The 57,671-nt window shown below is 54.5% G+C and carries 49 protein-coding genes (1 of these 49 running past the window's edge); 15 read left to right on the top strand and 34 right to left on the bottom strand.

Annotated elements, in window-relative coordinates:
• The 3 genes from G477_RS0109695 to G477_RS0109685 all read left to right on the top strand — a co-directional run.
• Positions 1–1,926, top strand: the 3' portion of a protein-coding gene (locus G477_RS0109695) for an EAL domain-containing protein (protein WP_035211732.1). The gene continues 327 nt to the left of window position 1, outside the view; the window shows 1,926 of its 2,253 coding nt (coding positions 328–2,253); its start codon lies beyond the left edge, outside the window; its stop codon occupies positions 1,924–1,926.
• The gene (locus tag G477_RS0109690; protein ID WP_026697785.1) at positions 1,926–3,539 is read left to right on the top strand and encodes a thiamine pyrophosphate-binding protein; all 1,614 of its coding nucleotides are present in this window, start codon (positions 1,926–1,928) and stop codon (positions 3,537–3,539) included. The genes G477_RS0109695 and G477_RS0109690 overlap by 1 nt, the downstream gene beginning before the upstream one ends.
• A 111-nt stretch (positions 3,540–3,650) precedes the next feature.
• Positions 3,651–4,070 (top strand): carboxymuconolactone decarboxylase family protein, encoded by a 420-nt coding sequence (locus G477_RS0109685; protein WP_026697784.1) that lies wholly within the window; start codon positions 3,651–3,653, stop codon positions 4,068–4,070.
• 215 nt (positions 4,071–4,285) lie between these two features.
• Here the strand turns inward: G477_RS0109685 and G477_RS0109680 are convergent, their stop codons facing one another.
• From G477_RS0109680 to G477_RS19265, 11 genes are all read right to left on the bottom strand, one after another.
• Positions 4,286–4,738, bottom strand: a complete 453-nt coding sequence (locus G477_RS0109680) for a hypothetical protein (RefSeq protein WP_026697783.1) — start codon at positions 4,736–4,738, stop codon at positions 4,286–4,288.
• A 423-nt stretch (positions 4,739–5,161) separates the two neighbouring features.
• A complete protein-coding gene (gene htpX, locus G477_RS0109675; protein ID WP_026697782.1) occupies positions 5,162–6,085 on the bottom strand; it encodes a protease HtpX in 924 nt (307 codons plus the stop codon).
• A gap of 359 nt (positions 6,086–6,444) precedes the next feature.
• Positions 6,445–7,428 (bottom strand): ring-cleaving dioxygenase, encoded by a 984-nt coding sequence (locus G477_RS0109670; protein WP_026697781.1) that lies wholly within the window; start codon positions 7,426–7,428, stop codon positions 6,445–6,447.
• Between the two features lie 71 nt (positions 7,429–7,499).
• Entirely contained in the window at positions 7,500–8,888 is a 1,389-nt protein-coding gene (locus G477_RS0109665) for an MBL fold metallo-hydrolase (RefSeq protein WP_026697780.1), read from the bottom strand.
• Between the two features lie 197 nt (positions 8,889–9,085).
• Positions 9,086–10,297, bottom strand: a complete 1,212-nt coding sequence (locus G477_RS0109660; protein WP_035211729.1) for an arginine deiminase — start codon at positions 10,295–10,297, stop codon at positions 9,086–9,088.
• A gap of 301 nt (positions 10,298–10,598) precedes the next feature.
• Positions 10,599–10,952 carry a hypothetical protein gene (locus tag G477_RS0109655; protein ID WP_026697778.1) on the bottom strand — a complete coding sequence of 118 codons (354 nt, stop codon included), beginning with the start codon at positions 10,950–10,952 and terminating at the stop codon, positions 10,599–10,601.
• Between the two features lie 21 nt (positions 10,953–10,973).
• Positions 10,974–11,795 carry a hypothetical protein gene (locus G477_RS0109650; RefSeq protein WP_026697777.1) on the bottom strand — a complete coding sequence of 274 codons (822 nt, stop codon included), beginning with the start codon at positions 11,793–11,795 and terminating at the stop codon, positions 10,974–10,976.
• Between the two features lie 18 nt (positions 11,796–11,813).
• Positions 11,814–12,023, bottom strand: coding sequence for a tautomerase family protein (locus tag G477_RS0109645; protein WP_026697811.1), 210 nt, complete (start codon positions 12,021–12,023; stop codon positions 11,814–11,816).
• A complete protein-coding gene (locus tag G477_RS20935) occupies positions 12,004–13,158 on the bottom strand; it encodes a YbfB/YjiJ family MFS transporter (RefSeq protein WP_084406200.1) in 1,155 nt (384 codons plus the stop codon). The genes G477_RS0109645 and G477_RS20935 overlap by 20 nt, the downstream gene beginning before the upstream one ends.
• Positions 13,159–13,161: 3 nt before the next feature.
• Positions 13,162–14,964: an oligoendopeptidase F gene (gene pepF / locus G477_RS0109635; RefSeq protein WP_026697775.1), complete on the bottom strand. Its 1,803-nt coding sequence runs from the start codon at positions 14,962–14,964 to the stop codon at positions 13,162–13,164.
• 110 nt (positions 14,965–15,074) lie between these two features.
• The gene (locus tag G477_RS19265; RefSeq protein WP_035211725.1) at positions 15,075–15,725 is read right to left on the bottom strand and encodes a lytic transglycosylase domain-containing protein; all 651 of its coding nucleotides are present in this window, start codon (positions 15,723–15,725) and stop codon (positions 15,075–15,077) included.
• Positions 15,726–16,141: 416 nt separating this feature from the next.
• On the opposite strand from G477_RS19265, the gene G477_RS0109625 reads away from it, so the two are divergent.
• Positions 16,142–16,531, top strand: coding sequence for a hypothetical protein (locus G477_RS0109625; protein ID WP_026697774.1), 390 nt, complete (start codon positions 16,142–16,144; stop codon positions 16,529–16,531).
• 265 nt (positions 16,532–16,796) lie between these two features.
• Here G477_RS0109625 and G477_RS0109615 read toward each other — a convergent pair whose 3' ends face one another.
• The 3 genes from G477_RS0109615 to G477_RS0109605 all read right to left on the bottom strand — a co-directional run bounded on the left by G477_RS0109615 (position 16,797) and on the right by G477_RS0109605 (position 20,210).
• Complete coding sequence (locus G477_RS0109615; RefSeq protein ID WP_026697773.1) at positions 16,797–17,558, bottom strand: hypothetical protein; 762 nt, start codon at positions 17,556–17,558, stop codon at positions 16,797–16,799.
• A 287-nt stretch (positions 17,559–17,845) separates the two neighbouring features.
• The gene (locus G477_RS0109610) at positions 17,846–19,153 is read right to left on the bottom strand and encodes a hypothetical protein (RefSeq protein WP_026697772.1); all 1,308 of its coding nucleotides are present in this window, start codon (positions 19,151–19,153) and stop codon (positions 17,846–17,848) included.
• A 154-nt stretch (positions 19,154–19,307) separates the two neighbouring features.
• The gene (locus tag G477_RS0109605; protein WP_026697771.1) at positions 19,308–20,210 is read right to left on the bottom strand and encodes a phosphate/phosphite/phosphonate ABC transporter substrate-binding protein; all 903 of its coding nucleotides are present in this window, start codon (positions 20,208–20,210) and stop codon (positions 19,308–19,310) included.
• Between the two features lie 228 nt (positions 20,211–20,438).
• On the opposite strand from G477_RS0109605, the gene hpt reads away from it, so the two are divergent.
• Entirely contained in the window at positions 20,439–20,960 is a 522-nt protein-coding gene (gene hpt / locus G477_RS0109600; protein ID WP_026697770.1) for a hypoxanthine phosphoribosyltransferase, read from the top strand.
• Positions 20,961–21,469: 509 nt separating this feature from the next.
• Here the strand turns inward: hpt and G477_RS0109595 are convergent.
• Complete coding sequence (locus G477_RS0109595; protein WP_026697769.1) at positions 21,470–22,216, bottom strand: SDR family oxidoreductase; 747 nt, start codon at positions 22,214–22,216, stop codon at positions 21,470–21,472.
• A 321-nt stretch (positions 22,217–22,537) separates the two neighbouring features.
• Between G477_RS0109595 and thpD the strand changes: the two genes are divergently transcribed.
• A complete protein-coding gene (gene thpD, locus G477_RS0109590) occupies positions 22,538–23,467 on the top strand; it encodes an ectoine hydroxylase (RefSeq protein WP_026697768.1) in 930 nt (309 codons plus the stop codon).
• 472 nt (positions 23,468–23,939) lie between these two features.
• Here the strand turns inward: thpD and G477_RS0109580 are convergent, their stop codons facing one another.
• Positions 23,940–25,133: a DUF418 domain-containing protein gene (locus G477_RS0109580; RefSeq protein WP_026697767.1), complete on the bottom strand. Its 1,194-nt coding sequence runs from the start codon at positions 25,131–25,133 to the stop codon at positions 23,940–23,942.
• A 29-nt stretch (positions 25,134–25,162) separates the two neighbouring features.
• Positions 25,163–27,676 carry a penicillin acylase family protein gene (locus G477_RS0109575; protein WP_026697766.1) on the bottom strand — a complete coding sequence of 838 codons (2,514 nt, stop codon included), beginning with the start codon at positions 27,674–27,676 and terminating at the stop codon, positions 25,163–25,165.
• Between the two features lie 165 nt (positions 27,677–27,841).
• Here G477_RS0109575 and G477_RS21385 point away from each other — a divergent pair, with 165 nt between their 5' ends.
• Positions 27,842–28,351, top strand: coding sequence for a hypothetical protein (locus G477_RS21385; protein ID WP_026697765.1), 510 nt, complete (start codon positions 27,842–27,844; stop codon positions 28,349–28,351).
• A gap of 37 nt (positions 28,352–28,388) precedes the next feature.
• Here the strand turns inward: G477_RS21385 and G477_RS0109565 are convergent, their stop codons facing one another.
• From G477_RS0109565 to G477_RS19255, 7 genes are all read right to left on the bottom strand, one after another.
• Positions 28,389–28,835: a hypothetical protein gene (locus G477_RS0109565; RefSeq protein WP_026697764.1), complete on the bottom strand. Its 447-nt coding sequence runs from the start codon at positions 28,833–28,835 to the stop codon at positions 28,389–28,391.
• Entirely contained in the window at positions 28,832–31,507 is a 2,676-nt protein-coding gene (locus G477_RS0109560; RefSeq protein WP_026697763.1) for a cation-transporting P-type ATPase, read from the bottom strand. The genes G477_RS0109565 and G477_RS0109560 overlap by 4 nt, the downstream gene beginning before the upstream one ends.
• Before the next feature lie 71 nt (positions 31,508–31,578).
• Entirely contained in the window at positions 31,579–32,166 is a 588-nt protein-coding gene (locus G477_RS0109555; RefSeq protein ID WP_026697762.1) for a hypothetical protein, read from the bottom strand.
• An 84-nt stretch (positions 32,167–32,250) separates the two neighbouring features.
• Positions 32,251–32,646: a VOC family protein gene (locus G477_RS0109550; protein ID WP_026697761.1), complete on the bottom strand. Its 396-nt coding sequence runs from the start codon at positions 32,644–32,646 to the stop codon at positions 32,251–32,253.
• A 201-nt stretch (positions 32,647–32,847) separates the two neighbouring features.
• Positions 32,848–33,429 carry an NUDIX hydrolase gene (locus tag G477_RS19260; RefSeq protein ID WP_051287886.1) on the bottom strand — a complete coding sequence of 194 codons (582 nt, stop codon included), beginning with the start codon at positions 33,427–33,429 and terminating at the stop codon, positions 32,848–32,850.
• Positions 33,430–33,450: 21 nt separating this feature from the next.
• Positions 33,451–34,245, bottom strand: coding sequence for an alpha/beta fold hydrolase (locus G477_RS0109540; RefSeq protein ID WP_026697760.1), 795 nt, complete (start codon positions 34,243–34,245; stop codon positions 33,451–33,453).
• A 56-nt stretch (positions 34,246–34,301) separates the two neighbouring features.
• The gene (locus G477_RS19255) at positions 34,302–34,832 is read right to left on the bottom strand and encodes a cysteine hydrolase family protein (protein WP_051287884.1); all 531 of its coding nucleotides are present in this window, start codon (positions 34,830–34,832) and stop codon (positions 34,302–34,304) included.
• Positions 34,833–35,422: 590 nt separating this feature from the next.
• Here G477_RS19255 and G477_RS21605 point away from each other — a divergent pair.
• Positions 35,423–35,557 carry a hypothetical protein gene (locus G477_RS21605; protein ID WP_281171131.1) on the top strand — a complete coding sequence of 45 codons (135 nt, stop codon included), beginning with the start codon at positions 35,423–35,425 and terminating at the stop codon, positions 35,555–35,557.
• 284 nt (positions 35,558–35,841) lie between these two features.
• Here the strand turns inward: G477_RS21605 and G477_RS0109520 are convergent, their stop codons facing one another.
• Positions 35,842–36,318 (bottom strand): hypothetical protein, encoded by a 477-nt coding sequence (locus tag G477_RS0109520; protein ID WP_026697758.1) that lies wholly within the window; start codon positions 36,316–36,318, stop codon positions 35,842–35,844.
• A 276-nt stretch (positions 36,319–36,594) separates the two neighbouring features.
• Here G477_RS0109520 and G477_RS0109515 point away from each other — a divergent pair, with 276 nt between their 5' ends.
• From G477_RS0109515 to G477_RS0109505, 3 genes are all read left to right on the top strand, one after another.
• Positions 36,595–37,599 (top strand): zinc-dependent alcohol dehydrogenase family protein, encoded by a 1,005-nt coding sequence (locus tag G477_RS0109515; protein WP_051287882.1) that lies wholly within the window; start codon positions 36,595–36,597, stop codon positions 37,597–37,599.
• A 264-nt stretch (positions 37,600–37,863) separates the two neighbouring features.
• Positions 37,864–38,238 carry an NUDIX hydrolase gene (locus tag G477_RS0109510; RefSeq protein ID WP_026697756.1) on the top strand — a complete coding sequence of 125 codons (375 nt, stop codon included), beginning with the start codon at positions 37,864–37,866 and terminating at the stop codon, positions 38,236–38,238.
• Positions 38,239–38,443: 205 nt separating this feature from the next.
• Positions 38,444–39,895 (top strand): protein adenylyltransferase SelO, encoded by a 1,452-nt coding sequence (locus G477_RS0109505; protein WP_026697755.1) that lies wholly within the window; start codon positions 38,444–38,446, stop codon positions 39,893–39,895.
• Between the two features lie 606 nt (positions 39,896–40,501).
• Here the strand turns inward: G477_RS0109505 and G477_RS0109495 are convergent.
• The 5 genes from G477_RS0109495 to G477_RS19240 all read right to left on the bottom strand — a co-directional run bounded on the left by G477_RS0109495 (position 40,502) and on the right by G477_RS19240 (position 47,816).
• On the bottom strand, positions 40,502–41,149 hold the full coding sequence (locus G477_RS0109495) for an HAD family hydrolase (protein WP_026697753.1): 648 nt from the start codon (positions 41,147–41,149) through the stop codon (positions 40,502–40,504).
• A gap of 25 nt (positions 41,150–41,174) precedes the next feature.
• Positions 41,175–42,683, bottom strand: coding sequence for an NAD(P)H-hydrate dehydratase (locus G477_RS0109490; protein ID WP_026697752.1), 1,509 nt, complete (start codon positions 42,681–42,683; stop codon positions 41,175–41,177).
• Between the two features lie 670 nt (positions 42,684–43,353).
• Entirely contained in the window at positions 43,354–45,504 is a 2,151-nt protein-coding gene (locus G477_RS19250; protein ID WP_051287880.1) for an EAL domain-containing protein, read from the bottom strand.
• Between the two features lie 205 nt (positions 45,505–45,709).
• Complete coding sequence (locus G477_RS19245) at positions 45,710–46,906, bottom strand: YeeE/YedE family protein (RefSeq protein WP_051287878.1); 1,197 nt, start codon at positions 46,904–46,906, stop codon at positions 45,710–45,712.
• A 187-nt stretch (positions 46,907–47,093) separates the two neighbouring features.
• Positions 47,094–47,816 (bottom strand): class I SAM-dependent methyltransferase, encoded by a 723-nt coding sequence (locus tag G477_RS19240; RefSeq protein WP_051287876.1) that lies wholly within the window; start codon positions 47,814–47,816, stop codon positions 47,094–47,096.
• A gap of 236 nt (positions 47,817–48,052) precedes the next feature.
• Here G477_RS19240 and G477_RS0109465 point away from each other — a divergent pair, with 236 nt between their 5' ends.
• Complete coding sequence (locus tag G477_RS0109465) at positions 48,053–49,432, top strand: DUF2254 domain-containing protein (protein WP_026697751.1); 1,380 nt, start codon at positions 48,053–48,055, stop codon at positions 49,430–49,432.
• A 4-nt stretch (positions 49,433–49,436) separates the two neighbouring features.
• Here the strand turns inward: G477_RS0109465 and G477_RS0109460 are convergent, their stop codons facing one another.
• The 4 genes from G477_RS0109460 to G477_RS0109440 form a co-directional block, all read right to left on the bottom strand.
• Positions 49,437–50,075, bottom strand: a complete 639-nt coding sequence (locus G477_RS0109460; protein ID WP_156897328.1) for a hypothetical protein — start codon at positions 50,073–50,075, stop codon at positions 49,437–49,439.
• A 358-nt stretch (positions 50,076–50,433) separates the two neighbouring features.
• Complete coding sequence (locus G477_RS19235) at positions 50,434–51,123, bottom strand: uracil-DNA glycosylase (RefSeq protein WP_051287874.1); 690 nt, start codon at positions 51,121–51,123, stop codon at positions 50,434–50,436.
• 20 nt (positions 51,124–51,143) lie between these two features.
• Entirely contained in the window at positions 51,144–52,793 is a 1,650-nt protein-coding gene (locus G477_RS0109445) for an aspartate:alanine exchanger family transporter (protein ID WP_245575466.1), read from the bottom strand.
• A gap of 451 nt (positions 52,794–53,244) precedes the next feature.
• Complete coding sequence (locus tag G477_RS0109440) at positions 53,245–53,427, bottom strand: hypothetical protein (RefSeq protein WP_026697748.1); 183 nt, start codon at positions 53,425–53,427, stop codon at positions 53,245–53,247.
• A 974-nt stretch (positions 53,428–54,401) separates the two neighbouring features.
• Here G477_RS0109440 and cudC point away from each other — a divergent pair.
• The 3 genes from cudC to G477_RS19230 all read left to right on the top strand — a co-directional run bounded on the left by cudC (position 54,402) and on the right by G477_RS19230 (position 57,378).
• Complete coding sequence (gene cudC / locus G477_RS0109430; protein ID WP_026697747.1) at positions 54,402–54,977, top strand: choline uptake/conversion transcriptional regulator CudC; 576 nt, start codon at positions 54,402–54,404, stop codon at positions 54,975–54,977.
• 115 nt (positions 54,978–55,092) lie between these two features.
• The gene (locus G477_RS0109425) at positions 55,093–55,989 is read left to right on the top strand and encodes a glycine betaine ABC transporter substrate-binding protein (RefSeq protein ID WP_051287872.1); all 897 of its coding nucleotides are present in this window, start codon (positions 55,093–55,095) and stop codon (positions 55,987–55,989) included.
• Positions 55,990–56,235: 246 nt separating this feature from the next.
• Positions 56,236–57,378 (top strand): glycerophosphodiester phosphodiesterase family protein, encoded by a 1,143-nt coding sequence (locus tag G477_RS19230; RefSeq protein WP_026697745.1) that lies wholly within the window; start codon positions 56,236–56,238, stop codon positions 57,376–57,378.
• The last annotated feature ends 293 nt before the right edge of the window (positions 57,379–57,671 follow it).

The raw sequence follows: 57,671 nt of genomic DNA, 5'->3' as shown, positions 1-57,671 counted from the left end.
ATTTCTCTCGCATTAAATGAGCAGAAACCCGTGGCGCTGATCGGCGACGATCATTATTTTCATTTTCTTCATGCTACTGCCTGCTACAGCTCCCCTTTTCGGTATACCGATGATAATACCCTGCTCGGCTCTATTTCGATCATGACTACCATGGAGCATGAGAACTATTTGTTCCACCATATGCTGACCAACGTCGTCGGTTCGATTGAGCGGGAACTTCTGCTTCGGAGGCAGAATGATAAATTGAATGTGTTGAACCAGATCATGATGGAGCGGACGCAGAACGCGGTGATTGTCACAGATGCCCGCGGGGTGGTAACCGAATACAACGCATCTGCCGAACAGATCTCCGGGTTTGACCGTGACAACATTCTCGGGCTGAGCATTTTTGATTCTTCTATCACAGGGGACTATTTTGAACAAGTACTCTGTGAAGGCAAGATTTATAAAGACGTGGAAATTGATGTCAAAAACGACGGCCGCCCGCAGTACATCTGTCTTTTCGATGCTCAGCCGATCTATGATGCGAAAGAGGAGCGAATCATCGGCGGTTTTGCCCAGCTCCGCGATATTACCGAGCGTCACCGACTGCAGGAGCAGTACAACTACCTCGCTTATCACGACGAGCTGACCGGGCTCCCGAATCGGCGCTTCTTCCAGAACGAACTGGAAAAACTCATGCACCGCCGCGAAGCGGACACAGGGCTGCTGCTGATTGACCTGGACGGCTTTAAAAGCATCAATGACACATTCGGACACAGCAATGGTGATCAGCTGCTGCAGTCCGTCGCTCAGCGCTTGAATGCTGTCATCAGCCGCCGCGGCCAGCTGTTTAGAATCAGCGGAGATGAATTTCTCGTTCTCGTGCGGCATTTGAGCGGCGAATGCCAGTTGAACGAGATAGCTGCTTCGATCCTGCGCGAATTCCAGCACCCGTTCGATATTGATGACCGAAGTCTGCACATTACGGCGAGCATCGGCGGCGCAGTATACGAACAACAGCCGCCGAACCTCGAGTCGTACATGGTGCATGTCGATGCGGCGATGTACAAAGCGAAATCTTCAGGAAAAAATGATTACCGGATGTTTTCTCCGGAAATGCACCTGCATTCCCGTGAAGATTTAATGATGGAAAGTGAATTCCGCCGGGCGCTCGACCGGGGAGAACTCGTGCTGCATTATCAGCCTATCGTCGATATCAACACGGCGTCGATTGCCTGCTGCGAAGCCTTGATCCGCTGGCATCATCCGGAACATGGGCTGCTTTCCCCGGGGAAATTCATTCCACTCGCAGAACGAACCGGACTGATTGTACCGATGGGAGAATGGGTAATCCGGGAGGCGTGCCGGCAGCATCAGGCGTGGAAAGAGCAGGGACTCCCGCCTGTCCAGATCTGCGTGAACATCTCCGCCCAGCAGTTTTTGAAGCGGGATTTCGTGCAGAGCATCGCCGACGCCCTCGCCCTTTATGAAGTCAGCCCGGAGTTTCTCGACATCGAAATTACCGAATCGATGGCAATGGACTTCAACCATGCTGAACATGTCTTGAAAGAACTCCGCGGGCTCGGCCTGCACATCAGCATGGACGACTTTGGGACCGGGTACAGCTCGCTGTATTATTTGAAGCGGTTCAATATCCAGACGCTGAAAATCGACAAAACGTTTATCGATGACCTGTCCGGCTGCGAAGGGGACTCGGTGCTCGTCGGCACGATGCTTGCCATGGCGGAAACGCTCGGGATGCGGGCCGTTGCCGAAGGGGTGGAAAGTGACGTCCAGCTGCAGCGCCTGCTGGAACTAGGCTCTCCGTACATTCAGGGATTTTATTTTTCCGCCCCGCTTCCTGCAGAAACGTTTGCAGCGAACTATCAGCCACTGATCGATGAAATTAAACAGAAAGTGAAAAAAGGAGTCGATGAACATTGATGAAGAGCACCGCAGCTGTCCTTGCCGACCAATTCAAAGCCTGGGGAATCCAGCACCTTTTCGGCATTCCGGGAAAACCGGTTGTCCCCTTGATTCTTGCGGCAGACCATGCCGGCATTCCCTTCGTCCTCGCAAAACATGAAGGCGGCGGCGGATACGCTGCGGCAGGGGCCGCGATGACTTCCGGTCTGCCTGCCGTTGCTGTCGGTACGTCCGGACCGGGAGGCTCCAACATGGTGACCGCCGCTGCTCAGGCTTCCGCGCTCTATGCCCCGGTCCTCTTCATTACCGGTCACCCCTCTATCGGCGCTTCGACGAAACCTCAGGGACAGGATTCTTCCATGTATGGAACCGACCTTGTAAAACTTTTTGAACCGGTCACTAAGTTCAGCACGCGCATCGAACGGACGGATAACGTGAAAGCCGTGCTCGACTATGCTGTACATACCGCACTGAGCGGAAAGAAGGGCCCAGTCCACCTGTCCATCCCAGCCGATGTCCTGACCGCTGACATGGAACCGTTCCAGCTCCCGCTTCCAGATAGTCATCCGCTGCGATCCAGCCGGCTTGAAGAAGCATCCAGGCTGCTTGCCCAGGCGGAGCGGCCGATGATTCTTGCCGGAAAAGGCGTCGATGCCTGCAGAGCATACGAGGAGCTTCTCACTTTTGCTGAAAACTGGGAAATACCGGTCAGCACCACTCCGGGAGGGAAAGGCTGTATTCCCAGCCGGCACCGGCTCTCCCTCGGGGCACTCGGCCTCGGAGGCAATGAAGAACCGCACGCCTACATCGAGCAGGGCATTGATCTGCTGATTGTCTGCGGGTCCAAGCTGAGCGATATGAGCACCGCGGGCTGGCCTGCAGATCAGCCGCCAGAGCAGATCCTTCATTTTGACATAGATACGAGTGTGATCGGCCGCTCGTTCGCGGTGCCAGCGCTGGCGGTCGAAGGAGACCTGCGCTACAATCTGCGCCACTTTCCACTCCCGGATCAGGAAGTGGAAAGCCAGACGCTGCCGAACCTTCCTCGTCCTGAGGAGCCTGCATCAGGAAGCGCGCTCTCAACTGCCCGGGCCGTCCAGATGTTACGAGAACATGTACCGGAGGAGACCGTACTGTACGGCGATGACGGCAGTCATACGTTTTTTGCGATTCAGCAGTATGACATCCTCCACCCCGGCACGTTTTTCTTTGATGATGTATTTGGTGCCATGGGCCATGGCATCGGCCTCTCGATTGGCGCTAAGCTTACCGCACCATCACTGCCGGTCGTCTGCCTGACAGGGGATGGCTGCCTCTTTATGCACGGAACTGAAATTGCCACCGCAGTGGAAAACGATGCGGCCGTCCTGTTTGTGGTGATTAATAATCAGGCCCTCGACATGGTCGATAAAGGCATGAAGCGCCATCTCGGCCGCTCGGTCGGGACGACCTACAAATTCCCGGTGCATGCGGCAGATTTTGCTTCATCGCTTGGAGCTGCTTCCTCCAGGGTGAGCGATGAGGCGTCCCTCGCACGCGCGCTTGAGCATCTTTTTCCGCTGAAGAGCCCCTATGTACTCGAACTCGTGGTCGATACGGAAGAAATTCCTCCAACGATGCGCCGGGGGTGAGGCTTACGGGGGAAAGAGCCGCATGATTTATCCTGATTTTCCGGCCTGTCCTCCGCAGAAACGGTGCCTGTGTTAAAATGAGAGGAACCATTCAGGAAAGGGGCACCTGCAGTGAACAGAGACGGAGACGCTTATCAAAAAGGACTCGCTAAACTGCGCACCATGACCGATGATCAAGGCGTGCAGATGATTGAAAACTACAGAAATATCTCTCCCAGGTTTGTCGACATGATGGTCGGCTACGGTTTCGGGGAAGTGTACGACCGGGACGTGCTGGATCAGCAGCAGCGCACGCTGATCACGCTCTCTTCCCTCATTTCCCAAGGGGCATTCGAACAGCTGCCGTTCCATATCCGGGCGGCGCTGAAGGCGGGATTTTCAGCCGAGGAGATTGTGGAAGTGATGCTTCAGTGTTCCGCTTATGCGGGCTTCCCGAAAGCGGCAACAGCGATACGCATCGCAGGAGAAATCTTTGAAGAAAAAGGGATTTCCGCTGTCCGGGACGATGAGGAGAAGCCGGGCTCTCCCTGAGCAGGCCAGTGCAGTGTCCGCTTTTCGGGAAGCACGAAAAATGCCTTCTTCCCTCTAAAAACCTGCGGCGTCAAGGCACGCCGGTTCCGTGATGTCTATGTACAGACGAAACGCTTCCGACGATCCATTGTTTTGGATCATCGGAAGCGTTTTTTCCCTTATTTAGAGCTGGTTTGTTCCTGCTCTTTTCGTTTTTATTCATTTGGGGAGGGTATTCAGGAGTTGGAGGCTTTGTCCTCCACACGCTTCGGTATTTCCGTCACGTTGTCCTCATATACATCTCCATCCCATACTTCCACTTCAAAACGCTGGTCAGCTTCTGCCTGCTCTTCCGCATGCTTTTCCGCCATCCGGCGGTCAAACTCCTTGATGAAGCCTTTAATGACTTCCGTGTAGGAGGCGTCCTGATCGAAGAAATCGATATTCTTATGGACGAGCATGCCGTTTTTCATCAACTCAATACGGTAGCAGCGGTCTTCATACGCACTAGGCATTTTGATCAGCACGACATCAAACGTGCCGGCCTTGGCCTGTACCTCTCTCTTTCTCGCAACTTCCTTCCCAACAAGCGCGTCATCAGCCGGTGGTCTTGCACCAGGAGTGAACGCGGCGGACACCAGGACAACGAAACCGAAAAACATCATGACCATGAGAAAAAACCAAAGCATAGAGCAAGCTCCTTTCTGTCCTTTAGTATAGGTATACCCGAACCTGCAGGATACTTATCTAGTTCTATCGTCGACAATTTCTCCTGGTGCGGAAACGGAAGCAGCGGAAGAAGTCGGAACCGTTTACGGGCATCATCCACCCGTGGAAGTCAGTATAACATGAAGCATGAAAAAAGTGATAATCATATACTCCACCACCAGAAGAAACGTAAGCGCGGAGCGCCTTGTGATCGGAACGGCGTGTACCGCGGGTTCTTTGAGCGCAGCGCTCCTTGGCAGACGTCCGCCTAAAACGGAAGAAAAGGTGCCACAGAAATGAACCGCTGCCCCATCATTAATTTTAGAACCGAAGAATAGGGAGCTCTCGTATAGACAAAGGGACCGCCTCTGCTTTGTTCAGAGACGGTCCCTTCCTGCGTTTCTTTAACGCTCTTCCAGTCGTGCAATCCGCTCATCCAGCGGTGGGTGAGAAGAGAACAGGCGTGCTGCACTTCCCTTCGTACTGATTTTCATGGTTGCGACAGCAGAATCGTCGGTACGGTCCTGCTTGATATTCGCTTTCTCGACATGAGCCTGCAGGGAACGAAGCGCATGGGCCATTTTGTCTTTGCCGGCCAGATCAGCGCCGCCCCGGTCTGCATGGTATTCGCGCCAGCGCGAGTAGGCCATGACGACGAGACTGCCCAGAATCGAGAAGAGAATCTGAAAGATGAAAATCGCCGCAATGCGGACGATGAACTGCATCTCCGAGCGGACCAGTCGGGACACAAGCAGTGCCGCGATCCGGGAGAAGAACACGACGAACGTGTTGACAATGCCCTGCAGCAGCGTCATGGTGACCATGTCGCCATTGGCTACGTGGGCCACTTCGTGTGCAACGACGCCTTCAACCGCGTCATCATCCATGGACTGCAGCAGCCCCTGAGAGACCGCAACAAGCGATCGTTTTTTTGTCGGGCCTGTGGCGAATGCGTTCACTTCCGGAGACTGATAGATCCCAACTTCCGGCATATGCATAAGTCCAGCTGCACGTGAAAATCGATGTACTTTTTCAACGACATTCCGTTCATGCGCATTGGCAGGATTGTCCGGGTCGATGACTTTGACCTTCATCATCTTCTTCGCCATCACTCTCGACAGCGCCAGTGAAATAAAGGACCCTGCAAAACCAATCAAAATACTGAGTACACCCAGCGATACGTAGTCAATCCCAAGACCTCCAGCGTCTGCACCGAGATCATAGGAACGGTTAATATCCGTAAATGTTGTAATCACGGTCCAGGCAATGAGAATGGTCGTGATGACAAGGATATTGGTCAGAATAAACAAACCAACGCGTTTTCCCATATATTCCCCTCCACTTCTTTCAGCGATCTTTTCCGGCTTTATCGACAGCAGCCGCTATCCTTATATATTATACAGGAATTCTACCATTCTGCTCAAAGGAAAATCCGAAGAGAGTATCACAATTTCGTGAAATCGCAGGAAGATCGCTGCGGATCACGTCCGGGCAGCCTGAACAGGTTGGAGATTCACCCCCTTCCGCGAGCAGAAGCGGCCTGCTCACATGCCAAAAGGAACATAATCCTCTGCATGAGCCACTAACCTTATTTCCAGGTATACACGAAACGCTTCCGACAATCCATACGGGATCACCGGAAGCGTATTTTCATGAAGGACCCCGCTGCAGCAGAGCCGGCTTCTCTTTATTCGTATTCTTTTTCGATCGTTTTCGTACTGCGGACAGTATCAATATGCCGCACGTACCCTTCGATTTCTTCACGCTTCGGCTCGAGCTTCGGAGGAAGCGCAAGCTTTTCTCCTAGTGTTTCGTATGGTTCATCTCCGGTAAAGCCGGGACCATCTGTCGCGAGTTCGAAGAGAATCTGCGGTCCGCTCGGAATATAAAGAGATTCAAAATAAAAGCGGTCTACATGGCCGGATGTCTGAAAACCGAGTTCGCGGAGGTGGCTGTCCCAGGCATGGATTGCATCCCGGTCTTCTACACGGAACGCAATATGGTGCACGGTGCCGTATCCCTGCTGCGCAGGCGGAAGCACGGCATTATGCTCGACAAACAGCTGCGCCCCGTTGCCGCCTTCTCCTGTTTCAAACAGCCGGATCGAACCTTCCCGGTCTACTTCTTGAAATCCGTATGCTTTTTCGAGAATCTCGTGAAATCCTTCCGCAGGTTCAATCCGAATCTGCATCGGACCGAGGCCGGTAATGGCAAACTCTTCTGGTACAGGACCGCCCTTCCAAGGCTTTCCGGCCGGCACGCCGTTGTCTTTCTCATCCGACACGAGCATATACATCTGCTCATCGAAATCTTGGAACGTCAACAGCTTCTTGCCGAACATTTCTTTGATGCCCTGGTGCTTAACATCGAGACGGTCAAACCGTTTCACCCAGTAATGCAGCGCATCATCGCTCGGGACACGGAAGCCCGTTTTATACAATTCGTTGGTGCCGTGGCGTCCTTTCGGAATGCCGGGAAAATCGAAAAACGTCATGTCCGTCCCTGCATTCCCTTCATCATCTGCAAAAAAGAGGTGATACGTCTGGATATCATCCTGGTTCACCGTCTTTTTCACGAGACGCATGCCCAGTACATACGTAAAAAATTCATAGTTTTTTTCAGCACTGCTTGTAATAGCAGTCACGTGGTGCAGTCCTTTCAGGCCCTTCATCATGAAGCCTCCTCATTTAACTTTATTTTTGTAAGTAACTAATTAAAGTATACTTAATTTTATTCTGTACGTCAATGAGAAGCTTCTTCCGGCAGCCGGCGGGAACGCCAGCCTTTCAAGCCGCCGATCGTATCAATCACACGAAATCCCTGATTCTTCAGCAGGGAAGCGGCCGCCGCAGAACGGACGCCCGTGAGGCAGTAGACGTGCACCGGCTGCTCCTTGTCCAGGACTTCCCCGGCACGCTCGGGAATATCATGCAGCTTCACATGGAGCGCTCCCGGAACGTGGCCTTCTTCCCATTCATCATCGAGCCGGACATCCACCGCCTGGACCAACTCGTCCGCATGCAGATCTTCCGGTGTCCACTGGGGTATATGATGCAGGCTGCCTTTGACTGCTGCGGGTGGGAAAATACCCGCCGGCATGATGCCGATGCGGGCGCATTCGTCATAGAGTGCATCCGCGAGCTCCGGGGCTGCAATGAAGTAATGCGGCTTCGTATAATCCACCAGCCAGCCGAACCATTGAAGAAAGCCCGGCGTGTAAGGAAGGTTGATGCTGCCGGGCAGAAACCCTGCCGCAGCGGAAGGAGACGGTCTCGTGTCAATCACGACCGCTTCCTGATCCGCAGCCAGCGCTGCTGCTAATCCCGGCCGTGCATGCAGGATCCCCTTTCTCCGTTCTTCGGATAGCGGAAGCACGAGTCCCGGGTTGATCCGCTTCATTTCAGCAAAGTACACCGGCGGTTCCGGCTGTCCTTCCAGAAGGAAAGCGATAAAGGCATCCCGGCTGCTGAATTGAAGAGCCGGGTTGAATTTTTTCTCATACCCGATCGTGGAGGAAGGGACAGACCCCAACGATTTCCCGCAGGCACTTCCTGCGCCGTGCCCCGGCCATACTTGAACAAAACCGTCCAGTTCCTCCAGTTTTTGCAGCGACGCAAACATATCCTGCGCACCCTGCCTTGCCGTGTCGGGCTGATCTGCGGCCTTCTCCAGCAGGTCCGGTCTGCCGACATCCCCGACGAACAGGAAGTCTCCGGAGAACAACCCGATCGGCGCTTCCGGATTCGCTCCATCCGTCAGGAGGTAGGACACGTGCTCCGGCGTATGACCGGGAGTGTGCAGAACGTCCAGCCTATTATGTCCGACCCATAGTTCGTCCCCGTCTTTTACTCGAAGCACATCCACCTCTTTCGGGAACGTGTACGCTCCGTATCCAGATACGACGACCGTCGCACCGGCACGGTCGTTCAGTTCCCGCACACCGGAAACAAAATCCGCATGAATATGCGTTTCCAATGCCTTCGTGATTGTCAGCCCCTGCTTTTCCGCTGCTTCCAAGTAAGGAGCAATGGAACGCGATGGGTCAATGACGATGGCTTCCCCCGTCTTTTGACACCCGACGAGATACGATGCCTGGGCGAGTTTGTCATCATAGAAATGTTGTAACAGCATAGATATTCTCCTTTTTATGAAGCTTGTGAATCGTTCGTCGTTGATTTTTTCGCTTTCGGTGGACGCTTACTCAGAGGCACTGCCCTCGACGATGCAACGCACGTCGCTTGAGCGTCGCCGCTGCGACGTCCGGCATTATCGAAAAGACGTTGCCTTCTCGAGCCGTTTCAACTCACACGACGCAGCCACCGCTCTTTCTATGCTCTGCTGTCTCCACGTACGAGCGGCATACTCATGCAGCGTGGACCGCCGCGCCCGCGGACGAGTTCCGAACTTGGTACTTCCAACACCTGCAGGCCGTTCCGCCGCATCAGCTCATTGGATACGTAGTTCCGTTCATAGGTCACGACAACCCCTGGTGCAACCGCCAGCGTGTTCGATCCGTCGTTCCACTGCTCTCTGGCAGATGCGATTTTATCTCCACCGCCACACGGGATCATGTTGATCTCGCTCAGACCGAGTACTTCTTTTAACGCGGCTGATAAGCTGGACCATCGTGTAATCGTCAGGGGATCGCCCCGCTCCAGGAGAAAGATATTCATCTGTCCATCTTTATCTATCACTTCCGCATGCGTGGTGAACTGGTCGGTATCCACCATCGTAAATACCGTATCCAGGTGCATCGACGCCCGCTTTTTCGGTATTTCGACGACGACAACACGCTGAAAATCGGATGAGGCAAAGAGGGAAGCAGCAAGATCCTCCACGGCCCGCGCGGAGGTGCGTTCACTAACACCAATCGCCACTGTCCACCGGTCTAGTACGAGCTGATCGCCGCCTTCTACTGGGAAAGGATGATCCCTTGTCATCCACCGCGGCACGTGCTGGAGTCCGGCATCCTCCTCCAGAATGCATTCCATGAACATCGATTCCCGCTTCCGTGCTTCCTGGCTCATCGGATTCAACGAAATGCCGTGACCGATGACGGCAGCCGGATCCCGCGTGAAGTACAGGTTCGGCATCGGCGCAAGGTAGAAAGGATAGTGCTTCGTCATGAGTTCGTACAAATGCTGACGCCTTTGTTCAGGCAGCTCTTCTTTCCGAACGCCGGACATCATCTTTTCGACGAAAGCTCCTGCATCCAGATCGAGAAGATATTCTTTCAGCGCAGAAGCCGAACGCCCCTGTGCCATCATCGAAGCTTCCGCCATTCGCTCAAGAAAGCGGATCCGGGGCTCGTCGTCCTGAAGGCAGGTCGTCATCCAGTCATGCAGATAGACGACCTCGACACCCTGGCTGCGGAGCGTATCGGCAAACACATCATGCTCTTTCTGCATCGCAGGGAGGTAGGGAATATCATCAAAAAGCAGCTGGCTCATTTCATCGGGGGTCACGTTCTCAATTTCCCTGCCCGGGCGGTGCAGCAGCACTTTACGGAGCGGCTCGATTTCGGAGAATACTTGGAACATGGGCTCTCCCCCTTCTTTTTTCATCCATCTTCTTGTCTATTCCCTCTGAAGAGAAAGGAAAAACGTTCCACGAGCAGGCGCCAGCGGAAGCAGACAGAGATAAAGCCCTGTGCCTGCCGCCCCTTCGATGAGAAAGTATCCATGTTTATCCCAAGAAAAAACTCCCTTTACGTGTTCGTAAAGAGAGGTACCATGATTGTTTGAGGAAAGGACATGGCTGTCGGTCTTCCGAATCCGGGCATGGCACCCGGCAGCTGTTTTATGCTGGAGCAGGCCGTTCCTTCCGACCCATGCGGCTCGTTCAGGCGGACGGCTGCAGGGCAATGACGCCAGCAAAGAAGAGCAGGATCATCCACCCGAGCAGCACACCCCAGAAGACCAGCTTCTGCCGGCGTCCTCGATCTTCTTCTGCCTCTCCGCTGCCTTCTGCCCGGCTGACGGTCGTCATGCTGTTCGGTTTGGATGTCCCGTACACGGTAGGAACTGCCGCCCCGCTTGTTTTGACCAGCATGACCAGCATCACCGCTCCTGCAGCAAGCATGACAGCCCCGCTCACTGCGAGCAGGGCATATAAGCTGTCCGAAGCAAGGACGGCTACTACAGCCAGAATTCCGGCTGCAGCCGCTGCTGCCGTTCCTCTCATAGCGTTCTTCATACATAGTCCCCCTTTTTTCGACTACTCTCCTCGTTCCCATCGGTAGATATTTACAAACAATACCGAATAGACCGAAGCTGCAGCAACGTAGGTGAGATACACCGTACCTAGACGCACGGCCTCCGACAAGAGACTGAAGCCAAGGAGCGACACAACCGAAAGCTGCAGCACGGCTCCCCCAATACCGAAGACTAGAAGCACAAGGAAAAACAGCAGCGCTGTGCGCCCGGTATGATCCTGGATCCAGCTCCAGGACTGGATCAGTGCAGGTGGAGCCTCTCCACTTGCAATCAAACCGAGGTAGAGACTTGATTTAAGCAGTAGAAACAGCAGCATCGCCCCGCCAATCACGAAAAGCAGCAGCGAAATGATGCCTCCAGCGGGAGATCCAAGCAGAAGAAAAACCGCCATCACCCCCATCGATGCCACCACCACGAGCAGGGTCGAAAAAACAGCCTGCAAAGATAATTGGCCCGTCCGCCTCAAAATGGCACCGACACCATCGTTCCTTTCCTGCCGCAGCAGCACAAAGCTGATGACAAACAACGGCCACAGCAGAAATGCCAGTATGTTCAACAAAGGTTCCCACCACAGCAGCGATACGGCTGATGGTTCCGATCCCCCAGTCCAGAAAAGTTCCCACACCGGCGTGCCGGCTCCAGGTCCCGTCACCAGCGGCATCCCCAGCCCGGCACGAATGACCCATTCGAGGATGAGAGGCGGGGCAAGTAAGAGAAGGCTCAAAAGAAAAACCTGTTTTTTCTGATCCATGATCCAATGCCACGCGCGTCGGATCACTTCTTTCGCTGACATGATTCGTTCCCGGCCACTAGTTTCCGTCATCTGGATGACTCCTTCTTGTTACGATTCTTTCTTTCTGCGTTCGGTGATCTGCTCTCCCCCGAGCCCGTAGTTATCCGTGTCGATTTCATCAATGACCACGACCGTGGAAGCCGGGTTTTTCTGCAGCTTCTCAGACAGCAGGTCTGTCACCCCTTCGATCAGCTCGTGCTTCTGTTCTTTCGTCAGACCGCCGTGTTCATGCGTAACCTTAATATTCACGTATGGCATGCGTGCCCCTCCTTTCTTCTCGTATCATGTTCTGGATCAGAACGAGTGCTGCTGCGAGCGCCGCAGCCCCAAGTACCAGCGCCATCAACGGTTCTGTACGGACGATCACCCATGCGGCAGCCAGCGGCCCGAGAAGCTGCCCGAGTCCGTATCCACCAGTCAATACGCCGATAGCCCGCTGGCCGGTAATCGGTGCATACGTCATCGTTAACATCGTTATACCCATAAATGTCCCGCCAAAACAGATGGCGCTGAAAAGCAGAACCGCGACGCTCTGGTTCAGGACGGGAAGCAGCATGCCTGTCAGCTGCAGGACATAGGCCATGCGCAGAGCTGCCAGCGTCCCGCGCCTTCGTGCCACGACCGCCCAGAAAACACAGGAGGGCATCACACCAAGACCCACGGCAGCCCAGACGTAGGCAGGGTCGATGGGAAGATCGTCCATCGAGACAAGCATGGATACGATATAAGTAGCAAAAATGATATAGCCGAATCCTTCAAAGAAATAGGCGGCCGCATGTTTTTTCCGGTGCGGGCCGGATGCTCGCAGAACAACACCGGGATCTCCCACCTCTGGCACCTCTTCATGCCGATAAGCGGCCGCCGCCACTGCAAGAAGAAGGAGGCTCACGATACCGAAGCCGACCCAGGCGCTGTCCGCATCTTGGAACAACGGCGTGAGCGCTCCGGACAGAAAGATGCCGGCTCCGACACCGCCGAAGAGTATGCCTGCATACAGCATACCGTTCGGACGCGGCCGCCATGCGGCCAGAATCAGGGCAGAGACGAGAACAAAAGCGAGCCCGCTTGAGAGACCGGATAAAAAGCGGAGCAGGTGCATCCAGAAGAGGCTGTCTGTGTAGGCCATCGACCATGTGAACAGCACATTCGCCAACAGCAGAAGCAGCAGGCGCAGGCTCGATTTTTTCAACCGGACGGCTGCCAGAGCGCCGATCATGTAGCCGGCGTAGTTTGCAGAAGCAAGGGCTCCTCCTGCTGTTGTAGAGAGCCCCTCGACCTCCATCAGCGGAAGGATCGGTGTGTAGACGAACCGCCCGATGCCCATCACGAGCGCTAAAGCGATGGCACCAGCAGCCAGCGAACGGTACTTCTGCCACAGCGCCTGAGGGCTCACGGCCTACCTCTTCAGAGCGAAGAGGCTTTCCAGCTCCGAGACAATCCCATCTACATAGGCTACTGCTTCCTGAATAGGCGCTTTGGTCGTCATATCCACGCCGGCCTGCTGCATCAGCTCCAGTGGTTTCATCGTGCCGCCGGCTTTGAGCACATCGAGCCAAGCGGCCGCAGCTTCTTCTTCTCTCCCCTTCATCTGCTGCGCGGCCGCGGTCGACACCGTGAGGCCTGCGGAATACGTGTACGGATAGAGGCCCATGTAGTAGTGCGGCTGACGCATCCATGTCAGACCGGCACTGTCCGGAATCTCCACCTCTTCTCCCCAGAAGGCGCGCAGCGCATCTGTCTTTTCTTCGTTCAGCAGTTTCGCTGTAATCGGCGTCCCGGCCTCGGCATGGGCGTACACCCGCCGCTGCAGCTCACCTTCAAGAATGTGTGTAACAAAGTTATGGTAGTACGTCCCGAGCGACTGCAGCAGCACCCATCTGCGCGTTTTCTCGTCCGTGGACTGTTCCAGAATATGCCGGCTCAGAAGCATTTCATTCATCGTGGAAGGCGCTTCGATGAAATACATCGACGGTCGTGTATTCGAGAGACGCTGATACTTCTGTGCGAGCGCAAAGTGACCGGCATGGCCCAGCTCATGGGCCAGAGTGAACGCATCCTGCATAGAATGGTGCCACGTCACCAGGATGTACGGGTGCACGCCATAAGGACTCGAACAGAACGCACCGGAACGCTTGCCTTCGTTATCCGCATAGTCGACCCAGCGTTCGTCGATGGCCCGCTGCATGAACTGTTTGTATTCCGGGCCCATGACATCCAGCGAATCGAGCACGAGCGCAGACGCCTCCTCATAGGACATCTCCGGGTTGTTGTCCGGGTCGATCGGTGCCTTGAGGTCCGCATACGTCATCCGATCCAGGCCGAGCACCTCTTTTTTCAGCGCAGCAAACCGGCGCATGACCGGAGCCAGCTGCTCCTGGATCGTGTCCAGCTGACGGTGGTACATCGCTTCCGTCACTTCCTGTTTCGAGAGAAGCATGTGAGTCACCGAATCATAGCCGCGCAGGTTTGATTCGATCACCTGCTTTTTCACTTCCGTCGCATAGGCCGCCGCATACGTATGCTGATAGCGGCTCAGCTGTTCGTAGAAGGTCTCGTAGGCACGCCGGCGGACTTCTGTCTCCGGCGACGTTTCGTAGGAAGCAAACGAATTGAAGGTCAGTGGATGCTCTTTTCCGTCCGACGTCGGAAAAGAAGGAAAACGCAGATCCGATGATTTGCTCCGCTCGTAGATCATAAACGGAGCTTTATGTACTTCGCCGAAGGAAGCAAGTACCTTTTCCGCCTCCGGCCCGAGCCGGAACGGCTGTTCATCCAGCACCCGGTCCAGCGTACGCCGGAAATCCTCGAGCCTCGGCTCTTCCGCGATCATCATCGTGACTTCATCCGCCGTCAGATGCTGCAGTTCCGATTCCAGAAACGAGACGCCAGCCTGCACCTCTCCCTGCACCGAGGAAAAGGCCGCCGTCAGCGCCTGGTTTTCCGGGTCAGACCCATCTCCACTCTCCCGCAGGGAAGCATAGGTTCCTGTCTGCACCATATGGATCTGCAGCGCTTCATACGATGTTAACGACTGGTACAAGGATGCTCCATCTTTGGTCACCTGATGCTCCCACTGCTGCACTTCCTGGAGCATCGCAGGAATTTTGTCCATGGCTTTCTGCCATGCTTCCTGAGATGAAAATAAATCATCCAGATTCCATTTTTCCTGCTCTGGAATGTCTGCTCGCGTGCGTGCCATACTAATCATCCTCTTCCTGTCAAAGTCTGCCGTTTTATTTCGAACGGCGAATTACTTTCCAGTATAACGAAAAAAAGAGAAAGATGACAGAATCATTCGATATTCTGCCATCATTCTACGACGTATTCCATATCCTGCTCTTCCAGTTCTACTGTTTCGTACCCTGCTTCGTAAATCTCGTAAAATTCCAGGACATCGTCGACATACCAGTCGGCCCGGTTATAGTCATACACCGCATCCTCCAGCCGGCCGTCGGCAGCTCCGGCATCAGCCAGATAGTTGGCAGCGCTGAACACGGCGTCTTCGAGACTGTAAGGGTCCGCCTGACCGTTACCATCGGCGTCGACGCCATACCCGCCGTACTGGGCGATGACGTCCGGATCGGTCAGCTCGCTTTCACTAATATCTCCTTCCCCGAGTCCTTCGCAGGATGGATGATTCCAGCCGGCCCACGTACACGGCATAAACTGCAGATGCCCTTCTGCTCCAACAGGACTCACGAGGGTGTCCATCGTCGAAAACACCGTTTCAATTCGATGCACAGCGGCCAGGAGCCGCCACGGCACGCCGTATTCTTCTTCCGCCTCCTGGTAGACCGGGATGAAGGAGGCCGGTATTTCATAAGAGGCAATCTGCGGCTCCGGTTCCTCCGACTCCTCCTGTGTTTGTTCGTATATGGACGACACGCCCCAGAGCAGCACGAAGAAGAAAACGGCTGCTGCCAGAAAAATGCCGGCACCTTTGACCCCAGGTTGTTTCATGACGCTCACCTGCTTCCTCTCTCTATCATACCGCATAACCACCGCTGTCACAGAACAAAATCGCGCAGCGTCTTCAAGTCGGAACAGCGGACGGCGTCGCTGCAGGCTTTTCGAGGGAAGAAAAGGTTCTACTTTCGTCCCGTGCAGCGCGCGACGCCGTTTTTCCTATACCATCTTCCCCCCCGTGCCACAGGCAGTAGTCGGCGGTTCTCCCCGGATTGAACGTGCACAATGGCAAATTCTCACGAGCAGGAATCCACTCCGGAACGGCCCCGGCAAAAAATCTCATTTTTTACGGCAGTGATTACTAATATCTCATTTCGGTGACACTTCGATAATAATCGTGTAACAACGCTGTTTTTCAAGCACACAGCAGTTATGATAGGGGACGAACAGGCGATAAGGAGGTCTCCGCCATGAAAACACTCATGCTGTTATTATTATTCATTACTGCTGGATGCAGCTCTGCTGACGTATATGATGTTCTTCCCGATCTTCAAGCGGAAGAAACCCTCCACGCCATTCTGCTTCTTGATGATCAGGAAGATGAACGAAACCACGCTTATCTGGATGCCCTTCTCGAACTGGAGAAAAGCAAACCGATTGATGTCCACGTGGTTGAAGGAACCGAGGCTGCCAGTGCGGCTCCTCACCTGCAGGCAGAAGAACTGCCGAGCTTGATTTTATATGAAAACGGAGAAGTCCGTATGCACATGGAAGAAGAATCCGACTACGAGGACGTCCTGCAGGAAATCCGTGCAGAAGTATCCCGCTTTGTCGTGGACCGGAGCTCAGAATCATTTTAACGAAGTCACAGCAGGAGCGCCGGCAGCAGGCCGCGTTCTCCCACAACATAGATCGATCGAGGCCGCCTCCAGAGGAGATGGCCTCTTTTTTCTGTAATCCGGTCCCGGCAGACGGAATCAGCCATGGCATTCTCCCCTGCATGCGAAACGCTTCCGACGATACCATAGGAATCATCGGAAGCGTTTTTCTGCTCATTTCAACTTTTATTGTCCCAGCACGGTTCATGGAAACTACACCGCCTTCACGCTGGGGGCTGCAAGGGGGTTATTCCTCTTCAATACCTGCAAGGATGTCGGAAGCGAATTCGGCCAGCCATTCGTCCTCTTCTTCAAACGTGACGTGCACTCCGTCATGTTCCGCTTCCAGTACCCAGGCACCTTCTCCTGTGAATTCAGCGATCGTTCCGGCACCTGCAGTATCTGCCTCGAGGGCATCGGTTTCCCAAGTCAGAAATTCAGGACCCTCTAAGGATGCTTCTTCTGAGCTGAGGTCTTCAAAAGATGGATGAACATCGTCATCTCCCAGATCGCCGCCGAATTCATAGTCGAATTCGAGAACGAGGTGCGCTTCCACTTCTTCCAGTTCCACGCCCGGCACTTCGTAATGTGCTTCGACCGAGCCGCTTTCTTCTGCCTCCCCTTCCTGCGGGGATTCCACGAAAGCGAGCATGTCCGCTTCCTGCGCTGTGCTCACGAGGGCGAAGACTTCTTCCAGCTCTTCCATCGATGCTTCCGGCGCGTCGCCGCCGTCCTCCTCGACCGTCACGTCGAGGTCATAGTCAGCTGCAAGATCCTCGACGTCGCCAGCCGCTTCCTCCCCGTTCTCTTCTTCGTCAGCGTTCTCATTGTTCTCGTCCGCTTCTTCGTTGTTATCGCTGTTGTTATCGTTGTTCTCCTCGTTCTCCACACCGTTGTTGTCCGCAGGATTTCCTGCTTCCTCGTTGTTCATTTCGTTATTTTCGCCTCCGCACGCGGCCAGGAGAAGGGCACTCCCAGCAACGGTAGACAAGAGCGCTGCTTTTTTCATGTAGACACATCCTTTTCGATTATTTCATCCATGTTACATCATAACCAAAAAGGCCGGCTTTGAATCATTGTACCGCCTCTAAAAGTTTGGGAATTTAATGGTATTTATGCGACATTTTTTTAGATTTAATCCGGAAAACGAAACGAAAACAAGCACCTCTGCCAGAAAGGGGGGAGCTTTCTGCCACGCAGACAAGAGCGGTCCTCCCGCAGGAGAAAGCCGCTCTTTTTCATGCCTTCTTTCTACTTTCAGCCTTGGGAAGTGCCACAGGAACGGCAGAAAGAAAGTCACTTGCCTGCCCGGACCTCCAGCTCCACTCCGAGGAGGAACATGCCTCTTCGCAACACACGGCAGGCTGCTTCGGGGAGGCGGTGATCGGCATCTTCCCATGCTTCCGGCGGTACGGCACGCACTGCTTCGGCCAGATTCAGCATCAGTGCCGCAAGCAGCGAGGGCTGCCTCCGCTCCCACGCTGTTTTCGCTGTTTCCGGGAAGTCGTCGATCCGACATACGACCCGCCAGACGGCATCCGGCCATGCTGAGCCGTCCGCTCGCCCTTCGCTTACGGAATAACAAACCTCGTTATACGTCTGTTGTATGTAGCGCCCGCCCCTGTCTTCACCGAGCAGGTGCGGGGTCAGCGGCGGGCGGTCCATCCGATCCGGCAGCAGCAGATGAAACAGGAGCACGCCGGCCGCCTGCTTGGCATCCGGAAAAAGCTCTCTCGTCCGCTTCAGGAGGTCCGTGGGGGTATAGCGGGACTGCACTTCCGATATCCCTACATGCTCGAGCTGCCCTCCCCACGGCCAGCCTCCCTGCCGCAGTACTTGACGAAGCTGTTCGATATGCAGCTGTCTCCGGTTATCCGAAACATCCAGCAGCACATCAAAATCAAGCTGTTCTTTTCTGGCGACCACGGCTGCCAAAGCTCTTGCTTCCCCTTCGGCCGCGTCCCTGCTGTAGAGAAGCAGCGGCGGCAGTCCGGACAGAGGAACCGCATACCCCTCCTCTGTCCGGGTAATTAACTCCTGTTCCATTAACTGCTGGATCACACGCGCGGCCGGCTCCTCCGACGGCTCCTTCGTCTTTTCGTCGTGCAGGCCGAAATCCACCTCCCACGACGCGGCTTTCTCTGCGCGAATGCTCGTCCACCCTCCGTTGTCCGCCAGCCGCAGCAGCGACTGGGTGACCGCAGCAGCTCGCAGATCCGCCCACTCCGGCATGTCCAGGTCCCGGGAAGTGCCAAGGACCACCGCTGCCGTCTGCGGTCGTTCGGTCGTACTCCTGCCATAGTCTGGATCGTCTGCATGCTGGAGCACCCAGTCGCCGACCACCGGCCGGTGAAAACGCAGGAAGACCCGGTGCCCGTCGGCTTCAGCGGTTATCCACGGAAAGTCTTCGAGCGCTGCTGCCGTTTCAGCAGCAAGCTCCACGGCGGTCCTCTGCAGCTGTCTCGAAGCGGGGATACAGCTAAGTGCCAGGTCTCCTTCGTGATGTTGTTCAGGCTCCTCAAGCGCCCGCTGCACGTCCCTAGTGCTGAGCGGGAAGAGCCCCGTCTGCTTCAATGCTGCCGCAGCACGCTGTTTACGATTCATCCTTACCCTCCTTCCGGAACATCCGGGCCGGCCGGATCTCTTCCTGTACAACCAATCATTTGTTTGATTGTAACCAGAATATGCCGGAAGGGCAAGATGACGACGAAAAACAGCTTCGTCAACGCTCCACCGCTTCTCTTACGCCGCGGACGACTTACAGATCGTCGACATCAATCTCATCACGGAAATTATCATACGTTTCCCGCACGATATCATAATCGCTGTCTTCGGCTTCCACGATCGCATCCCAGCGGTACACGTCATTCATGACTTGGATCATCTCTTCTTCTTCATTGAATTGCAGAAAGGCTTCTTTTATTTCTTCCTTCAACCCTTCGTCCAGACCATCCATCACGCTGATGGTGTCGTTTGGAATCTCGTCTGTATATTCGATAACCTTCAGTTCCTCTTCGGCTTCTGGATAGTCATCGAGAATGACGTCACGCGCATCTTCATACGTCGTTGCGACATCCATCTCTCCTTCGATTACAGCTGTCAGCGCATTGTCATGCGAGCCCGATTCCAGCACGTCTCCGAAAAATTCCGTTTCTACATCCCCAATGTCCCCGCGGTGCTCGGCGATATGGGCAGCTGGAAAGAGATAGCCTGCCGGAGAAGCAACATCCGGAAACGTCCAACCGGTCCCTTCCAGATCATCCAATGTTTCCAGACCGGCATCTTCCCGCACGACGAACTGAGCCCGGTAGGAGGATGCTCCATCTCTTTCAGATTTCAGCATGACCTCCAGATCATATTCTTCATTTCCTTGGACGTATCCGAAGGCCGGCAGAAAACCAATATGCGCTTCTCCGTTACCCATCGCTGCCACAAGGCCGGAAAAACTAGTCATGACCGTCCCTTCGACAGGACGATCCAGAATCTCAGATAACCGCTCCGCCAGCGGCTCCACCGTCGAAGCAATCTCATCCGAGTCCGTTGTCGGCACAAATCCCATGACGATTTCTTCTGGATCTTCTTCCTCCGCTCCGCTGTTATCTTCGGAACCACAGGCACTCAATACAAGAGCGGCTCCCGCCATCATCCACCATGCTTTCATGTTTATCCCTCCATCAATATCTTTCTTACTGCTTTCATGCTAGTAGAAGAATATCAAGGCCGTTTTAAGGAGATTCAAACGTTCAGTAAATTTTATGCACGGGGTATGAACATTCGTATGTATCCGATTCATATTTACAAAAACGGGAATCCTCGTTACAATAACCGTTGGAATAACGAACGATTGGTATAATTTACGTAAAAACGTTCACAAGGAGAGGATCTACTCATGGAAACATGGAACACGGAAGTGATGATTGATGAACAGAAAATCGCCGCTCGGGTTCAGGAACTCGCTGCGGAGATTGAGGCCGATGCAGCCGGACGGCCTGTTGTGCTGATTGCCGTCTTAAAAGGATCTTTCGTCTTTGCCGCCGATTTGATGCGGGCGATGAAGACCAGTGTAGAGATCGATTTCATTGCCGTTTCCAGCTACGGGAACCAGACGGAAACTACCGGCAAGGTCCGCCTGCTGAAAGACCTCGACCATGACATTACAGATAAGTACGCAGTTATCGTCGAAGATATCGTCGACAGCGGCTTGACGCTCGACTTCCTCGTCGATCACTTCCGCCTCCATCATCCGGCTGAACTGAAAATCTGCAGCCTGTTGAACAAGCCGGAGAGAAGGAGAATTGAAACTCCGATAGACTACATCGGTTTTGATATTCCGGATACGTTCATCGTCGGCTACGGGATCGACTATGCACAGCAGTACCGCAACCTCCCTTATATCGGCCGCATCGTCTAAACAGAGCCGCTCTACTGCAAAGGCGTATCCCCTGTGCTTCTTCAGGTTTCGAGTCAAAGGCCCATGACCAGCCGAAGCACACGGCAGGTACGCCAACAGGTACGCATCTTTTCGCTTCCCCCTGCTGTTCCATCCCGCACCATGGCATCGGAAGCGGCCCCTGGCTGCCTCTCCGCGTCGCCCGACAGCTATGTTGAGCCACCTGCTCGCTTTTGAGCCACTCTTATCGGCACAGGAGACGCTTTGCCCTCCTTTTCCGGACGCTCCCTCCGCGTATGGAGCCAGCCGTATCCGCTTTGACGACGGACTCTTTCCATCAGGCCCTGCCGGAATATCAGCGGTCAACCGGCAGCCTGGTTGTCCGCGCAGCCGAGAATGCCGCCGTCACCCTGTATGAAAAACGTATACATTCAAAAGAGCCACGCCGGCGTTCTCTCCCGGCGTGGCTCTTTTGTCCTCGTGTCCAGTTGTGAAAAAGTCGGTTTGACCGCCCTGAGGCTGAGAGGGGATCAGCCCTGGTTGTTCGGTCGGACGATGACTTCGTTCACATCGACGTGCTGCGGCTGGTTTACCGTGTAGAAAACAGCTTCCGCAATGTCTTTGCTCTGCAGCGGCGTCAGCTCATCCATGTTCCAGTTCTTCAGCATGTCGTGTACGTCTTCATCCGTGATGGTACTCATCAGCTCTGTTTCGACAATCCCCGGCGAGATGCTGGTCGTACGGACGTTACTCTGCGCGACTTCCTTGCCGAGCCCTTCCATGATTACCCGGGCCGCAAACTTCGTGCCGCAGTAAACTGCTCCTGCCGGCATAATTTCATGTCCGGCGATGGACGACGTCGTAATGATGTGCCCTTCGTTACGCTCCAGCATGTGTGGAAGGACAGCGCCGACTCCGTACAGCACCCCTTTGATATTCACATCAACCATCTGCTCCCACTCATCTACTTTTTTGTTTTTCATAAAGCTGAGCGGCATCAGACCAGCATTATTGAACAGCACGTCCACCTGGCCGAACTTATCTATGGCATGCTGAATCAGGCTCTCCACCTGCTCCTGGGACGTCACATCCACGCTTTGATATGACACCTCACCAGGTTCACCGGACAGCTTGGACTGGATTTCCTGCAGCCGCTCTTCCCGGCGGGCCCCGAGAACCACATTCGCGCCTTCCTGAACGAAGCGCTCTGCCGTCGCTTCGCCGATTCCACTGCTTGCACCAGTAATAACGACTGTTTTTCCGTTCCATGAACTCATGATTTAACCACCTTTTTCATTATAGTCACAACAACCTCGTTCCCGAATCCTGCTGATTCAAACAACGTATTCCGCGATCCTGCGGCGCATCCGGCTTCCTCAGCCGTCTCTTTGGAACGCATGCTGTTTTTTCACCAGGATATGTCTCCCTATCTCCAGGAAGCTCCCTTCATCTGTCGTTAACGATAGGACTAGATAAATAACATATAAAAAGACCATAAAATAAGAAAATATGTGTTTATCCGTTTATTTTAAGGGTACTCTACTCAGCAGGAGCTCTTCTAAAGGGCCAATCACCAATCAAGAAAAAGGAGGAACACAATGGCACAGACAAAAGTCGATAAGTACCCATCCCGCACAGGAAACAAAGCAGAGATTCTTGAACGAAAGGATCCCGTCATTCATCAGAAGGCTGACAGCGATGGTCCGCTTACCAAAGAGGAAATGAAGCGGTTTGATGAGCAGGGATACTTACTCAAGGAAAGACTGTTCAATGAGGAAGAAGTTAAGATTCTGAAAGAAGAACTGCGCCAGCTCATGGACCGTAACAAGTCCCGCGATGCTGACGATGTCATTAAAGAGCCCGGAAGCAACGAGATTCGTTCTGTTTTTGAGATCCATAAAGACGGGGGGTTTTTTGAAGCACTGAGTAAAAACGAACGAATCGTGAAAATTGCGGAGCAGCTTCTGGCAAGCCAGGTTTATATCACCCAGTCCCGCATCAACTTCAAGCCGGGCTTTAAGGGGAAAGAATTCTATTGGCACTCTGATTTCGAAACGTGGCATGTAGAGGACGGGATGCCGGACATGCGTGCCGTCAGCTGCTCGATCGTGCTGACCGACAATTACGAGTTCAACGGGCCGCTGATGCTCATTCCAGGATCGCAGAACTGGTATGTGTCCTGCCCGGGCATGACGCCGGAAGGCAACTACAAGGAGTCGCTGAAAAAGCAGGAGTCCGGTGTCCCGGACAACGACAGCATGTCTTGGCTTGTTGATCAGGCTGACGGACAGATCGACCGTGCTACCGGTCCGGCCGGCTCGGTTCTCTTCTTTGACTGCAACACGATGCACGGCTCCGCCGGAAACATTTCCCCATACGACCGCAGCAATGTGTTCTTCGTCTACAACTCGATCGAGAACCAGCTGCAGGAGCCGTTTTCCGGCCAGGGACCACGGCCGGAATTCCTGGCTAACCGAAACAATATCAAGCCGATTCACCCGGGGCGCGACCAGCTTCATCACAGCTAGAACAAGCGCTTCTGGCATGATTACTCATTTCCCCAGTTGACCAGAAGCACGGATCGGCTTCCAGTCGGAACGGATTCCGCCGCTGCAGCTCCTTCATGGAACAAAAGCGCGCAGCGTCTTTTGGTCGGAACGGCGTGCAGAGTCGCTGCAGGCTTTTTTAGGGAAGAAAACATTCTTTGTTTCTTCCCGAGCAGCGCATGGAGCCGCCGTCCCCTTGTATGAAAACTTTTACATTCCTACCATGGAACAAAAGCGCGCAGCGTCTTTTGGTCGGAACGGCGTGCAGAGTCGCTGCAGGCTTTTTTAGGGAAGAAAACGTTCTTTGTTTCTTCCCGAGCAGCGCATGGAGCCGCCGTCCCCTTGAATGAGAAGGTATATATTCCTATCATGCAAAAAAGGCACCGGATACGTGATCCGGTGCCTTGTTGCGTGCGCTGCCTTTCCGGCAGCTCTGCCTGTACCCTGCAGGCGGTCAGGAGGTTTTCTTTTCCGGGTAGGTCCAGCGGCGCCAGAGTTTTTCCAGCGGTCCCTGATCGAAGCGGCTCATCCAGATCGTACTGAGGATGACCTGCACCGCATACACCATCAGTCCAATCAGGAATCCGTTAAAAATGCTGATCTGCCCATAAAATCCAAGGCCGTAGCCGTTGAAAATCAGCACCATCACGACGGACTGCATCATGTAGTTCGTGAGCGCCATCCGGCCGACAGCGGCAAACGGAGCCGTCCAGACTTCCAAGCTGCGCCCGTGCCAGATGAGCACCGCCGCCGATACATAAAACAGCATCAGCAGCGGACCGGCGAGAATGTTCAGCCCCTCGCCGAGCGCATCCGACATCCACACCGGAAGCCCTAACGCCTGATACGTCAGCAGGAGAAACAGCATCGTCAGCAGGACCCCGCTCCACCCGGCATGAAAGCAGAGTTTCTTCCATCCTTCCAGATGCCGTTCCATATCATGAAACCACCCAGCTTTTCCTAGCGCCGCGCCGATCAGGAAAATACCCAGCACGTTCAGCACAGCAAAGGGTTCGTTGAATAGCACGAGAAATACTTCATTGCTGAGCCGATAGGAGAAAATCTCCATCCACGTGCCATTGCTCATCACGTTGTGTGCTTCGTCCACGCCTCCTGTCGCCATGTCCGGCTTCACGACAGCGGCAAAATTTCCTGCCAGCAGCAGCAGCCCCATCACCAGGCTCGACGTCAGCAGCAGGCCGATGCCCCAACGGACGAGCGACCGCACCTCCTTCTTCACAAAGAAAAGCAGAAAGAAGCCGCCGAGCGCATACGTAAACAGAATATCGCCGGACCAGATGACCACCAGGTGAATCAGTCCGAGCAGCAGCAGAAACGTCAACCGCCGCTGAAAATAGGAACGTGCCTGCAGTCCCCTTTGTTCCAGTCTCGTCATGAATAAATAAAAACCGAGACCGAAAAGAAGCGAGAACATTGGATAAAATTTGCCGAGTATCAATGCATCGACGATCAGCGCCGCCGCACGGTCTAGCGGTTCGGCTGGCATCGGCTCCGGATCGAGGGATGCCATTTTTTGAAAGACAGGTGATTTGAAAAAAGCCATGTTCGCAAGGACAATCCCGAGAAGCGCCGCTCCCCGGATGACATCGAGCAGAAGGATTCGCTCCCGGCCTGTAGTATGCTGCATGGAAGCAGCTCCTTTCTATCTTGTTTTCTCTACTGCTGCTCATCAGAGAAACGCGCCTCTCCCTCCGACTGATACGGCATGCGCGTGTAGTCTCCATCGAGCCAGGTGTCGATTTGATCGGCGTAATGAGGCGAGAGACGCTGTCCGGACTGCCCCGGCAGCAGGACATCATAGAAGTGATCCGGATCGGACAGATCTCCAATAAAGCGCCAGCCCGCTCCGTGATCAGCTTCTCCAGTTTCGACATCAAAGCTCATTGCCGCCGGCGTCGCGCCACTGCCGCCGACCGCCTGACCTCCAAGGTCAAACACATGGTTCAGCGGCCAGACCGCCCCCAGCGGATGGGAAAGGCTGAGCTGATGCCAGTCGCCCCATTCCCAGTCACCAGGGTCATCCCCCTGCATTTCCTCGGCACGGTGCACGGCTTCATAGAAGCTTTCACGCATGGCCTGGGCGAACGGGACGTGGAACCGTTCATCGAGAAAGGCGAACATCATCCCGTCATCCGCTCCTTCTTCGATCGTATGGTGCCTTGTAAGATGATTCGTGAGCGGAATCTCCAGATGACGTTCATATACGTGCTCCGGGAGTCCTTCATACCAAAGCTGCCAGATGAGCGCTCCGGACGCCTCCGCGGTTTCTTCGTAATCCCAGTTTTCCACTTCTGCAAGCGCTGCTTCTTCCACTTCTGATAAGGAGCCGACCGGCTCACCGTCGGCACCCCGCGCTTCCATGTCTTCTGTCCAGGAACGAACGCCCTCGGTCATGAGCGGCAGCAGCGCTTCTGCCTGCACGTTTTTCACATCCTGCTGCATCGCTGCCATCGTTTCAAGCGTAAACGGCTCCCCGCTCTCCAGCTGCTCTTCGATCATCGTTTCCAGACGCTGACCGCGGTAAGGATGATAGCTGCGGCCGATTTCATACGAATACTGGTCCCCGACCGGCATGTGATTCGCTGTCATGATGTATCCGCTCTCCGGATTAGCCGCGGACGGGAGATCCTCCTGCGGAACAAAGCCGTCCCACTGAAAATCAGGATCCCATCCAGGCACGGGGAACCGTCCGTCCGACGCCTGCCGTATCGGTATCAGCGCCTGCCCCTGATAGCCGATATTTCCGTCCTGATCCGCGAACACCCAGCTGAGCCCGGGTGTCACAAACCCTTCGAGTCCTTCGCGGAACGTATCAGCATCTTCTGCCCGGCTCAGCGCAAGAATGCCGTTCAATTCCTCTCCAGGTTCCAGCCCGCTCCAGCGCATGGAATACGCCTGATAAGGTCCGCCTTCTTCCATCACCCGGTTCATCACCGGGCCGTTCCTGGTAATATCGACCACAAATTCCCGCGGTTCTTCTTCTCCCTCCACGTAGATGTCTTCGATGACCCGCTCTGCTTCTTCCCACTCGTCATCATATAAGTATTCATTCGGGTTCTCCGGATTCACCTGTTCGAGAAACACATCTTCATAGTCAGCCGATAACGACGTCACACCCCAGCTCACACTGCCGTTATGCCCTAAGACGACACCGGGAATACCGGGAACCGTCACCCCGGTGGAATGGAAATCGCCTTCGACTTCCAGCTCGACCTGGTACCAGACTGCCGGTATATCCAGTCCGAGGTGCGGGTCGTCCGCAATAAGCGGTGCACCGGACGCTGTATGTTCTCCAGAAACAGCCCAGTTGTTGCTGCCGTTCCACGCTGGAGGGGCGTGGGCGTGCAGATCGAGCCTGTCTTCATAACCGGGCGGATCTTCCGATGCCAGACCGCTGTACGCCTGCAGCGCAGCATCGCTCTCATTGGCCTCTCCGGACCCTGTCGTCTCTTCATCAATCACAGGAAAGTCCCCGTCGAGATCATAATCCGGAAACAAAGCTTCCGCTTCCATGCCGAGCTCCCGGACGATTTCATAATTTTCCAGCTCCTCGGTGAAATTTCCCGTTAACGTGTAGCCCATGTACTTCACCGCCACCGCCGTGTCTTCTATCGTCCACGGCTCCGGTTCATAATCCAGTATACGGAATTCCAGCGGCAGTTCTCCTGCAGCGGATGTTTCTTCTATGTACTGGGTCACTCCTTCCGCAAAAGCAGTGACCATGCTTTCCGTTTCTTCATCGAATAAATCGAGCATGTCTCCAGCCGCGCGGTGCATGCCGTAGGTCCGGAAGTATTCATCGCTCTCCAGCGCGTCTTCCCCTATCACCTCGGCAAGTTCACCGCCGGCGAGCCTGCGTGTCATGTCCATCTGGAAGAGCCGGTCCTGGGCCATGACATATCCCTGGGTGTAGAAGACTTCTTCCAGGTCGTCCCCCGCGATACGGGGGACACCGTCATCTGTCCGCGATACCTCGACGTCCCGTTCTACTTGTGCCTCCACAGCCCCCTCTTCCGTATCTGGCAGGCTCTGTGCCAGGAACCAGTAGGCGATCAGCACAGCGATGATGGCAGCAGCAAGCAGTCCGACCAATGTCCAGAGCAGCACTTTCACCCAGCGCTTCTCCCAGAATGGCCGGTTGTCAGGTGAAAAAGATGGTCCTTTGGCCACGTTACTACCTCCTTTAATGAACAGCGGCACGCCTATGTATGGAAAATGCAGGCGAAGCACCACTGTTTCTGCTAGAATGGAACGTAATGCATGTTCATTGTACGTGAATCCTGCCGGCCGTACCAGTCCTGTGCTGCCGGCTGGAAGACAAAGGAGTGATGACGGATGAAAGCTCTCCTGCTTGTTCTGCTGCTTGGTCTCAGCGGCTGCGCCGTGGACTGGACAGACTGGTCCGGTACCGATGCCGAGCCGACCGCAGCAGAAATACCGCCTGCTATGGTTGACAATGCGGAAGAGGACATTGTCGAAGACGGCGATTACACCATGACCATCCGCGCCGAAAACAACCGGGATTTTGAAGCGACGCTCACCTACCGCGGTTCGGATCCAGTTGAAGTCACGTATACGTCGCTCGTGCGTTTTCGTATCGCCGATGAAAACTTGAACAGCTACACCCCGACCGGTGTCAGGGTCGGCCGCAGCAACGAAGGCATGATCCGCCCGCAGTTCCCGGAAGTATGGCACTACAGCTTTGACTCCTTTTTGGAAATGGGACCGGATCCCGGCACCTACACGGTGATTGCCATCGCTTCTTTTGAAGAAGAGGAAAGCGGCGAAGAGCGTGAATTCTCCGTCAAGACGGAGTTTGACTACGAGCCGGAATACGAGGATTAGCTGCTTCGCCGGCGTCGAACGCAGGCCTGGCGCCAGGTTAGAAGGTGTGCCAGAATATGTACATCATCCCTGCAAGCACCGGTGCAGGGATTTCGTCTGTGTCGATGGTCATTTCCCAGAACGTCCGGAAGAGAAACCCCGTCGTCTTCGTTTCCCCGGCGACGCGTCCTTGATATTGAACCATCCCGCTCTGTCCCATGGCAGATTCGATCATCAGTTCTTCCGACTCCATCCGCAGAAGATGCCGCGTATCTTCTGGACGGGGACCGTAAAGCACCTCACTTCCCCCGGCATGAGAGACGTCATAGATTTTTTCCCCGGCCTCGGTCCGTCCTGTTTCCCGAAAGGTCCAGATCTCTTCTCCGAGGTGGACCGCAGCATTCACTCCGTCTCCTTCAGGGACGATGGCCGCTTTGTTCCCATTCAATAAAAGTTCCAGAGGCCGCCGCTGGGACAGCTTCGGCCTCTCCATCAGTATTTTCACTCGCGGACCCCTTTCTGTCTTCGGCCGATCACTCGGCGGGAGACGCTTTTTTCCAGTTCAATCAGACCAAATATCACAACACCCAACCCCGCAGGCACGAGCCAGTATTCTATCGTGAGCGCCGTCGTGCCGAACGCTGTCTGCATAAACGGCACGTAAAGAATCAGCAGCTGCAGCACGATCAGCGCCCCGGATACGAGGAATGCTACTTTGTTTTTGAAAAAGTTCCGGTTGAAGGCGAATCCGAGCTCACTGCGGCAGTTGAACAAGTGGAACATCTGCAGAATGACAATAGTGTGCAGCACGGCGGCATGCAGCATCGTCTCACTGACGCCCTGCGCCTGCAGGTAGAGATACACGGCAAACGTCACGCCTGCAATCAACAGCGAAACAAAGATGATTCTGAACATGTAATACGGCGTCAGCAGCGGCGTACTCACAGGCCTAGGCGGACGCTCCATCGCTCCTTCTTCCAGCGGCTCAAAGGCCAGCGCCAGCGATACGGTAACCGCAATCACCATGTTGACCCACAAAATTTGAATCGGGGTCAACGGCATGACAGCTCCAAGCAGAATCGCTGTCACAATCAGCAGGGACTGCGCGCCGTTGGTCGGCAGAATATAGAGAATCGTCTTCTTCAGATTCGCGTAGACGCGCCTGCCTTCTTCCACTGCCCCGACGATGGTTTCGAAGTTGTCGTCGGTCAGAACCATTTTCGAGGATTCTTTCGCCACCTCGGTGCCTTTGATGCCCATTGCTACACCGATATCAGCCCGTTTCAGCGCCGGTGCGTCATTGACGCCATCCCCTGTCATCGCAGCGACTTTGCCCTGCTTCTGCAGTGCCTCCACAAGCCGGAGTTTGTTATCGGGGCTCGTCCTGGCGAAAACATCGTACTTCAGCACCGCCTCCTCCATTTCCTCATCGGACATCGCATCCAGTTCGCGGCCTTCCAACCCTTTGGTTCCATCCCCGATGCCGAGTTCATATCCAATCGCTACGGCCGTATCTTTATGATCTCCCGTGATCATCTTCACGCTCACCCCTGCGGAACGGCATTCGTTTACGGCCGCTTTCGCCTCTTCGCGCGGGGGATCAATGATGCCGGTCAGTCCGAGAAATTCCACCCCCGAATGCAGGTCTTCGTGCTCGAGGGAGGTTTTCTCCCCGGATACGGTGATTCTGCCGGCTGCGAGCACCCGCTCGCCTTTCGACGTGCGCGTTTTCATCAGTTTTTCCCAGTGATCACGATCAAACCCATCATCGGAAGAAGCCGCCATATCAAACAGCCGGTCCGGCGCTCCCTTCACATAAATAACGCGGTCTTCATCTGTATCGGCCAGGACAGCCATGTATTTATATTCAGAGTCGAACGGAATTTTCGCTGCCGGGCTGTGTCTCGGAATGGTCGAGGCCGCTTTTTCTGCTGCCGTCAGGAGGCATCCTTCTGTCGGCTCACCGTTCATCTGCCAGCCGTCCTCCGTTTTCGTCAGCTCGGCTTCGTTGCAGGAGATCATGGCGCTCAGCAGTTCTTTCAGGTCCGTCCTGGTTTCCGGGTCTGCTTCCTCCCCATCCAGCTTGATGCGGCCGTCCGGCTCATACCCTGTGCCGCTGACGTCAAAGCTGTGCTCCTCCGTCAGAATCGAGGTCACCGTCATCTCATTTTTCGTCAAGGTCCCGGTCTTGTCCGAGCAGATCACCGAGACCGCTCCGAGTGTTTCTACCGAAGGGAGGCTGCGGACGATCGCTTTGCGATCCGCCATGTTCTGCACGCCGAGCGCCAGAATGATGGAGATGATCGCCGGAAGTCCTTCCGGAATCGCAGCCACGGCAAGACCGATTACAGAAAGCAGGAGTTCTCCTGCCTCATATCCCTGCACGAAAAAGCCGAAGAGGTACATGACCGCCGCGGCACCAAGAATGAAGAACGCAACCTGTTTACCGAAACGGTCCGTCTGCTTCATCAGTGGCGTCTTCGTTTCTTCGACCTGGTTAATGGATTCGTTGATCTTCCCGATTTCTGTCTGTTCGCCGGTCGCCGTGACTATGCCCCGGCCGCTGCCGGAAGTGATCGACGTGCCGGAAAACACCATATTAAAGCGGTCGCCGAGCACGATATCTTCTTCCTGCACGTCGGTCGTTTTCTCTGCTGACGTCGATTCCCCTGTCAGCGCGGCTTCCTCGGCTGCAAGGTTGTCTGCTTCCAGCAGCCGCATGTCCGCCGGAACTTTATCTCCAGCGCGGAGAATCACCACATCCCCCGGAACCAGTTCGCCGGCATCGATATCGATTCGACTGCCCCCGCGCACGACCGTTGCTTCGAGCGACAGCATATTTTTGATCCCCTGCAGGGCTTTCTCCGCCCGGCTCTCCTGCAGATAGCCGATAGACGCGTTGATCACGGCGACGAGCAGAATGACGACGGTATCGATATAATGCCCGAGCACGGCGGTGACGACGGCGGCTGCGAGAAGAATATAAATCAGCACATCGTGAAAGTGCCGGAAAAACTTGATCAGGCTCGATTCCTCTTCCCCCTCTGGCAGCTCATTGCGGCCGTATGTATCAAGCCTGTCTGCAGCTTCTTGTTTTTCCAGTCCTTCGGTACGGTCGCTGTCGAATGCCTTGACGGTCTCTTCATACCCGGATGCGTGCCATTGCTTGTCTGCCATACTGACTCCCTCCTGGAAAGATGCTGATTATCCGCTGCTGACCTGCTTCTCCTGAAGTGGGAAGGCCATGCTCATGACGTTCTACGGCCTTTCCGCTGGAGCTGCTGATACGCAGCCAGTTCTGTGTAGAGCAGTCCCGTTCTTCCTCCCTGGCCGGGCCAGAAGCAGGGAGGACAATGCCGGTCGAGCGTCAGGCTCACGCTGCACGGCACACGTACCTGCGATCCGTCTTCATCCAGGTAGAACAAATGATTTTGTTTGATATAGAGCATCTGCTCGTGATGGATGAGCGGAAGCCGGTCGTAATGTTCCGCGATCTTCTGGTGCTTCGGCCGGTTCTTCCTATCCGCCCGGACAAGGACCACCGCAAAAAAACCGACGCCTGCCGAGAAGCAGAAAACCAACAGGGCAGGCCCCCATCCTACCCCCGCGCTGAAAGCAAAGACAGCAGCTGCACCTGCCGTCCAGGCAATCATTTGATACCGTATGTATTCCTGCCTTGCGGCTGTCATGCGCTGCTGGAGCAGGGCCGTCCGTGCAAGTGCTGCAGCACCGGCCGCCGATGGGATGATTCCTTCCGGCCAGCCGCGCAGCAGTCCCGTCAGCAGCAGCACCACGGAGACGATGGATGGTATCCAGTAAGCCGGCAGTTGTTTCATACTCCCTACCCCCTCTTCCCGTCTTCTGCTGAAAGGAGCGCTGCGCAGGACGATGCTGCATCTTCCCCGGCTCCTGCGGCCTGTTTACTGCGAATCGCCGGTCCGCGCTTGCGGATGAAGACGCTGAATGAGTTCCACCCTGTTGCCGAATGGATCCCGGAATTCAAAGCGTTCCGCACCTGGAATTGCTGCCGCTTCGATGATGTCCACCCCTGCCTGTTCCAAGGTTTCCCTCCAAGGGTTCACATCCGGCACCTGATAAGCGAGGTGCGCCTTCGTCTGCATCCGGTCGACGCCTTTTTCTGTTCCAATATGTACTTCCATCGGCCCTGCTTTCATCCAGAACCCGCCGCGCCCCTGGAGGGCCTCGGGCTTCTCGATTTCCACCAGTCCGAGGAGGTCGAGATAGAATGCTTTCGCCTGCTGCTCTGCCCCTGTCGGGATCGTGATTTGTGCATGATCCAGTCCTAGAATGGTCATGTACTCATCCTTTCTATTGTAAAGGTGTTGTTTCCTTCTGCTGCTTTCATTCATCACGCTGCAGACGTCCTCTGTCTGTGGATAAGCCTGCGGCCTCCTGCTTCCACCGACGCCCTGCTCGTGTTCGAGAAAAAGGTTGTCCTTGCAGAAAGCGGGAAGCCGCGGGTCTGCTCAAGACGCAGCCGTCCTGGCTTGATGGCTCTATAGAAGTCGTCTGCAGCCTTCCAGCAGTGCCGTTGTATACGCTGCGCTGTGTGGAGCAAAGTCAGCAGCCGTCACCACCCGCTCTTCTCCCGTCGCAGTATCTGTCACGACAGCGGATGCACCGTCTTTCCACATGGCTTCTGCTTCCTGGAGGTCCATACTCCATACACCAGTGGTTTCCTGCGGGTCAACGTCATACGTTTCTCCTTGATAGAGATAAAGGTGAACGTGGCAGAATTCCCGGTCGATGAAGGCCCCTTCCTGATACTCATCCTGCTGGACCCCGAGGTAGACAAGATCTTTAAACCGGAGGGACAGGCCAATCTCCTCTTTCACTTCCCGGAGGCCATTCAGTCTTCTCTCTCCATCTTCCAGATGGCCGGCTGCCGTTATGTCAAACAGACCTGGGAAATCTTTTTTCCCATCCGACCTCAGCTGGACGTGCAGCCTCGGGCGCTCACCAGCTTCCAAGATCCAAAGCTGAAAGGTTTCATGCCAGTCTCCGTCCCGGTGCACGTCGTCCCGTTCTTTTACGCCGATCAGCGTTCCGTCCTCTTCAAAAATGCGCAGATTTTCCATTATTGCTGCTCCTTCTGCCGGTTATTTTTGAATACCGGCTTCCATATGCTGGAGAAATAAATCGATTCGTTCGTTGACTGCTTTCGGATTATCGAGGTTCACCGCATGGTGCGCCCGCGGAATAATCACACTCTCCGCCCGCTGCATCTGCTCTTCCATGTGCTCCTGCTGCTGACGAACAAGCCAGTCATCCTCACCGATGATCAGCAGCGCCGGTGCTTCGATCAACGGCAGGTCGTTGCTGCTGTCCATCTTTGTCACCGCACCCCATATTCTGGACCAGCTGTTCTTTTTCATCCGTCCGGAAGCAGCGAGAATATAATCTTTATTGGCCGGGCGGTGTTTCGAGAGGATATGGCCCTGCAGCTTCGTCGTGACAGCCATCGGCAGAGAATACATCGTCCACCTGTTCAAAGGGGCAGCCAGCTTCTCGTGCCAGTGAAGCGAATACGTAAAAGGTGTCCCCATCAGCACGAGTCCTTTTACTTTTTCCGGTGCTGCAGCTGCTGCCTGGAGTGCCATATGGCCGCCCATGGACAAGCCGCATAAAGTAACCTGGTCTGCCTCCGTCTCCTCGATCAGCCGGAGCAGATCCTGATAAAACACATCCGGGTCCACCGGTCCTTTAGGCAGCGAGGAAAGGCCGTGCCCACGCACATCCCATGTGATGACACGGTGCCGTTTTGAGAAATGCTGCACCTGTGTCTTCCACATGCGATGGTCCAGGGAAGCCCCGTGGGTGAAGAGCATCACCTCGTTGCCGGTCCCATGTTCTTCATAATATAATGAAGCGCCTTGATGCTGTAGATACGGCATATCCCCGCTCACCTCCGCTGTCCCTCGTTCTCTTCCATTGTACCATCATTTTCCTCCTATTGTGCTGACGGAGTTCTGCCGACGCCTTTTTCCACACGGACCGTACTGGACGCCTCCATGATACGAGCAATAATGCTTCCTGTGCTTCCGCCCTCTGCTCCGTAGCGTTCCGGAGAATGAACGGAAGCGACCGCATCCTCCATGTACGTCACCTGATATCCATACTCCACGCCCGCGACAGCCGTGAACATGCAGCAGAATTCTGCATTGAACCCTGTGATGACGATTTCTTCGACGCCCTGCTTCTGCAGCTCTTCATGCAGGTTCGTATCAAGAAAGGCGCTCGGCCTCTCTTTCTCCAACACCATGTCCGCTTCTTTTTCTACAGATTCGTGCAGGTCAGCGGTCCGGCTGTCGGCCGAGAAAATCGACCCTTCTCCACGATACACATGCCGCAGAAAGAAAACCGGCTCCTCCCGCTGTTTGTAGGTCCGGATCATCTCCGCTATCATCGACAGCTCTTTTCCGAAAGACCCGGCCTCCACCAGTCCTCTCTGCACATCAATAACTAAGAGCGCACGTTTCATATCGTTTTTCCTCCTTTTGGTGATTCCCTGTCCGCTTCATGCAGCTGCCCAAGCGTTGGGTGGCATGCTCTCACCAGCCGTGCCGCATGATGTTCAGGGGGGGGCTTTTTCCGGTATGGTATTCACGGGCATTTTTCCCGTTTTTGCTTTTCTCCTAACCAGAAACAAGAGGATTGCAGAAAATCGCCTTCTGCCGCAGAATGAAAGCATCGAATCAAAAGAGAGGAGACCCCCAGCATGAAACTACGACAACAGCTGCAGGCATGGATGACACGGAGGTCCTGCCATTTCTGCGGCAGAAAAAAAGGAGAGCTGCAGTCCTTTTTGGATGCTGATCGAAATCCCATCTCCGTTTGTTTTATCTGTGTTCCCTACGCGGAGCGACGCGGCTACCCGAGAAGGTGAACCGATCTCTCTTTCGTCCTGGCCTCTGGTCCGGCGGCCGGCAGCAACCTCGTCGACTCGGCAGGCAAAGCCTGTCGCCCGGACTTCCAAACCTCGACGCCCCGCGCCGAAAGCCCGTTGCCCCGGAGAAAAAGTCCGCCAGACGGCTTCGCCCCCGCCACCCAAAGCGGGAGGTACGTCGAGGTATGCTGCCAACCCTGTCGACTCACGAAGAAACCTCGACGCGCCGCAGCACCGGCTTCCTGCATGCCAATCAAAGTACAAAAGCGCAAAGCGCCTTTTGGTCGGAACGGCGTGCGGAAGCGCTGCAAGCTTTTTGAGGAAAGAACACGTGCTTCGTTCTTCCCGTGCAGCGCATAGAGCAGCCGTCTTCTTGTATGAGAACTTATACATTCCTATTACTACAAAAAACGAGCCGGCGATGGAGTGAATCCATCGCCGGCTCGTCAAGTTGTTGATAAACGAACGCACTGCCTGTCTTTTCTTCCGCGTGAGGCTTCCGCTGTACACATCCTATCCCATAGGAAAGAAGCTTGTGCCTCCGCTGATCGCACCGTAGTCCCGCTGGACACACCGGAGAATACCGCGTTCGAACAGCAGCGGGTTACTTCTTCCGCTCCTGGATCCAGCAGATCCCCCGCGTGCCATCGGGTTTCTTGACCGTCCCCGCTTTTTCCCACGCGAGAGCTTCCAGTTTCCCGGCCAGCGACTCGTCGTCCTCCGGTACAACCAGGGCAATCCGTTTCGCTTCAGGACCGGCAGCGAGTGCCCGGATCAGGACCGCCTCCATGTTCTCTTCTTTCTCATCCTTTAGAGCCTGCACCTGCATGATGAAAAACGTATGCTGAATGTCGTCCATATACCAGTCAGATGGCAGCATCCACGGTGCTTCTGTACGGACGGCCTTTCCGGATATCCCGTAGGCAAATCCTTTCAGCTTTCCCCGCCGTTCGAATACGCGGACATGAAACCCTTCTTCGCGGCCGTGCCGCTGAAACTGTTTCAGCAGGCCCGGCTCTTTACCATGGATCTCTTCATAAAGTCTCACTGCTTCATGCCAGTGGATCGTTGTTCTGATCATGATTTACATCCTTTCCTGCTTCCTTCTCTCTTTAGTATACTGCACAATCCTCTCTGAAAGCAGGGAGCACCCTCAAATTTGAAAATTTTTCACGGTTTGTAGCGAAAAGACCCTTCTTTCTTCCCTTCAGGAGGGCCTGCAAAGAACAACATGGCGCAGTGCTTCCCCCGCCGCGTGCGAATCACCCGCTTCTCACGATGAGAACGTAGGCTGCTTCGTTTATTCACCGGCTCCTGCGGGAAAAAGGATGGGGACTATCAGGAAGGAGTGAGAAGTTTGGATAACCGCGTCTATCGTACAATAACGGCAGAGACACCTGCCGCACTGAAGCTGGAATACGAATCGATTCCAGAGCCGCAGCGCGGGGAAGTACTCATCCGCGTGCACGCCACCTCGTTAAACTATCGGGACTATGCCATTCTTCAGGGGATGTATCCCGGCGGAGTCAAAGACGGCGTAGTTCCGTTGTCCGACGGAGCCGGCGAAATCATTGCACTCGGAGAAGAGGTCCACCGATTTCAAAAGGGAGACCGGGTTGTCGGGAATTTCATGAAAGAATTCATCGGCTCGATCCGTCCGGACTATCTTCAGCCTTACGGCACCCATTCCGATGGCTGGCTGACCGATTACAAAGTGGTGCATCAGGAACAGCTGACAGCCGTGCCGGAACATTTGACCATGGAAGAAGCAGCAACCTTGCCATGTGCTGCTGTTACAGCATGGAACGGCCTTCAGGGCCCTTCCCCGCTGACAGCAGGCGACACCGTTCTCACCCTCGGCACCGGCGGCGTTTCCATTTTCACAGTCCAGCTCGCAAACGCACTCGGCATCCGGACCGTCAGTACTACGTCCGCGGACTGGAAAGCCGAACGATTGAAAGAGCTGGGCGCCGGAACGATCATCAATTACAAAGAGACTCCATCCTGGGGAGAAAAGGCAGCTGAAGCAGGCCGCGGAGTCGACCGGGTGCTTGAAGTTGGAGGCCCTGCGACCATTAAGCAGTCGCTGGCTGCCCTTCGTCCCGGCGGCGAAGCCGTCCTCATCGGTGTATTAAGCACCGAAGGCGATGACATCAGTTACTTCGACTTGTTCGGCGGCGCCAATATTCGATCCGTTTTTGTCGGTTCAAGGGATGACTTCGAACGAATGAACAACGTCATCCACTCTGCCGGGATCCGGCCCGTGATCGACCGGACTTTCCGTTTCGATGAAGCACCTGAGGCATTCCAGTATCTGGCGGAACAAAAGCACATCGGAAAGATCGTCATCACGCATGCCTAATCCTGTTCGATCCGCTTTGTAGGACCGGCTTCTTCCGGAGATGCCGGTTCAGGTCGATTCCAGTCAGGCGAAAGCTGCACAGTGTCTCGACATATTCACGCCCCTGCCCTCCATTCAAGCCTCCTTGTGTATTACAGTTTGTTGCAATAACCTTTCTTTCCCATAACAATACCGGAAAAATGGAACTTATCCCTTTTCTTCTTCGGTAAAAGAGGGTAGAACTTAGTATAACGAGGAACACCACTTGAATGGAGGCATCTTCAAATGAGACAGCGTGCCGGACTGATTATTATACAGGAAGCCCATGTACTCCTGCTGCAGAAACGGCAGGGCAATCACTTCTCCTACACTTTCCCGACGACCGAAACAGACACTGCTGCAGACCTGGAAGCTTCCGCAATCCGGGAAGCTTCCTCCCTTACCGGCAGCCCTGTCCGCCTGGAAACAAAAGCATTCGTCCATGCCGCAGACATGCTGGAACATTACTACTACGTCTCTCTCGTCCCCGGGACCCATGAAACTCTGCAGAGCACAGCCTATGCCAATCCGGTCTGGATGCCTGTAGCTAAGCTCGCCGCTCTGGACATCCGTCCAAAAAGCGCAGCGGTAAAAGTAGCCGACACTGCTCCTGCTGGATAGAGCACCAGTACCAAAGGGCTTGTCTGACACCCGGGCTGCACCAGAGTACGGACAGCATGACGATTCCCACCCCCGCGCCGGAAGAACTTCCGGCGTGTTTTTTTATCCGTGCTTACGTCTGCCGGGAACTTCCTCTGCCGGAGCGGCGGCACTATCACCATCCCGCCTGCAGCTGTTATGATGGAGGAGAAAGCGAGGGATGATTATGACACAATCTTCTACTGCCGGATGGCAGCTGAAGCAGACATACGCTTATCTTCATGAAACCTTTTTTGTACCAGCCGAACCAGCGCCGGCGGAAGCGCCGAAGCTGCTGCTGTTCAACCGCGGTCTCGCGGATTCTCTCGGTCTCGATGCAGACGAAGCAGAGGCGGAAGCGGCGCAGACCTTGTCTGGCACCACGCTTCCCGAGCAGGCGTACCCCATTTCTCAGGCCTATGCCGGCCATCAGTTCGGCCACTTCACCATGCTCGGGGATGGCAGAGCACATCTTTTAGGAGAACAGCAGTGTCCGGACGGACGGCTGATGGACATTCAACTAAAAGGATCCGGCAGAACGCCTTTCTCGCGAGGCGGCGATGGCAGAGCTGCACTCGGCCCGATGCTCCGGGAGTATATCATCAGCGAAGCGATGCACGCCCTGGGGATCCCGACGAACCGAAGCCTGGCTGTCGTTGCAACCGGGGAGACAGTCCGGCGTCAGCGCATGGAACCGGGCGCGGTCCTGACTAGAGCTGCCTCCAGCTATCTACGCGCGGGAACTTTTCAATATGCAGCCCAGTTCGGTTCAACAGAGCTCGTCCAGCAGCTGGCGGATTACGCCATCAACAGGCACGATCCGGAAGCGGCCGAAGCCGACAACCCTTACCTGGCTTTCTTCAGACGGGTGATGGAGCGGCAGGCCTCCCTTACCGCTTCGTGGCAGGGAGTTGGGTTTATTCACGGGGTCATGAACACAGACAATATGTTCATCAGCGGGGAAACGATGGACTACGGCCCCTGTGCGTTCATGAATGCCTATGATCCCGCCACGTTCTTCAGCTCCATCGACCAGGGAGGGCGCTATGCTTATGAAAACCAGCCGAAAATCGCCGGCTGGAACCTGGCCCGCCTGGCTGAATCGATGCTGCCGCTGTTCGACGAAGACGAAGAAAAAGCCCTGGCAGCGGCACAGGAAGAACTGTATCGATACACGGAGCTTTACCATGAAGCGTGGCTGGACGTCATGCGGGCCAAAATCGGTCTGGCCGGGCAGGAAGAGGACGATGAACCGCTGATCGATCAGCTTCTCAGCATGATGCAGGCCGCCGAAGCGGACTGGACGAATACATTCGCCGGACTCACCGAAGAAAACTGGGAGAAAGCGAATGTGCTGCAGACGCCTGCTTTTCAAACATGGTACACGAAAGTGAAAGCACGCCGGGAGCGTCAGGACGAACCTGCATTCCCAATCATGAAGCGGGCCAACCCGGCCGTCATTCCGCGGAACCACCGTGTAGAAGAAGCGCTGGCTGCGGCAGAGAGCGGGGACATGGAGCCGCTTCACGCCTTGATGGCTGTTCTGTCCTCTCCTTTTGATTACGAACAGACGCCTGCTTCCTATCAGGAGCCGCCGCCGCCTTCGAGCCTTCCTTACCGCACGTTCTGCGGCACGTAAAGCATCCGATGCCCCACTGTAAGAGCAGCAGGCTGAAAGAGAAGCTGCCGGAGCCGATTCGGACAGACCCCTTCCGCCGGGAAGCAGCGGGGAAATACAACCATACGAATAAACAGGGAAACAGATAGACGTTGTCAACAGCCTAAGAGCCCCTCACCTGAAACATGGTGAGGGGCTCTTTACTTACTGCTGCTTGTTCCTGCTTCTTTTCCTTACTCAACACGTATTTGTCGATCAGACAGAAAAGGCTGCTGGTTATCTTCTCATAAACGTCTGCCAGAGACGCTGAATCATCCGAGAGGCCCCTTTTCTGACTTGAGCGGCTTTTCCACTTCGGCTCATGTTCATTACACCACGGCTGACCGCAGGTAATAAGCGGATCGCCGCAGCACGGGCTGCTTTCCAAATGAGGTGCTGCACAAAAACAACCTCCCTCTTTTCGTATAATGTAACGTTCGGCGAAAGCTGCGTCAAGGAATAAGGGCACTGCGCGTGCCGCAGGCTTTTGAGGGAAAACAGAACCTTCATTCTTCTCTTGCTGCGCGCGAAGCCGCCTTCATTCTGCTATGCCATCTTATGCTTTCTTACGAACCGACGTATCAGACGCTACCCCTGCTTCAGTTCCGATTTAATGAATTCATGAAAAACGGCCGGATCGGCGAAGGTGTAGTCCGGCTCCTTTTCGAACTGCTGCTGCTGGAGATGTTCGAGCCACTGGGCGCCGATGGTAACTGCACCGGCGCTGGAGCCGGCGAGAATATCGACATCGCTGTCTCCGGCAAAAAAGGCTTCTTCCGGCCGGATTCCTATCCGGGAAGCGGCCGCTTTCACACCTTCTGGGTCCGGCTTCGGTTCATGAACGTCATCACCGCTGATGACAACGTCAAAAAGCTGCTCCATGCCGAGTTTTTTCAAGGAAATAGCGAGTCCACGGGAAGACTTTCCGGTCACGACCGCCAGAGGCAGCTGCTTTTTTATTTCTTCGAGCACCTGCTGCAGATCGCTCCGCTGGGTGACCAGCGAATCATGATCGCGCTCGTACACTTCATAGAAATATTCCATAGCTTCATCCACCGGCCTGTATGCCAGATGTTCTGTCAAAATGTCGACTTCCGCCGGGCCGAGCATATCCCGGATCTCTTCTTCCGTCAGTTCCTTATCATCAAACCGGCGGAACACTTCCTGAAATGATCGAAAAACGATTGGCAGCGTATCTGCCAGTGTACCATCAAAATCAAAAATCGCTGCTTTCATCCTTCTCTTCCTTTCTTTGATGTGATTAGAAGTACTGAATCAAGTCGCCGGCTGTCACGGAGGCAGCTGTGTGTCTTGACGCTGAAGCCCGTTCGCCCGCCCGGCCATGGGCATAGACCGCCTGTACGACGGCCGCCTCGAGCGAGCTGCTCCCTGCTGCAAATCCGGCTGTGATACCAGCGAGCACATCTCCTGCACCCCCGGTGGCCATGCCGTGATTCCCAGATGTATTGACGTACATGCGTCCTTCCGGCACCGCAGTAACGGTGCGTGCTCCTTTCAGTACTACGACGGCACCCGTAGAATCGGCCAGCTGGGATGCAGCTGCATACCGGTCCCGCTGCACTGCTTCGATCGAGAGGCCGAGAAGCCGCGCCATTTCTCCAGGATGCGGGGTGAGGACGAGGTTTCTCCGACCGGAAAGCGATGGCATCTCCGCTGCGATATTCAAGGCGTCGGCATCGAGTACCAGCACCTGGCCGGTCTGTTCCATCACCTGCTGCAGCCAGTCCGTATCTCCTCTCCACCGGCCGAGTCCCGGACCAATCAGAAGGACGTCCTTCCCTTCCGCATGCGAAAGAAAATCATGTACCTTCGTATCACCCCAGCTGCCACCGCCGTCATCCGGCAGGAGAGCCGTCATCACCTCCGGCATACGGGACCCGGCTGCAGTGAACACCTGCTCCGGCATCGCCCAGGTGACCAATCCCGCACCAGCTCGAAGCGAAGCGGCAGCGCAGAGCTGGCCTGCACCAGCCATCGCTCTCGTACCGGCTGCCACCAGGACATGTCCATACGTCCCCTTATGACCGGCCGCTTCTCTCGGAGGATGTGTGCTGCCAAACGTGCGCTGCAGCATCTTTTCGTCCACCCTCCGGACGGCTGGGGAAAAGGCTTCTGTCACTTTCTCCGGAATGCCGATCGAGCAGACCATCACTTCCCCAGCAGCGGCGGCGCCGGGATACTGCTCGAGGCCTCGTTTGGAAGCACCGAGCGCCATGGTCCAGTCAGCCTGGACATTCGGTTCCGACAGCTCTCCCGTATCGGCATCCACGCCTGCAGGCAGATCCATGGCTGCCGTAGGAAGGCCGGCTGTTTTCCATTCGCGGATCAGCGAAGCATACGGTTCTCTCGGCGGTCCGGAAGCTCCGGTCCCGAGCAGGGCTTCGATGACAGCATCCCCTTGATTCCACGGAATTTCTTCCTCTCCGTAAACCATTGAAGGCACGTCCAGCGCTGCTGCGATATCCCGCTGGACTGCCGCCTCGCCTTCAAACGAATCCGGAGAAACAGCATAGACGAGCAGCGCTTCCCGTCCCAAATCCATCAAATGGCGGGCCGCGGCAGCCCCGTCACCGCCGTTGTTCCCTTTCCCTGCGAGAATGATCCATCTCCCTGCGCCGGGTGCTGCCTGCACTGCTGCTTCTGCAGCGTGTCTCGCTGCATTTTCCATGAGTACCAGCGAGGGAATCCCGATGGTCTCGATCGCATACGTTTCCATACGCTGCATTTCCTGTCGTGTTACGGCATACATCGCGCCACCTCCTGGTTCCTCCTGACATAGTATCTTTCCATTACCCTTTCCGCTGAACATTTACACTCTGCCGGAGCGCCCTGCGGGTCGGAGTAAGCGTCAAAGAAGCCGCCCCCGTCAGTCGAAGCACCTTTTCCAGTACGAAGCATCAGAGGAATCTTGGATAAGCAGCTTGTCTTGTAGTGAGGAAGACCAGAAGTCCTGGTCGAGGACCAAAGGAGCCGATGCTGTTTCCTCTGAGACTCGACGTCCTGCCAAGAAGCAGCCTTTTTCTCCGAACCTGTTGAGGTTGGAACAACCGTATGCCACGCTGAATAAAAGCGCAAAACGCCTTTGGGTCGGAATGGTGTGCATCGTCGCTGCAGGCTTTTCAAGGGAAGAACTGGTTCTTCGTTCTTCCCGCGCAGCGTACGATGCCGCCGTCTCCTTGTATGAGAACTTATGATTTCTTAAACTAGAACAAAAGCACGGAGCACCTTTTTATCGGGACGCCGCGCGCTCCGCCAGCGCTGTCATCTCAGGATCTTTTCCTCCTTCGACCATACAGAAGCCGCCTCCATCGTCAGATGGAGGCGGCTTCTGATAGATCAACACTGTTCTCACCCTTCTGCCCGCCGCAGCTGGCGAAGGTGTAGAAAGAAAGCAATCCACGTACATCTGCTTCAGGAAGTCACTGCTGAGGGCGTTTCTGGAGAGCATGGTTCAATTCGGCCATCACCCAGTAGGTGAACTCTTCCAGCTGAAGGAGATCCTCGCTGCTGAACGATCTCGGCTTCACATCCATGAGGCAGAGCGTTCCGAGAATATGCCCGCTGTCGGTATACAGCGGCACACTGGCATAAAACTGAAAGCCGCTTTGGACCAACAAATGATCCTTGTACATGGGATCTTTTTCTGCATGCTGCAGTACGAGCGATTTTCCAGACTCGATGACGCGGGTGCACATCGTCTTTTCGCGTGGAATAGGGGCTTCGATGTCCTCGTGACGCAGTCCGACGGCGGACTTGATATACTGCCGGGAATGAGACATGAAGCCTATGAACGCCACCGGCACATCAAACGTCTGTGACACGACTCTTGTAATTCGGTCATACGCCTTGGAGAAATCCGTCTGGAGCACACCAAGCTTCTGCAGTTCCTCATTCCGCTGCCGCTCCGTCTCCAGCAGAATATCGGCAACCATGTCACCGTATGCCGGTTTTTCCCACACCCCTGGAATTTTTTCTGTTCCCTCCCGGATCGCTTCCGGAAGTTCGTCCAGCGGCATCGGACGGCTCAAATAAAATCCCTGCAGGTACTCACAGCCGAGATCCGTCAGAAGCTCCATCTGACCGATGGTTTCCACTCCCTCCGCCGTGACACTCAGCCCGAGCTTGGATGCGAGCGTCATCATGAACGTGACGATCTGATATTCTTTTGGATTCACGGATTCGTCGATATCCTGGATGAACGACTTATCAATTTTGATGCCGTCGAGGGAGAAATTCTTCAGATAGTTCAACGAAGAATAGCTCACACCGAAGTCATCAATAACGACACGAAAGCCTAACCGACGCAGATAATCGACCATCTCCCGGCCGCTTTTCATATCTTCTACCAGCATCTGCTCGGTAATTTCGAGCTCAAACATCGACGGGCTTAAGCCGTACTTTTCAACCGGAGCAGCGATCACTCTGTTCACTGCCTCTTTTTTCAGCAGCTTGGCAGATAAATTCACTGCTGTAATGCTTCCGGCAAAAATATCAGGCCGGGCGTCGATATCCCTGCACACCTGCTCCATGACGTTGTGGGTTAATTTTTCGATCAGCGGCGACCGTTCCGCGATCGGAATAAAGACGCCGGGAGACACTTGACCGAATTCCTCGGAATGCCAGCGGGCCAGTGCTTCCACTCCGGCGGCGCCGTCAAGTGCACTGAACTTGGGCTGGTATACCACCGAAACGTCGTCCCGTTCCACCGCTTCGATGAGTTCTATCTCCATTTTCATTTGATGCATTTTCTTTTGGGCGGTCCCCTTCTTTTCATGCAAGCTCAGCGTACCCGGCCCTTCCTGCTTGGCTTCCACCATCGCGGAAGAGGCATTCACAATCAGAGAGCCGGCATACTCGCTCCCGCCGCTGATTCCAACACAGGCGCTGAAGTTGAGGCGCATGCCGGATGCTTCTGCTGTCATCGACGCAACTGCCTCCATGATACGTTCAGCGGCGGTACGTGCTTCCACTGTATCGGCGTTCTTTAAGACAGCGACAAATTCATCCCCGTCGACCCGTCCGAACATCGCATCCTCGGGCAGCAGCTCTTTAATACGGCCGGCGCACTCGCGGAGCAGATCATTTCCCTTATCAATGCCGAGGAGCTCATTCACCAGCTTGAACCTGTCCACATTCATGTAAAGCACCTGCACCTGGATGCCGTCGCGGCTTTCCAGCAGGTTCTGCAGCTCTTCTTTGATCCAGACGAGGTTCGGCAGCTGCGTCAAGAAATCAATTTTCGTGACAGAGTGCAGCATGCCGTGAAGCATCTCTTCCTTGAGTTCATTCGTAATGGCAATGACACTGCCGATCCTGCCTTCGTCATCTTCAATTGGCAGCAGCACGGAAGAGACATACTGGTGGTCCGATCCGTCCGGAAGCCTGTCCGAGTAAAAAATAGGCTCTCCCCGTTCCACAGCCTGATCGTACTGTATGTGCAGCTTGTCACCTACGTCCGCAGGGTAGATATCACGAATGGCTTTGCCGTGATAATCCACCGGGAGCGATCCCAGTCGGCGCGCTTCTTCCGTTACCTGCACATATTCGTATCCTGTATCTGTCACTTTCATTAAAAATACAGCCTTATAAAGTTGATGAAAAAAATCATACAGATATCTTGGGTCAACTTTCCAACTGCGAGTTTTCATTGGAGCTCCTTTCCGGCAGGCATCACCTGCTCGGGACAAATACATGTTCTGGTTAGACTATCGCCTTATACTTACAATAGTATAGCACGAGAACAAGTAAGAAAAAATAACTATTCGGTTGTGCGCATTAATTTGGACGGAGGTAGGAAATACGGCTTCCGATTTTATAAGCCGTCCATACACCCAGCACCGCCATCACCGTCCAGATCCAGGCATGCAGACTCATCGAGGCAAGGCCGCTGAAATACGCACCGACGTTGGCGCCGTGGGAAATCGCTGCTCCGTACCCCATTAGCAGGCCGCCCGCCAGAGAGACAAACATCATCGGTATTTGTATTTTATAAAAGCGGATCAGGCCGGCGAGCGCCATCGTAATCACCACCCCGGTCAAAATCCCCAGATTCAATACGCTCGTCTCATCGGCAAACACCGAGTGCATCAGCACCTGCTGGGGCTGCTCCTCCTCCCAGTATCTCCATTCAATCGGGTTTCCCCCGAAAAACTGAAACAAGTGGGACCCCCACGTAATAAACGCAGCCGTCAGCTTCCACGGACTTCCCATCACGAGAAGGACGAGAGCATTTAAAAAAGCAAAAACCGTGGCCCCTACCCAGATCGGCCACGTATAGAAAAGAATTTCCGTCCAGCCGGTTCCCCGCGGCAGGGGAGGAAGTGCCGGCGGTCGTTTCTTTTTATGGTACCAGTACGTTCCAAAGGCAGCAGCAGCAAACAACGAGACGTGCAGCAGCCAGGCACCCGGATAGCCGAGCGGCGTATCTTCCGCTATCGATAACGGCGCGTGGTGTGGAAGCGTCATGTTCCAGAATGGGAAATGCCAGGCACCGATGACGGCTCCCGTCATGAAGCCACCTACGGTAAACAGCAGGGCTGTTCTACCGCCGCGCAGTGTTTTCATGGCAGAAAAAGAAAAGTTGCTGCCGATATTCATGCCGAATCCGAATAAAAAAGCACCGAAAACCAGCCCGAAACTGAGTACACCTTCTGCCCCTTCGGGCCTTTCATCAAAGAATGCCGTGCCGGTTCCCAGTATGAGCGCAAAGAGCGTCACCGTGATGATCAGCTTCTGCATATGCCCGCGCAGCATTTCCGTGTTGCCTTCTTCAAATAATTTCGTATACACGGCGGAAAAGCCATACCTTGTATGGAAGAGGGTGAACCCAAGAGCGAAACCGATCAAGTACAGCAAAAAAAACTGCAGTCCGCCTTCAAGCCATGCAAAGACGCCTGCAGGAACAGCAGCCGCCAGGAACACGGCTGTCCAGATATACTGCGGTGAATCTTCTCGATATTCTCCTTCTGCCATCGTGATCCTCCTCTCTTCATCCGTGAGCAAAGCTCCCAGGGATACAGTCCGAATCATACTCCAGTAAATACCTATTCCCGAAAGAATCGGCTCTTAACCTTCCTGCCACCGCTTGAAAACAAACGAAGAAGAAAGTCCCGTCCCTTTTCATAGAAAGGACGGGACGATTCATGTGTGTCTGCGATGGTTATACCGAGTCCGGCGCAGATTCTTTCGTACTGCTGACATGAAGGAAACGACCGCGGGCTGTCTCCACCTCTACCTCTGTGAGTCCACTGAATCCAGCTTCGTGCAGCCAATCCGCCCATTTTGCTCGTGGAAACAGGCCGAGAATATGTGTTTCCTGCTCTACCTTCCTGCTTCCGTGAAGGCGGATGACGTAAAAATAAAGTGCTTCAAACTGATTCTCATGAAGGCGGTAATGTTCTTCAAATACAGTAACATCCAATGGATCTCCGGCAGCGTGACTCGAAAAACGTCGGTTCTCATACGTCTCTTCCGGATAAATACGCAGGAGCAGCCGTCCGCCATCCTTCAAATGCCGGCGGCAGTTCCGCAGCAGCTTCCGGATGTCTTCCACTGTCGTCATATACTGCAGAGCATCAGGGATGACGACGGCATCAAAAACTTCTTCCAGTTGGATCGAGCGCATATCGCCCTGCATGTAGCGGAGCTCCGGATTGCGTTTTTTAGCTTCCTGTAGCATCCCGCGGCTCAAATCGACGCCGGTGATCGTCACCTGCTGTTTCCAATGGGCGTCCCAGCATCCAGCTCCACATCCGAAGTGCAGGATGCTGCCTCCCTCTGCCTCCAGTTCCCGGAGCACGTCTTCCGCCTCTTTCCTGCAGGAAGCAAGTGGCTGCAGGAGGGGTTCGATCCACGCCAGCTCTTCATAGGACTTCCACATCATTATCGACCTCCTTCTGCTTTTTCTTTCCTATTCCCCTCCCGCCCTCGTCGCATGCACGTTCCCTGCCTCTTCTTCCAGCGGAAAGGGAAGCAGCCTTGCACTCTTTCGTGCATAACATTAGCAGAACAGGTGTATAACCTGTGCACGTATTCCTGCTGATCCTGTCAATCTGCAGTTTAACGACAGCACCGCAGAGGGAAGCAAGAAGAAGAATCTTTACGAACGGAGGAGCATACGTGAAAAACTACTTACCTGAATCCGTAGCAAAATACTTCAATATGTCGAGAAGAGAAAGAAAGCACGAGATGCAGTCTGCCCTCTGGTATATGCCCGCGCTGTATATCAGCATAGCCATCACACTTGCGGCCGTCTCGCTCTATCTGGACCTCGGCAGAAACGCAGAGCAGTATGCTCCGGACGTCCTCCGCATACACGCCGATACAACCCAGATGCTTGTCAGCACGCTCATCGGTGGTATTCTGACACTCAGCGCATTTACGCTGAACTCGCTGCTCGTCTTCCTGACGACGTTCAGCGGCCAGTTCTCTCCCCGGATGCTGCTGAATTTCATCGCCGACAAAAAAACGCAGCACGCGCTCGGTATTTTTAACGGAAGCTTCGTCTACGTTCTCCTCGTCTTTCTTTTCATTGGCAGCACCGAGATCGACTCTTTCTCCGTTGTGCCGATGACGACGATTTTCCTTGCTTTCTTCACATCGGTAACCTTCATCTATTTCATTAACCACGCGAGTACCTGGATGCAGGTTTACAATATCACCGATACGATGAAAACCAACTCAGAAGAAATGATGAAAGATACGCTCAGTAATGAACTCGAAGTATACCGGAGAAAAGATGCCGGTGATCTGAAAGATGAATTTTTCGAAAGCTCCCGGCACCTCTACTCCCGAAAATCAGGGTACATTCAGCTGATAAATTACCGGGAAATGATTGAAGCGGCCAGAAAAACCGACATCGTCATCGAATTTCATTTCGGCATGGGAGACTGGGTGCTGGACGGCAACCAGCTGCTCAGCATTCGAGGGAAAAAAGTCGAGGAGATCGATGTCGAGAAGTTTCATGACATGATCCGCGTCGGTCATAAGGAAATAGAAATCCAGGACCTCCGGATGGGGATGCACAAACTAGCCGAAGTGGCGATCAAGTCTCTCGGGAACAGCGATCCAAAAACAGCCGTCAACGCGCTTCATCAGATGAGCGGCCTCATGATGGAGGTGGTGACCAATGTCACCTTCACCCCATATCTGGCAGATGAAAATGGAGAAACGAGATTGATCGTCCAGGCTGATTCGTTTGAATCCTATCTATACGAAGGCTACGGCTTTATCCGGCACTACTGCGCAGACGATCATCTCATTCTCGCAGAAATGGCGAAATCGTTCCGGACCATGGCGGAAACCCTCGGAGAAGACAAAGCCCAGATTCTATGGGAGTTTGCCGAAGATTCGCTGGAATGCCTCGATAAAAGCCGCATCTTCCATCTGGACCGGAAGAACCTCGTTCAGTCCTACCGCCACTTGGCGAGGGCTACCGGCAATGAGACGATGTTTGCTGAACTGGAAAAAGAACTGATACCGGCCTCTCCCCAGGCTTGATGGGCTAATCCGGGAGGTCGGCATCCCCGGGTTCAAGCTCTGCGTGCAGCAGAAATGCAGCCGGATAGTCTTCGAGCTGCTCGTCTTCCGCTCCGCTGCACCGAAGGACCTCCGGGTCGACAGCCAGCTGCTGCGAATCGGAATAAACCCACGCCTGCAAGCAGACACCTTCTGTCAGGTCAGCCTCTTCCTCTGCGTTCCATGACAAGGAGCCGCTGGCCGACAGCTCTTCGGGCAGCTCCTCCGATTCGATCAAGTGTCTGGCGGAAGTGGACTGTGTCTCATCCCCTATGTATAAGTCAAACACCATCCGCCCGTCTTCTTCCCTTTTTGAACCGAATACGGTGCCTTCACCCGCAGTACCCGAACCAAGCGAGCCCGGATGCTCCTGCAGCTCTCCGTACTCGTAATGCTTAACGGAAAGCGTCAATTCCCCTTCTTCGGTTGAAAAGGAAGCTGCTCCCCAGTCGCCGCCTACCGTGTTCATGATCGAAGCAGCCGTTTCGGTTTCCGGTTCCCACTTCTCCAGGCTGCTGTCTCCGAACGTACATCCTGCCCCTGCGAATAACATCACCGCTGATACCAGCTTCTTCATGACGTTCATCCCCCCTGTGCTTCTTTCCTTCTTCATCCATTTTTTCACAGGAAGCACCTCTTGTCGACCCCCTTCTCCCTGCATCTGGAACAGGGGAAAACGGTCCTGCTGCCAGCAGCATTCGGCTGGTCGTATCGGTCTGGACCACGCCGATGCCGCGAAACAAAAGCGCAAAGCTACTTTTGGTCGGACCGGCGTGTACCGCCGATTTTGAAGGGAAGAACAGGTTCTTCGCGCTTCCCGAGCAGCGCAGGAAGCCGCCGTCACAATGTATGAAAACTTATACATTCCTACATTTAAAAATGAAGGGCGGGCTTTGAAGTTCTATCTGTCGGCAGTCAGGGGGCCAGTGGGTTGCCGAGCAGTGGAATCAATACGATGATGACGATGATGATCCCTGCTGTGATCAATCCGATTTTCTGCTTGAGTGGCATGGTGGTTCTCCTTTCTGCCGGCCAGTTGTCTGCTGCAGGACGTGGGCGATCTGCTGCCAGTCTGCATGGACCTTCTCTCGAACTGAAGGATTATAGAACACCGATGCAGGATGGAAGGTCGGCAGGAGCTTGTACGTCCGCGCTGTCCACGCGAACCCGGTTCCGTCCCAGTAAAGCACCGGCCCTTCGTAGAGTCGTCCATGCTGCTCTGAGATGGTGTGATGCTTCCCGATCAGCCGCTGCAGGCCGACATTCCCGAGGGTGACGAGCAGCGGGGCTGTCGTCTGCTCCAATTCCACATCCAACAGTGGAGCGTGCAGGGCAATCTCTTTTTTCGTCGGCGGACGATTGTATTTCCTTAAGGTGGTGGTTCCGTCCCGGTTGTTCCGTCTCCCCCAGCGGTACGGGCGGCTGCGGACGGCACTGGTAATATACATCTCTTCACGGGACAGGCCGGCCTCTTCCAACGAAGCGGTCAGCTCTTTGCCAGCTCGTCCCGTGAAGGGCAGGCCGCTGTGGACTTCGGTTTCTCCGGGCGCTTCGCCGATCAGCATCAGCTTCGGTTCTGCCGGTCCTCTTCCGTAGACAAACCCTTCCAGCGCGGCATGCTGGGACTGACCGCGGATTTGCTCCGCGAGGGATTCCGGTATGAGTGTTTCCATGACATCTCCTCTCTTCCGTTCTACATCAACACGACGAGCAGCTGCGACACGACGGCAACAATAATCAGGGCAAATGGATAAGCCGCCGCATAGGCGATCGAGGCATCCTCCCGGCTTACCATCTGATTCAGCACGCCCAGCCCCGGTGTGCTTGTCATACCTCCACAGAGCGAACCGAGCGAGTGCATGACGCTGAGACGGAAAAGAAAACGTGCGACAAGAAAGCCGACAGCAAGCGGCACCAAGGTCATAACCGCTCCCGCTCCGATCAGCCAGAGACCTTCTTCCGTTAACACTTCCACGAGTCCCTCTCCTGCCGTCGTCCCGGCTCCCGCGAGAAACAACGCCAGACCGAGGTCCCGGATCACCGTGTTCGAAGGCTGGAAAAACCGCGCGCGTATCGGACCGAGCCGGCCGAAATGTCCGATCAGCAGAGCTGCCAGCAGCGGGCCTCCTGCTACGCCGAGGGTGATCGATCCAAGTCCCGGGATGGTGACAGGAATCATACCGGCAGTAACTCCGATGAGCAGAATGAGGCTCAAAGAGAACAGGTGAATATTCGTCGTCTGCAGATTTTTTCGCTGAAATAGTTTCTTCACCTCGTCAATACGGTCTTCGCTGCTGACGACGGTGAGGACATCCCCCTGCTCGAGGCGCCAGCCGGGCCGCTGGTTGTACTCGATGCCGCCGCGTTCAATCCTCGTGACGGTAACACCATACTTCCCGCGCAGTGCGAGTTCACTCAAGCTTTTCCCGACCATGTCCTCCGCTCCGACAGTGATCTGCTGCAGCTGGACGTGGTCCTGGTTTTCCATCGGATCGGTCACTTCAAAACCGAGCTGATCCCGGATTTCCTCCAGGTCTTCTTTCTTCCCGACCGTGACGAGGTGGTCCCCTTTTAGAATAACGGTATCGCTGAGACTGATGATATTACGCGTTCCGCGGATCACGCGGCTGACGACAGCGGAAGTACCTCTCCCTACCTGCAGTTCTTTGAGCGTGCGTTTATGCGCATCTTCATCATCCACCTCGATGGTCATCACGTCCGGGGCATCCTCGCTTCTGACCGGCCCCGTCTTGTCATCGAGCTCCTGTTCCATATTGATACGAAACAGCCGGGGATACAACTGCACAAACAACACGACAGCCAGCACGCCGAAAGGGTACGCGATGCCATAGCCGACAGACGCCGCCGCCTCACCTGATGCTTCCAGCGCCGCGGCGAGTCCCGGGGTACTGGTCAATGCTCCGGCCATCAACCCGACACTGAGAGCTGGATCCAGCTCCATGAAACTACCGATAAGCAGCGCCGTTCCTGCCGCTGCTGCAATGGTAACGACAGCAACAAGGCCGTACACCACTCCCGACGTCCGCATCATGCGGAAAAACTTCGGACCGGCCTGCAGTCCGACAGCAACAATAAACAAACTCAGCCCGAGGTCCTGAACCGTGTCAGAAACCTGGAACCCCGCATGTCCGAACGCCATCGCGACAAACAGCACCGCACTCATGCCGAGGCTGATCCCCTTAATATGGGCTTTCCCAAGCATAGAACCTAAAAATAAAATGAGGAACAGCAGGACGAGTGGTTCCTCCAGCAGCTCCAGCAGCACCTCCTCCATCGGCGGCTCTCCTCCTCTGTCCCAGGGACGGTCTTCTTCTGCATTCATACCCCGTTTCCCCACGCAGTATGCTGCTTTTACTGAACAAAAGCGCAAAGCGCCTTTTGGTCGGAACGGCGTGCATCGTCGCTGCAGGCTTTTCAAGGGAAGAACAGGTTCTACGTTCTTCCCGAGCAGCGTACGATGCCGCCGTCCCCTTGTATGAAAAGTTATACATTCCTATCCTGGAACAAAAACACGCAGCGTCTTTTGGTCGGAACGGCGTGCATCGTCGCTGCAGGCTTTTCAAGGGAAGAACAGGTTCTACGTTCTTCCCGCGCAGCGCATGGAGCCGCCGTCACACTGTATGAAAATTATACATTCCTATCATGGAACAAAAGCGCGGAGAGCCCTCTGATTTGAAAAGTCCGCGGGCCTCAACGAGAAGAGCAGACCTCCAGGTACATCCAAAAGGAGCACCATCACAGCATGGTCCTCCGCCCCTTTACTGGCAGGACGTTCAGGAATCGCTGCTTTTCTGTTCGATCTTATAAAGGTGGATCGCGTAAGCCAGCGCCAACAGTGCAGCGCCGATTTGAATTAGAATGGACCGCTCCGTCAACGGCACAGCTCCCATCAATGGAAGCAGGAGTGCCGTGACGAGCAGGACGACCGCCAGCATCATAAGGTGTTTCGCTTTCATATGTATCCCTCCCCCTCCCATTCTATCAGACTACTGCTTCTCACACAGGTGTGCGGCGTTTATCCTCCGGAGGAGACGGGTACATATAAAGACTTATTCTATCGCTCTGTCCATGTTTCTTGTTGATCAGGGAGAACCTCCGCCGCAGCTCCTCATACCTGCCGTAGAGGACATTTCCAGCCTCCTCGGACGCACGGCGGTCTCTTGCGGTATGCTTCTTCCGCAGGCGTCCGCCTGCTTTCGCTTCGTGACGTTGCCGCGATCAATAGCGCAAAGCGCCTTTTGATCGGAACGGCGGCTGTGACATCTTATGCTTTCCTGCAAAGCAAAAGAAACAGGAGCCGAAGGCTTTTCCCCTTCAATATTTGACGGAAAACAGAGCTGATTCTTTTAAAGGAGGGTGACTGACATGGAATGGCTGTTTTTAATTATCCCACTGGCACTCACCGCCGTGGTTCTGCAGAGCCGCAACATGGCGGCCGAAGCCGAACTCGAAAACAAGCACCGCTCTACGTGACAACCTGTGCACAAGCTGCCGGCATTCCCTCCCACTCACAGCAAGCCACGTGGTCGGAGCGGCATGCCGGGCAGAACCTCAAGCAGCTCTCGACGGGCAGGCCAGCGATTTCCTCCTGCCCTCGGGACATATAGACACGGAATCCCACCTGCCCGCACGATGTGCAGCATCGCTGCCGGTGCTGCCTGTCGGGAAGCGCCCCCCCCCCCCCCCCGTTTCCTGCATCACAAACACGTCCCCCTCATAAAAAGACTAAATAATTCCTTTTATTTGAAATATCATCCAAATACCTTCTTCACGAAGCCGTTCTTTTAAAAATTTTTTAATCGTTCTATCCCCTATCAGGAGCGGAGTTTGGGCGGTTCCTTCCCATTCAAGGGTTTACAAATGCTCAAATATCAGTATCATTAAAAACGTTAAATATTTTCTTAACAAACCGGAAGGGAGGTTCACGTTATTGGCCGAATTTGGTGATGACCAGGCGAAAGCGTCGATCAGCAATGCTAAAGATCTCGTCATTGACTCCCTTGCCGAAACAATGGACCTGTACGGGGTTACCCGCAGCGCAGGCACGTTGTACGGCACGATGTATTTCGAAGGTGACATGACGCTCGATGAAATGCGGGACGAGCTGGGTATGAGCAAACCGAGCATGTCCACCGGCGTCAAGAAGCTGCAGGATTTCAACGTCGTCAAAAAGACCTTCCGACGCGGACAGCGCAAACACACGTATGTGGCAGAGCGTGATTTCTTCAAATTCTTCTCGAACTTCTTCAGCCATAAGTGGGACAGAGAAGCTGTACTGAACATGGAGGCAATTGAGCAGTCGCAGAAACAGCTCCACTCCATCATGGAAACAGCGACCCTCAGCGAAGAAGTACGGCAGGAAGCAGAAGAAGTCTACGACATCCTGGAGCAGTCCAAGCCTTACTACTATTGGCTGCAGCGATTGTCCGATATGGTCAAAACCGGAGAGATTTTCGACTTGGTTCCTTTCCACCCTCCGGAAGACGACGAGAATGAACAAAACTGAAGCTTTAGAACCTGTGTGTTCAGCACCCGGATCCAGCTGTTCTGGGCCCAGGTGTGCTTTCCATAGAATATTCAATATTGGCAATTTTCCAAATTATTTCAAGGGGGATTTTATTATGAAAAAAGCACTTCTTAACACGAAAACCATCGCAGCACTGACGGGGTCTGCCCTGCTGTTGTCTGCCTGCGGCGGGAACGAAGAGGAAGCCGATGCCGATTACGATCCAGAAGGCGAAGAAATCGAGCTCACCTACGTCGCCTGGGAATCGGAGCTTGCGTCTACCAATGTCATCGGACAAGTACTTGAAGAAGCTGGGTACGAAGTAGAACTTACCGTACTTGAACAGTCTCCAATGTGGGTCAGTGTCGCGAACGGAGATGCTGATGGCTTTGTTGGTGCCTGGCTCCCTTCCGATATGGAAGCAGAGTATGAAGAGTACGGCGACGACGTAGTCGACCTGGGTGCTAACCTCGAAGGAAACCGTACGGGACTGGCTGTACCGGACTACATGGATATCACGAGCATCGATGAACTCGATTCCGACGTGGTAGATGAAATCATCGGGATCGATGCTGGTGCCGGCATCATGCTCTCCACGGAAGAAGTTGTAGAAACATACGACTTGGATATCGACGTTTCTCCAAGTTCCGACGCTGCCATGGTCGGCGCACTGGACGGGGCTTACCAGAACGAAGAGAATGTCGTTGTGACGGCATGGGAGCCGCACTGGAAGTTCAACGCGTATGACATCCGTTTCCTCGAAGATCCAGAAGGTGTCTACGCAGAATCAGAAGAAATCCGGACGATGGTACGCGAAGGTCTGGAAGAAGACCACCCTGTCGCGTTTGAGATTCTCGACAACTTCTACTGGGAATCCGATGACATGAACGAAGTCATGCTCGATGTTGCTGAAAATGATGTTGAAATTGAAGATGCTGCCGCAGACTGGATTGAGGAAAACCGTGACATGGTTGAAGAATGGCTTGAAACAGAAGCCGGAGAAGAAGAGTAAACCATCTCATGAAGGAAGCGGCCATTACGATACAAGCCTGAGACAAAAGCGCAAAGCGCCTTTTGGTCGGAATGGCGTGCGGAAGCGCTGCAAGCTTTTTGAGGGAAGAAAACGTTTTTGTTTCTTCCAGTGCAGCGCATGAAGCCGCATTCCCCTGTATGAGAACGTATACTTTCTTAAACAGGGACAAAAGCGCAGGACGCTCTCCATCACAGCACGATAAAGAGAAAAAAAGGAGCGATTCACATGAAAAAAGCAAGCCTGATGTCTACCATTTTTATCGCCGGGATCCTGACCGCCTGCGGAGACAACAACGCCGCAGAGGAAAACATGAACGACAACGGCGGTGCCGATAATGAAACGAACGTAGAAACCGAGAACAACGACGACAATAACAACAACGAGAACCTTGATGAGAATGACGAAGAGCAGAACAACGATAACGAGGACGACATGAACGACGAGAACATGAACAATGAAGCGAATCATGACAACAACAATGACGGTACCAACGACAGCAGCGAAGACGACGCGGAAGATACGTCAGCGGAAGGAACGGACAATGAAGCGAAAATCATTGCCCACCGCGGCGCGAGCGGACACGCACCGGAGGCGACCAGCTTTGCCATCGATCAGGCGATCGACATGGGCGCTGACTGGATCGAGCTTGATATTCAGAAAACAGCGGACGATGAGCTCGTAGCTTTCCATGACGACGAAATCGACCGCACGACAGATGGCGAAGGCGAAATCGGCGACCACACACTGGAAGAGCTGAAAGAACTGGACGCCGGTTCCTGGTTCAACGAAGAAAATCCAGACGACGCGGATGAAGCGTATGAAGGAGCAGAGATTCTTTCCCTCGAAGAGATTTTTGAAGAGTACGGAGAAGACGTCAACTACTACATTGAAACCAAATCCACGTACCTGAACGAGGATATGGAAGAGCCGATGGTCAACATGGTCGAGGAATTCGGCTACGAGGATAACGTGATCATCCAGTCCTTCCATCAGGACAGCCTGCAGGAAATCTCCGAACTTAACAGCGACATCCCTCTTGTCCAGCTGCTCTGGTGGGAAGTAGATGAAGAGACTGGCGAGATGGAAGAATGGCTCGATGTAACGCCGGCACCGGATGACATGACCGAGGAAGACTTTGACGCTATCGCCGATTATGCAGACGGCATCGGTCCTCATCTGGAGTATTATGACGGTACAGAAGTCATCGATGAAGATTTCGTTCAGACTATGAGAGACCACGACTTCATGGTGCACATCTACACGATTAATGAAGAAGACGACATGCACCGCCTAATGGACTGGGGCGTGACCGGACTCTTTACAGACTATCCTGACCGCATGCAGGACGTGCTCGACGAACGGTCTTAAGGAAACAGTTCTTAAACTGCGGATGGCAACGCGGCACGGCTGAAGCGGGTCGGTCCGCTGTATATTGGAGACGCTCTACTTCGGGAAGCGGGCGGCCTGGAACTACGGCCGTGCCGCTTCCCGATTTTTTGAGCCACCTTGGTTTTTTTGAGCCGGTGCGCAACGGATTTGGGCCGCTTCATGTTCGGTTGGGGACACTTTGGACTTCTGTCAAGAAAGTGGAGTCTTTTTTGAGCAAAGTGAGCCATGATGTTCTTCCGTCTTTCTGATATTTTCAAGGTCAACCCCGCGGC

It is taken from the genome of Alkalicoccus chagannorensis DSM 18086 (genome assembly GCF_000429725.1).
Lineage (GTDB): Bacteria > Bacillota > Bacilli > Bacillales > Salisediminibacteriaceae > Alkalicoccus > Alkalicoccus chagannorensis.
Note: the sequence above shows the minus strand (reverse complement) of the source record. Positions and strands in the feature narration are given on the sequence as shown.

Excerpts from the sequence above, each read along its gene's own strand:
- G477_RS0109690 (WP_026697785.1), top strand. The coding sequence starts at position 1,926 with ATGAAGAGCACCGCAGCTGTCCTTGCCGACCAATTCAAAGCCTGGGGA.
- G477_RS0109680 (WP_026697783.1), bottom strand. The coding sequence starts at position 4,738 with ATGCTTTGGTTTTTTCTCATGGTCATGATGTTTTTCGGTTTCGTTGTC.
- htpX (WP_026697782.1), bottom strand. The coding sequence starts at position 6,085 with ATGGGAAAACGCGTTGGTTTGTTTATTCTGACCAATATCCTTGTCATC.
- G477_RS0109670 (WP_026697781.1), bottom strand. The coding sequence starts at position 7,428 with ATGAAGGGCCTGAAAGGACTGCACCACGTGACTGCTATTACAAGCAGT.
- G477_RS0109665 (WP_026697780.1), bottom strand. The coding sequence starts at position 8,888 with ATGCTGTTACAACATTTCTATGATGACAAACTCGCCCAGGCATCGTAT.
- G477_RS0109660 (WP_035211729.1), bottom strand. The coding sequence starts at position 10,297 with ATGTTCCAAGTATTCTCCGAAATCGAGCCGCTCCGTAAAGTGCTGCTG.
- G477_RS0109655 (WP_026697778.1), bottom strand. The coding sequence starts at position 10,952 with ATGAAGAACGCTATGAGAGGAACGGCAGCAGCGGCTGCAGCCGGAATT.
- G477_RS0109650 (WP_026697777.1), bottom strand. The coding sequence starts at position 11,795 with ATGACGGAAACTAGTGGCCGGGAACGAATCATGTCAGCGAAAGAAGTG.
- G477_RS0109645 (WP_026697811.1), bottom strand. The coding sequence starts at position 12,023 with ATGCCATACGTGAATATTAAGGTTACGCATGAACACGGCGGTCTGACG.
- pepF (WP_026697775.1), bottom strand. The coding sequence starts at position 14,964 with ATGGCACGCACGCGAGCAGACATTCCAGAGCAGGAAAAATGGAATCTG.
- G477_RS19265 (WP_035211725.1), bottom strand. The coding sequence starts at position 15,725 with ATGAAACAACCTGGGGTCAAAGGTGCCGGCATTTTTCTGGCAGCAGCC.
- G477_RS0109625 (WP_026697774.1), top strand. The coding sequence starts at position 16,142 with ATGAAAACACTCATGCTGTTATTATTATTCATTACTGCTGGATGCAGC.
- G477_RS0109615 (WP_026697773.1), bottom strand. The coding sequence starts at position 17,558 with ATGAAAAAAGCAGCGCTCTTGTCTACCGTTGCTGGGAGTGCCCTTCTC.
- G477_RS0109610 (WP_026697772.1), bottom strand. The coding sequence starts at position 19,153 with ATGAATCGTAAACAGCGTGCTGCGGCAGCATTGAAGCAGACGGGGCTC.
- G477_RS0109605 (WP_026697771.1), bottom strand. The coding sequence starts at position 20,210 with ATGAAAGCATGGTGGATGATGGCGGGAGCCGCTCTTGTATTGAGTGCC.
- hpt (WP_026697770.1), top strand. The coding sequence starts at position 20,439 with ATGGAAACATGGAACACGGAAGTGATGATTGATGAACAGAAAATCGCC.
- G477_RS0109595 (WP_026697769.1), bottom strand. The coding sequence starts at position 22,216 with ATGAGTTCATGGAACGGAAAAACAGTCGTTATTACTGGTGCAAGCAGT.
- thpD (WP_026697768.1), top strand. The coding sequence starts at position 22,538 with ATGGCACAGACAAAAGTCGATAAGTACCCATCCCGCACAGGAAACAAA.
- G477_RS0109580 (WP_026697767.1), bottom strand. The coding sequence starts at position 25,133 with ATGCAGCATACTACAGGCCGGGAGCGAATCCTTCTGCTCGATGTCATC.
- G477_RS21385 (WP_026697765.1), top strand. The coding sequence starts at position 27,842 with ATGAAAGCTCTCCTGCTTGTTCTGCTGCTTGGTCTCAGCGGCTGCGCC.
- G477_RS0109560 (WP_026697763.1), bottom strand. The coding sequence starts at position 31,507 with ATGGCAGACAAGCAATGGCACGCATCCGGGTATGAAGAGACCGTCAAG.
- G477_RS0109555 (WP_026697762.1), bottom strand. The coding sequence starts at position 32,166 with ATGAAACAACTGCCGGCTTACTGGATACCATCCATCGTCTCCGTGGTG.
- G477_RS0109550 (WP_026697761.1), bottom strand. The coding sequence starts at position 32,646 with ATGACCATTCTAGGACTGGATCATGCACAAATCACGATCCCGACAGGG.
- G477_RS19260 (WP_051287886.1), bottom strand. The coding sequence starts at position 33,429 with ATGGAAAATCTGCGCATTTTTGAAGAGGACGGAACGCTGATCGGCGTA.
- G477_RS0109540 (WP_026697760.1), bottom strand. The coding sequence starts at position 34,245 with ATGCCGTATCTACAGCATCAAGGCGCTTCATTATATTATGAAGAACAT.
- G477_RS19255 (WP_051287884.1), bottom strand. The coding sequence starts at position 34,832 with ATGAAACGTGCGCTCTTAGTTATTGATGTGCAGAGAGGACTGGTGGAG.
- G477_RS21605 (WP_281171131.1), top strand. The coding sequence starts at position 35,423 with ATGCTGCCAACCCTGTCGACTCACGAAGAAACCTCGACGCGCCGCAGC.
- G477_RS0109520 (WP_026697758.1), bottom strand. The coding sequence starts at position 36,318 with ATGATCAGAACAACGATCCACTGGCATGAAGCAGTGAGACTTTATGAA.
- G477_RS0109510 (WP_026697756.1), top strand. The coding sequence starts at position 37,864 with ATGAGACAGCGTGCCGGACTGATTATTATACAGGAAGCCCATGTACTC.
- G477_RS0109505 (WP_026697755.1), top strand. The coding sequence starts at position 38,444 with ATGACACAATCTTCTACTGCCGGATGGCAGCTGAAGCAGACATACGCT.
- G477_RS0109495 (WP_026697753.1), bottom strand. The coding sequence starts at position 41,149 with ATGAAAGCAGCGATTTTTGATTTTGATGGTACACTGGCAGATACGCTG.
- G477_RS0109490 (WP_026697752.1), bottom strand. The coding sequence starts at position 42,683 with ATGTATGCCGTAACACGACAGGAAATGCAGCGTATGGAAACGTATGCG.
- G477_RS19250 (WP_051287880.1), bottom strand. The coding sequence starts at position 45,504 with ATGAAAGTGACAGATACAGGATACGAATATGTGCAGGTAACGGAAGAA.
- G477_RS19245 (WP_051287878.1), bottom strand. The coding sequence starts at position 46,906 with ATGGCAGAAGGAGAATATCGAGAAGATTCACCGCAGTATATCTGGACA.
- G477_RS19240 (WP_051287876.1), bottom strand. The coding sequence starts at position 47,816 with ATGATGTGGAAGTCCTATGAAGAGCTGGCGTGGATCGAACCCCTCCTG.
- G477_RS19235 (WP_051287874.1), bottom strand. The coding sequence starts at position 51,123 with ATGGAAACACTCATACCGGAATCCCTCGCGGAGCAAATCCGCGGTCAG.
- G477_RS0109445 (WP_245575466.1), bottom strand. The coding sequence starts at position 52,793 with ATGAATGCAGAAGAAGACCGTCCCTGGGACAGAGGAGGAGAGCCGCCG.
- G477_RS0109440 (WP_026697748.1), bottom strand. The coding sequence starts at position 53,427 with ATGAAAGCGAAACACCTTATGATGCTGGCGGTCGTCCTGCTCGTCACG.
- G477_RS0109425 (WP_051287872.1), top strand. The coding sequence starts at position 55,093 with ATGAAAAAAGCACTTCTTAACACGAAAACCATCGCAGCACTGACGGGG.
- G477_RS19230 (WP_026697745.1), top strand. The coding sequence starts at position 56,236 with ATGAAAAAAGCAAGCCTGATGTCTACCATTTTTATCGCCGGGATCCTG.